56 protein-coding genes and 3 tRNA genes (2 of these 59 only partly in view) are annotated in these 54589 nt (G+C 70.1%); 25 read left to right on the forward strand and 34 right to left on the reverse strand.

The genetic code is table 11. The features are described from left to right. The 13 genes from ACPWT1_RS21770 to ACPWT1_RS21830 form a co-directional block, all read left to right on the forward strand. Nucleotides 1-423: the 3' portion of a DNA-3-methyladenine glycosylase 2 family protein gene (locus ACPWT1_RS21770; RefSeq protein WP_427913214.1), read on the forward strand. 1074 nt of this gene lie to the left of the window's left edge; only the last 423 of its 1497 coding nucleotides appear in the window; the start codon falls outside the window, past its left edge; the stop codon is at nt 421-423. Beyond that, nucleotides 420-914, forward strand: a complete 495-nt coding sequence (locus ACPWT1_RS21775) for a methylated-DNA--[protein]-cysteine S-methyltransferase (protein WP_427913215.1) — start codon at nt 420-422, stop codon at nt 912-914. The genes ACPWT1_RS21770 and ACPWT1_RS21775 overlap by 4 nt, the downstream gene beginning before the upstream one ends. Next, on the forward strand, nt 911-1840 hold the full coding sequence (locus ACPWT1_RS21780; protein ID WP_427913216.1) for a DMT family transporter: 930 nt from the start codon (nt 911-913) through the stop codon (nt 1838-1840). Before ACPWT1_RS21775 ends, ACPWT1_RS21780 begins: the two co-directional genes overlap by 4 nt. 265 nt (nt 1841-2105) lie before the next feature. Beyond that, nucleotides 2106-2348, forward strand: a complete 243-nt coding sequence (locus tag ACPWT1_RS21785; RefSeq protein ID WP_427913217.1) for a hypothetical protein — start codon at nt 2106-2108, stop codon at nt 2346-2348. Continuing rightward, nucleotides 2345-3841 (forward strand): lipopolysaccharide biosynthesis protein, encoded by a 1497-nt coding sequence (locus tag ACPWT1_RS21790; protein WP_427913218.1) that lies wholly within the window; start codon nt 2345-2347, stop codon nt 3839-3841. The genes ACPWT1_RS21785 and ACPWT1_RS21790 overlap by 4 nt, the downstream gene beginning before the upstream one ends. Further along, nucleotides 3838-5208 carry an O-antigen ligase family protein gene (locus ACPWT1_RS21795; RefSeq protein WP_427913219.1) on the forward strand — a complete coding sequence of 457 codons (1371 nt, stop codon included), beginning with the start codon at nt 3838-3840 and terminating at the stop codon, nt 5206-5208. The genes ACPWT1_RS21790 and ACPWT1_RS21795 overlap by 4 nt, the downstream gene beginning before the upstream one ends. Next, complete coding sequence (locus tag ACPWT1_RS21800) at nt 5205-6173, forward strand: glycosyltransferase family 2 protein (RefSeq protein ID WP_427913220.1); 969 nt, start codon at nt 5205-5207, stop codon at nt 6171-6173. The genes ACPWT1_RS21795 and ACPWT1_RS21800 overlap by 4 nt, the downstream gene beginning before the upstream one ends. After that, complete coding sequence (locus ACPWT1_RS21805) at nt 6170-7231, forward strand: glycosyltransferase family 2 protein (protein ID WP_427913221.1); 1062 nt, start codon at nt 6170-6172, stop codon at nt 7229-7231. The genes ACPWT1_RS21800 and ACPWT1_RS21805 overlap by 4 nt, the downstream gene beginning before the upstream one ends. Further along, the gene (locus ACPWT1_RS21810) at nt 7228-8418 is read left to right on the forward strand and encodes a glycosyltransferase family 4 protein (RefSeq protein WP_427913222.1); all 1191 of its coding nucleotides are present in this window, start codon (nt 7228-7230) and stop codon (nt 8416-8418) included. The genes ACPWT1_RS21805 and ACPWT1_RS21810 overlap by 4 nt, the downstream gene beginning before the upstream one ends. After that, nucleotides 8415-10100: an FAD-dependent oxidoreductase gene (locus ACPWT1_RS21815; RefSeq protein WP_427913223.1), complete on the forward strand. Its 1686-nt coding sequence runs from the start codon at nt 8415-8417 to the stop codon at nt 10098-10100. The genes ACPWT1_RS21810 and ACPWT1_RS21815 overlap by 4 nt, the downstream gene beginning before the upstream one ends. Then, nucleotides 10097-11101, forward strand: a complete 1005-nt coding sequence (locus ACPWT1_RS21820) for an NAD-dependent epimerase/dehydratase family protein (RefSeq protein ID WP_427913224.1) — start codon at nt 10097-10099, stop codon at nt 11099-11101. Before ACPWT1_RS21815 ends, ACPWT1_RS21820 begins: the two co-directional genes overlap by 4 nt. A gap of 155 nt (nt 11102-11256) precedes the next feature. Further along, a complete protein-coding gene (locus ACPWT1_RS21825; RefSeq protein ID WP_427913225.1) occupies nt 11257-12210 on the forward strand; it encodes a hypothetical protein in 954 nt (317 codons plus the stop codon). Nucleotides 12211-12274: 64 nt separating this feature from the next. After that, nucleotides 12275-12979 (forward strand): HAD family hydrolase, encoded by a 705-nt coding sequence (locus ACPWT1_RS21830; protein WP_427913226.1) that lies wholly within the window; start codon nt 12275-12277, stop codon nt 12977-12979. An 18-nt stretch (nt 12980-12997) separates the two neighbouring features. Here ACPWT1_RS21830 and dmeF read toward each other — a convergent pair whose 3' ends face one another. After that, nucleotides 12998-14020: a CDF family Co(II)/Ni(II) efflux transporter DmeF gene (gene dmeF, locus ACPWT1_RS21835; protein ID WP_427913227.1), complete on the reverse strand. Its 1023-nt coding sequence runs from the start codon at nt 14018-14020 to the stop codon at nt 12998-13000. Nucleotides 14021-14151: 131 nt separating this feature from the next. On the opposite strand from dmeF, the gene ACPWT1_RS21840 reads away from it, so the two are divergent. The 3 genes from ACPWT1_RS21840 (at nt 14152) to ACPWT1_RS21850 (ending at nt 17162) form a co-directional block, all read left to right on the forward strand. Further along, nucleotides 14152-14352: a hypothetical protein gene (locus tag ACPWT1_RS21840; RefSeq protein WP_427913228.1), complete on the forward strand. Its 201-nt coding sequence runs from the start codon at nt 14152-14154 to the stop codon at nt 14350-14352. A 139-nt stretch (nt 14353-14491) separates the two neighbouring features. Further along, nucleotides 14492-15643, forward strand: coding sequence for an acyltransferase family protein (locus ACPWT1_RS21845; protein WP_427913229.1), 1152 nt, complete (start codon nt 14492-14494; stop codon nt 15641-15643). A 439-nt stretch (nt 15644-16082) separates the two neighbouring features. Beyond that, the gene (locus tag ACPWT1_RS21850) at nt 16083-17162 is read left to right on the forward strand and encodes a hypothetical protein (protein ID WP_427913230.1); all 1080 of its coding nucleotides are present in this window, start codon (nt 16083-16085) and stop codon (nt 17160-17162) included. An 18-nt stretch (nt 17163-17180) separates the two neighbouring features. On the opposite strand, the gene ACPWT1_RS21855 is transcribed toward ACPWT1_RS21850, so the two are convergent. The 11 genes from ACPWT1_RS21855 to ACPWT1_RS21905 all read right to left on the reverse strand — a co-directional run bounded on the left by ACPWT1_RS21855 (nt 17181) and on the right by ACPWT1_RS21905 (nt 29099). Then, the gene (locus tag ACPWT1_RS21855; protein WP_427913231.1) at nt 17181-18581 is read right to left on the reverse strand and encodes a phospholipase D-like domain-containing protein; all 1401 of its coding nucleotides are present in this window, start codon (nt 18579-18581) and stop codon (nt 17181-17183) included. A gap of 9 nt (nt 18582-18590) precedes the next feature. Continuing rightward, entirely contained in the window at nt 18591-20021 is a 1431-nt protein-coding gene (locus tag ACPWT1_RS21860; protein WP_427913232.1) for a hydroxysqualene dehydroxylase, read from the reverse strand. Between the two features lie 171 nt (nt 20022-20192). After that, nucleotides 20193-20516 carry a hypothetical protein gene (locus ACPWT1_RS21865; RefSeq protein WP_427913233.1) on the reverse strand — a complete coding sequence of 108 codons (324 nt, stop codon included), beginning with the start codon at nt 20514-20516 and terminating at the stop codon, nt 20193-20195. Nucleotides 20517-20586: 70 nt separating this feature from the next. Continuing rightward, a complete protein-coding gene (locus tag ACPWT1_RS21870) occupies nt 20587-21366 on the reverse strand; it encodes a WecB/TagA/CpsF family glycosyltransferase (RefSeq protein WP_427913234.1) in 780 nt (259 codons plus the stop codon). Then, nucleotides 21366-22265, reverse strand: coding sequence for a chain length determinant protein tyrosine kinase EpsG (gene epsG, locus ACPWT1_RS21875; protein WP_427913235.1), 900 nt, complete (start codon nt 22263-22265; stop codon nt 21366-21368). The genes ACPWT1_RS21870 and epsG overlap by 1 nt, the downstream gene beginning before the upstream one ends. Then, complete coding sequence (gene epsF / locus ACPWT1_RS21880; RefSeq protein WP_427913236.1) at nt 22262-23668, reverse strand: chain length determinant protein EpsF; 1407 nt, start codon at nt 23666-23668, stop codon at nt 22262-22264. The genes epsG and epsF overlap by 4 nt, the downstream gene beginning before the upstream one ends. Nucleotides 23669-23684: 16 nt before the next feature. Beyond that, nucleotides 23685-24536, reverse strand: a complete 852-nt coding sequence (gene epsE / locus ACPWT1_RS21885) for a polysaccharide export protein EpsE (protein WP_427913237.1) — start codon at nt 24534-24536, stop codon at nt 23685-23687. Between the two features lie 54 nt (nt 24537-24590). Continuing rightward, on the reverse strand, nt 24591-25934 hold the full coding sequence (locus ACPWT1_RS21890; RefSeq protein WP_427913238.1) for a hypothetical protein: 1344 nt from the start codon (nt 25932-25934) through the stop codon (nt 24591-24593). A 99-nt stretch (nt 25935-26033) separates the two neighbouring features. Beyond that, nucleotides 26034-27479 (reverse strand): undecaprenyl-phosphate glucose phosphotransferase, encoded by a 1446-nt coding sequence (locus ACPWT1_RS21895; protein WP_427913239.1) that lies wholly within the window; start codon nt 27477-27479, stop codon nt 26034-26036. After that, entirely contained in the window at nt 27472-28260 is a 789-nt protein-coding gene (gene epsA, locus ACPWT1_RS21900; RefSeq protein ID WP_427913240.1) for an XrtB/PEP-CTERM-associated transcriptional regulator EpsA, read from the reverse strand. Before epsA ends, ACPWT1_RS21895 begins: the two co-directional genes overlap by 8 nt. A 530-nt stretch (nt 28261-28790) precedes the next feature. Further along, nucleotides 28791-29099: a hypothetical protein gene (locus ACPWT1_RS21905; protein ID WP_427913241.1), complete on the reverse strand. Its 309-nt coding sequence runs from the start codon at nt 29097-29099 to the stop codon at nt 28791-28793. A gap of 98 nt (nt 29100-29197) precedes the next feature. Between ACPWT1_RS21905 and ACPWT1_RS21910 the strand changes: the two genes are divergently transcribed. Beyond that, nucleotides 29198-29947 (forward strand): hypothetical protein, encoded by a 750-nt coding sequence (locus ACPWT1_RS21910; RefSeq protein ID WP_427913242.1) that lies wholly within the window; start codon nt 29198-29200, stop codon nt 29945-29947. Here the strand turns inward: ACPWT1_RS21910 and ACPWT1_RS21915 are convergent. The 15 genes from ACPWT1_RS21915 to folC form a co-directional block, all read right to left on the reverse strand. Then, nucleotides 29944-30114, reverse strand: a complete 171-nt coding sequence (locus tag ACPWT1_RS21915; RefSeq protein ID WP_427913243.1) for a hypothetical protein — start codon at nt 30112-30114, stop codon at nt 29944-29946. The two genes, ACPWT1_RS21910 and ACPWT1_RS21915, sit on opposite strands and share 4 nt — an antisense overlap. Further along, nucleotides 30111-30248 (reverse strand): hypothetical protein, encoded by a 138-nt coding sequence (locus ACPWT1_RS21920; protein WP_427913244.1) that lies wholly within the window; start codon nt 30246-30248, stop codon nt 30111-30113. Before ACPWT1_RS21920 ends, ACPWT1_RS21915 begins: the two co-directional genes overlap by 4 nt. 18 nt (nt 30249-30266) lie before the next feature. Continuing rightward, nucleotides 30267-30422, reverse strand: coding sequence for a hypothetical protein (locus ACPWT1_RS21925; RefSeq protein WP_427913245.1), 156 nt, complete (start codon nt 30420-30422; stop codon nt 30267-30269). 16 nt (nt 30423-30438) lie between these two features. Continuing rightward, nucleotides 30439-30609: a hypothetical protein gene (locus tag ACPWT1_RS21930; protein ID WP_427913246.1), complete on the reverse strand. Its 171-nt coding sequence runs from the start codon at nt 30607-30609 to the stop codon at nt 30439-30441. Between the two features lie 100 nt (nt 30610-30709). After that, nucleotides 30710-31000 (reverse strand): hypothetical protein, encoded by a 291-nt coding sequence (locus ACPWT1_RS21935; protein WP_427913247.1) that lies wholly within the window; start codon nt 30998-31000, stop codon nt 30710-30712. A gap of 96 nt (nt 31001-31096) precedes the next feature. After that, entirely contained in the window at nt 31097-31504 is a 408-nt protein-coding gene (locus ACPWT1_RS21940; RefSeq protein WP_427913248.1) for a septal ring lytic transglycosylase RlpA family protein, read from the reverse strand. Nucleotides 31505-31749: 245 nt separating this feature from the next. Further along, nucleotides 31750-31826 (reverse strand) — tRNA-Asp (locus ACPWT1_RS21945). A 77-nt stretch (nt 31827-31903) separates the two neighbouring features. Then, nucleotides 31904-31979 (reverse strand) — tRNA-Glu (locus tag ACPWT1_RS21950). A gap of 52 nt (nt 31980-32031) precedes the next feature. Next, nucleotides 32032-32107 (reverse strand) — tRNA-Ala (locus tag ACPWT1_RS21955). Nucleotides 32108-32142: 35 nt separating this feature from the next. After that, nucleotides 32143-33525 (reverse strand): glutamate--tRNA ligase, encoded by a 1383-nt coding sequence (gltX, locus tag ACPWT1_RS21960; RefSeq protein ID WP_427913249.1) that lies wholly within the window; start codon nt 33523-33525, stop codon nt 32143-32145. Further along, nucleotides 33522-34733, reverse strand: coding sequence for an O-succinylhomoserine sulfhydrylase (locus ACPWT1_RS21965; protein WP_427913250.1), 1212 nt, complete (start codon nt 34731-34733; stop codon nt 33522-33524). Before ACPWT1_RS21965 ends, gltX begins: the two co-directional genes overlap by 4 nt. Nucleotides 34734-34735: 2 nt before the next feature. Beyond that, nucleotides 34736-36253, reverse strand: a complete 1518-nt coding sequence (gene purF / locus ACPWT1_RS21970; protein ID WP_427913251.1) for an amidophosphoribosyltransferase — start codon at nt 36251-36253, stop codon at nt 34736-34738. Nucleotides 36254-36276: 23 nt separating this feature from the next. Continuing rightward, the gene (locus tag ACPWT1_RS21975) at nt 36277-36765 is read right to left on the reverse strand and encodes a CvpA family protein (RefSeq protein WP_427913252.1); all 489 of its coding nucleotides are present in this window, start codon (nt 36763-36765) and stop codon (nt 36277-36279) included. Between the two features lie 9 nt (nt 36766-36774). Further along, nucleotides 36775-37506 (reverse strand): SPOR domain-containing protein, encoded by a 732-nt coding sequence (locus ACPWT1_RS21980; RefSeq protein ID WP_427913253.1) that lies wholly within the window; start codon nt 37504-37506, stop codon nt 36775-36777. A gap of 14 nt (nt 37507-37520) precedes the next feature. Next, nucleotides 37521-38810 (reverse strand): bifunctional tetrahydrofolate synthase/dihydrofolate synthase, encoded by a 1290-nt coding sequence (gene folC / locus ACPWT1_RS21985; protein WP_427913254.1) that lies wholly within the window; start codon nt 38808-38810, stop codon nt 37521-37523. A 51-nt stretch (nt 38811-38861) separates the two neighbouring features. On the opposite strand from folC, the gene ACPWT1_RS21990 reads away from it, so the two are divergent. The 4 genes from ACPWT1_RS21990 (at nt 38862) to argG (ending at nt 41768) form a co-directional block, all read left to right on the forward strand. Then, entirely contained in the window at nt 38862-39218 is a 357-nt protein-coding gene (locus tag ACPWT1_RS21990; protein WP_427913255.1) for an ArsC family reductase, read from the forward strand. Between the two features lie 170 nt (nt 39219-39388). Continuing rightward, on the forward strand, nt 39389-39967 hold the full coding sequence (locus ACPWT1_RS21995; RefSeq protein WP_427913256.1) for a glycine zipper 2TM domain-containing protein: 579 nt from the start codon (nt 39389-39391) through the stop codon (nt 39965-39967). Nucleotides 39968-40113: 146 nt separating this feature from the next. Next, on the forward strand, nt 40114-40431 hold the full coding sequence (locus ACPWT1_RS22000; RefSeq protein ID WP_427913257.1) for a pyrimidine/purine nucleoside phosphorylase: 318 nt from the start codon (nt 40114-40116) through the stop codon (nt 40429-40431). A 5-nt stretch (nt 40432-40436) separates the two neighbouring features. Further along, complete coding sequence (gene argG / locus ACPWT1_RS22005; protein ID WP_427913258.1) at nt 40437-41768, forward strand: argininosuccinate synthase; 1332 nt, start codon at nt 40437-40439, stop codon at nt 41766-41768. Here argG and ACPWT1_RS22010 read toward each other — a convergent pair whose 3' ends face one another. The 3 genes from ACPWT1_RS22010 to murB all read right to left on the reverse strand — a co-directional run bounded on the left by ACPWT1_RS22010 (nt 41769) and on the right by murB (nt 48505). Further along, the gene (locus ACPWT1_RS22010; RefSeq protein ID WP_427913259.1) at nt 41769-45485 is read right to left on the reverse strand and encodes a translocation/assembly module TamB domain-containing protein; all 3717 of its coding nucleotides are present in this window, start codon (nt 45483-45485) and stop codon (nt 41769-41771) included. It abuts the gene before it with no gap. 10 nt (nt 45486-45495) lie between these two features. Next, nucleotides 45496-47328: an autotransporter assembly complex protein TamA gene (locus ACPWT1_RS22015; RefSeq protein WP_427913260.1), complete on the reverse strand. Its 1833-nt coding sequence runs from the start codon at nt 47326-47328 to the stop codon at nt 45496-45498. Nucleotides 47329-47443: 115 nt separating this feature from the next. Then, nucleotides 47444-48505 (reverse strand): UDP-N-acetylmuramate dehydrogenase, encoded by a 1062-nt coding sequence (murB, locus tag ACPWT1_RS22020; RefSeq protein WP_427913261.1) that lies wholly within the window; start codon nt 48503-48505, stop codon nt 47444-47446. A gap of 45 nt (nt 48506-48550) precedes the next feature. On the opposite strand from murB, the gene ACPWT1_RS22025 reads away from it, so the two are divergent. Beyond that, nucleotides 48551-49036, forward strand: coding sequence for a YajQ family cyclic di-GMP-binding protein (locus ACPWT1_RS22025; protein WP_427913262.1), 486 nt, complete (start codon nt 48551-48553; stop codon nt 49034-49036). Continuing rightward, nucleotides 49029-49688: a retropepsin-like aspartic protease family protein gene (locus tag ACPWT1_RS22030; RefSeq protein ID WP_427913263.1), complete on the forward strand. Its 660-nt coding sequence runs from the start codon at nt 49029-49031 to the stop codon at nt 49686-49688. The genes ACPWT1_RS22025 and ACPWT1_RS22030 overlap by 8 nt, the downstream gene beginning before the upstream one ends. A 12-nt stretch (nt 49689-49700) precedes the next feature. Here the strand turns inward: ACPWT1_RS22030 and plsY are convergent, their stop codons facing one another. The 3 genes from plsY to ACPWT1_RS22045 all read right to left on the reverse strand — a co-directional run bounded on the left by plsY (nt 49701) and on the right by ACPWT1_RS22045 (nt 51949). After that, nucleotides 49701-50330 carry a glycerol-3-phosphate 1-O-acyltransferase PlsY gene (gene plsY, locus ACPWT1_RS22035; protein WP_427913264.1) on the reverse strand — a complete coding sequence of 210 codons (630 nt, stop codon included), beginning with the start codon at nt 50328-50330 and terminating at the stop codon, nt 49701-49703. A 66-nt stretch (nt 50331-50396) separates the two neighbouring features. After that, on the reverse strand, nt 50397-50891 hold the full coding sequence (locus tag ACPWT1_RS22040) for an aminoacyl-tRNA deacylase (RefSeq protein ID WP_427913265.1): 495 nt from the start codon (nt 50889-50891) through the stop codon (nt 50397-50399). Continuing rightward, complete coding sequence (locus ACPWT1_RS22045) at nt 50891-51949, reverse strand: aldo/keto reductase (protein WP_427913266.1); 1059 nt, start codon at nt 51947-51949, stop codon at nt 50891-50893. Before ACPWT1_RS22045 ends, ACPWT1_RS22040 begins: the two co-directional genes overlap by 1 nt. A gap of 72 nt (nt 51950-52021) precedes the next feature. Between ACPWT1_RS22045 and ACPWT1_RS22050 the strand changes: the two genes are divergently transcribed. Both ACPWT1_RS22050 and ACPWT1_RS22055 read left to right on the forward strand, forming a co-directional pair. Continuing rightward, a complete protein-coding gene (locus ACPWT1_RS22050; RefSeq protein ID WP_427913267.1) occupies nt 52022-52759 on the forward strand; it encodes a DNA-formamidopyrimidine glycosylase family protein in 738 nt (245 codons plus the stop codon). Between the two features lie 100 nt (nt 52760-52859). After that, nucleotides 52860-53708: a phytanoyl-CoA dioxygenase family protein gene (locus tag ACPWT1_RS22055; protein WP_427913268.1), complete on the forward strand. Its 849-nt coding sequence runs from the start codon at nt 52860-52862 to the stop codon at nt 53706-53708. 9 nt (nt 53709-53717) lie between these two features. Here the strand turns inward: ACPWT1_RS22055 and ACPWT1_RS22060 are convergent, their stop codons facing one another. Further along, nucleotides 53718-54589, reverse strand: the end of a protein-coding gene (locus ACPWT1_RS22060; protein ID WP_427915613.1) for an acyl-CoA synthetase. Its footprint extends 904 nt past the window's final position; the window shows 872 of its 1776 coding nt (coding positions 905-1776); the start codon falls outside the window, past its right edge — the gene reads right to left on this strand; the stop codon is at nt 53718-53720.

A 54589-nucleotide genomic window follows, 5' to 3' on the forward strand; every position in this document is an offset into this window, starting at 1 on the left:
TCCCTCACGCACTTGTTCCCGCCAGCGCAGGTGCTCGCCGCGGCCGAGGGCGACGCCCTCGGGCAGCTGGGCATCGTGCGGCAACGCCAGGCCGCCATCGTCGCCATCGCGCGTGCCGTCGCCGAAGGACGCCTGCAGCTGCATCCGGGCGCCGACGTCGCGGCCACGCTCCAGGTGTTGCAGGCCTTGCCGGGGATCGGCCCGTGGACCGCGCAGTACATCGCGATGCGCGCGCTGCGCTGGCCCGATGCGTTCCCGGCCGGCGACGTCGCGCTGCACAAGGCGCTGGGCGTGCAGGGCAGCCGGCAGGCCGCGCGCGATGCCGAAACCGCTTCACAGGCCTGGAAGCCCTGGCGCAGCTATGCCGTGATCCGCGCCTGGGCGCGTCTCTCGCCACCAACCCAACCGGTCGCAACAGCATGAAAATCCATCCACATCCCGTGGCCGCGCGCCACATCTCCGCGCTCGGGCCGGTGCTGCTCGCCGCGACATCGCAGGGCCTGGCCGGCCTGTGGTTCGAAGGCCAGCGCCACCATCCGGACACCGCCGGCTGGCCACTCGACGCCTCGCATCCCGTGCTCGTGGCTGCAGCGGCGCAACTCGACGAGTACCTCGCGGGACAGCGCACGACCTTCGACCTTCCGCTCGACCTGCAGCACGGCACCGTGTTCCAGCAGAGCGTGTGGCGCGCGCTGCTGGCGATCCCCCACGGCGCCAGCACCAGCTACGCCGAGCTCGGCCAGCGCATCGGCGCACCCGGGGCTGCGCGTGCGGTCGGCGCGGCGGTCGGCCGCAACCCGCTGAGCGTGGTGGTGCCGTGCCACCGCGTCCTCGGCGCGGGCGGTGCGTTGACGGGCTACGCGGGCGGGCTGGACCGCAAGACGGCGCTGCTGCGGCTCGAGGGCGCGCTTTGACCGCGCACAGCCGCGGTCCGCAGGCCTGGGTCGTGGACTTCGTGCTGCTGGCCGCCATCTGGGGCAGTTCGTTCCTGTTCATGCGCCTTGCGGTGGTCGAGTTCGGCCCCTTGCCGACTGCGTTCCTGCGCGTGGCCATCGCCACGGTGTTCCTGCTGCCCATCGTGCTGTGGCAGGGACAGGGCGCGGTGCTGCGCACGCATTGGCGCGCGATCGGCGTCGTCGGCCTGCTCAACTCGGCGCTGCCGTTCGCGCTGTTCGCCTTCGCGCTGCAGACGATCACGACAGGGCTGTCGGCGATCCTCAACGCCACCGTCCCGCTGTTCGGCGCGCTGGTCGCCTGGGCCTGGCTGCGCGACCGGCCCGGCGCCGTTCGCGCGCTCGGCCTCGTGATCGGCTTCGCGGGGGTCGCCATGCTCGCGTGGGACAAGGCCAGCTTCCAGCCCGGGGCCAGCGGCCCGGCCAGCGGATGGGCCTTGCTGGCCTGCCTGGCGGCGACGCTCTGCTATGGCATCGCGGCCAGCGCGACGAAGAAGCACCTCACCGGATTGCCGGCGCTGGTCACCGCGACCGGCAGCCAGCTGGGCGCCAGCGTGTGCCTCCTGCTCCCCGCGTTGTGGAGCTGGCCCGCGACGATGCCGGGCTCGCGCGCCTGGCTCGCGCTGCTGGTCGTCGGCGTGCTGTGCACCGGCGTGGCCTACATCCTCTACTTCCGCCTCATCGAGGAGACCGGCCCGGCCCGCGCGCTCACCGTCACCTTCGTCCTGCCCGTGTTCGCCGTCTTCTATGGCGTGCTCTTCCTGGGCGAGACGGTGACCCCGTGGATGCTGATCTGCGCGCTGGTCATCGTTGCGGGCACCGCACTGTCAGCAGGCCTGATCAAGCTGCCCACCCTCATCAAGGGCAGCCCGGGTCGAGCGCGCTGATTCCCCTCCGCCGGACTTCGTCATCTGATCAACAAGCCACTCGGCGATCGCGCGGCGATCACCGGGTGAATGAGTCATAGCCCCTTCGGGCCATGACTCCTCCGGTCGCGGTAACCCCTCTGCAGGACCCCTTGTTTGAGAATGATCTGCATCGACGGAATCGCCAGGGACTAGAACGATGCGAGCACTCATTCCCGCCATTGCCTTGTGTGCCGGACTGCAGGCGGGCGCGGCCCCGCCGGCGGCCCCTCACACGGCCGTGGCCATGAACACGCCCATGCAGGGCGAACTGCACGCGCAGCTGGGCGCAACGCCCGATGACGTGCGCGCGACCCAGCGGCACGGGGACGCGATGGTCGTCGCCACCAGCCTGCAGACGACACAGGCGCCGGCCCATGCGTCCGGCACCACCGAAGAACGCAGGCCCACCACGGCTGCAATGCTGCTGGCGGCACTGGCACTCATGACGGGCATCGCCCTGCGTCGATGGGGTGCCGGCCAGCAATGACAGTCCGACCGCTGCGCTCGCTCGCCGAGCGCGCCTTTCGCTGGAGTGCGCTCACGACCATCGGGCGCTTCGCGCTGCAGCTGGTCGCCCAGATCACGCTGGCCCGCCTCCTCGGTCCCGACAACTACGGCGTGTACGGCATCGGCATGGTGGTGCTGACCTTCGCCGCCTTTCTCTCGGGCAACAGCTTCAGCTACATCCTGATGCTGCAGAAGGAGATCGACGACGAGGATGTGCGCTTCGCCTTCACGTGGCAGGTGATCGCCGGCGCGGCGTGCGCCGTGCTCATGGCCGCCACCGCGCCCTGGATCGCGCAGTTCTTCGGTGACGCACGCGTCGAGTCGATGGTGCGCTGGATGGCGGTGGCGTGCCTGCTGCTCGCCCTCACCGGCCCCGCCACGTCGCTGCTGCAGCGCGACCTGAACTTCCGCGCGCTGGGCCTCATCCAGCTCGTGAGCTATGGCATCGGCTACCTCGCGCTCGGCGTGCCGATGGCACTGGCCGGCTGGGGCGCCATGGCGCTGGCGGGGGCCTGCGTGGCCCAGGCCGGTGTCGCGATGGTGGCGAGCTATGCAGTGCGGCCTCACGCCGTGCGGCCGCTGTTCCGCCACCGGCTCGCCACCGAGACGATGGACATGGGCCGAACCGTGTTCCTCACCAACGTCGTCAACTGGCTGCTGACCAATGTCGACCGGCTGCTGATCGGCCGCGTGCTCAACGCGCAGTCCGTCGGCCTGTACAGCGTCGCCTACAACCTGGCGTCGATTCCCAACACGCTGCTGATCGGCGCGCTGCAGCCGACGTTCCTCGCCACGGGGGCGCGCATGCAGGACGAGCCGCGGCAGCTGGCGCAGGCCTGGCTCACGATGCTGGCGTGCATCGTCGTGTTCGTCACGCCGGCCTCGGTGGTGATGGGACTGCTGGCGGGCGACCTGGTGCAGGTGCTTTACGGGTCCGCATGGCGCGATTCGGGCTGGGTGATGTCCCTCCTCTTCTTCTGCGTGCCGGCCTGGGCCTGCTGGGGCCTGTCGACGCCGGTGCTGTGGAACACCGGCCGCAAGCACCGGGAGGTGCTGCTGCAGCTGCCGCTGCTGCTGGTCGCCGCGCCGCTCTGGTGGTATTTCGCGCCGCAGGGCATCCGCGCCATCGCGGTGGTGTCGGCCGTCGTGGTCTTCGCCCGCGCCACGGTCATCGTCTGGGCCGGCCTGCTCGCCCTCGACGTGAGGCCCGCCGCACTGCTGCCCTTCGTGGGCCGCGGCCTGGTGCTCGGCGGGCTGAGCGCCGCGGCCGTCGAAGTGGGCCGGCATGCGGCCATCTCGCTGAACCATCCCATCATCACGCTGCTGTGCGGCGGCGCGCTGGCGACGGTGGCGGTGTTCGTGCTGGTCGTCGCGCGCCCGCAGGTGCTCGGGCCCGAAGCGCGCGCCGTCCTGTCGCGCGCCCTGCCCGGCATCGGCCCGCGCTGGAGCGCAACCCCGGAGGCCCGCCCGTGAACCGGTCCACGCACAAGTCCGCCCCCTCGGGTGGCTTCCTCTACTGGATGTTCCCAGCCATGCTGGCCGTGGGCGGGCTCGGCGTCCTGCTGTCCAACCGCGACCTCACGCAGGCGTTCCAGCACCTGGAGGAGACGGCCCAGTCGATCGCCGACCCGGTGCAGAACCCCATCGTGATGTGGGTGCAGCGCGCGGTGTCGCTGCTGCTCGTGGCCGGCGCGCTCGAACGGCTGGCCAGCCACTTCGGCCAGCGCCGGCCGGTGCCGTCGATCGCACTCACCGGGGCCTTCCTCTTCTTCTGGCTGACCACGGTGCTGACACCGGGCCTGCTCGGCGCGCATCCGGTGCTCACCCACGAGTACGTCTACTCGCTGCTGTTCGGGCTGGCCGTGACGATGACCATCCCCGAGGACCGCGAGCGCATCCTGCGCGCGTCGCGCGATGGCCTGTTCGTGTTCATGCTCGCCGGCCTCGTGCTGATTCCCTGGAATCCCGTGCTGGTGCTGGACTCCTCGTATTCGCAGGGCCTGCTGCCCGGGGTGCCGCGGTTCGGCGGCCTGTCGGCGCACCCGGTGATGATGGGCATCCTGTGCCAGACCGCCCTGCTGCTGCTGTGGGCGCGTCCGTACGAGCGCCGCTGGCTCACAGTCTGCGCCTGGGTGCTCGGACTCGGCGTGCTGTTCTTCGCGCAGTCCAAGACCGCGTGGCTCGCATTCCTCATCAGCGCCAGCTGCATGGTGCTGGTGCGCAAGGCGCCCGGCTCGGTCGAGCGCCTGGCCGACCCGCGCGCCAATTCGTTCGGCGTGCTGTTGCTGCTGGGCGTGATGGCCGCTGCGATCGTCGTGCTGGTGGGCGTCGTGGTGTTCGACGTGCCCAGCATGGTCCAGGATTTCTTCGGCACCAGCGAAGGCGCGCAACTGGCCTCGCTCACCGGCCGTGACCGCATCTGGGTCGTCGCGCTGGACGAGTGGCACAACAACCCGGTGTTCGGCTACGGCCCGACGATCTGGGACAACGAATACCGCCAGGCCATCGGCATGCCCAACGCCACCCACGGCCACAACCAGATGATCGACACGCTGGCGCGCTGCGGCACCGTCGGCGCGGTCGGCCTGGTCGTCTACGCGATCGTGCTGATGGTCATGGCCATCCGCTATGCACGCGCCACCCAGGGCCTGTCCCTCGCGATGTTCCTCACGCTGGCCCTGCTGTCGGTCAGCGAGGTGCCGCTGCTGCTGGTCGGCTACGGCATGGACGTCTTCGCCCACATGCTGCTGCTCGTCACCCTGGCGGGCGCGGCCGCTGAACAGCGCCGGCCCCACGTGGCACTGGATCCCATCGAGCCCACCTTGAGGACCGCCTCATGAATTTCTCCGTCGTCATCCCGCTATACAACAAGCTGCACTACGTGCGCAGCGCCGTCCGCTCGGTCCTGGCCCAGACCATTGCTCCCCTCGAGGTCATCGTCGTCGACGATGGCTCCACCGACGGCAGTGCCGAGGCCGTCGCGTCGATGGGCGATCCCCGCGTGCGTCTCGTGCGCCAGCCCAATGCCGGCGTGTCGGCGGCCCGCAACCGCGGCATCGAACTGGCCCGCGGCGACTGGGTCGCCTTCCTCGACGCCGACGACTGGTACCACCCCGAGATGCTGGCCGCACTGGCGCAGGCCCACCAGGCCTGTCCCGACGCCGACATGCTGGGGGCAGGCTTCCGCACCATCCCGCCGGCTTTCGGCGCCGATCCCGAAGCCTGGCCGGTGGCCGAGTCGTTCTACGAGGTCGAGGTGGTCGACGACCTGCGCGTGCGCTGGATGAAGACCGCGCCGTTCTGCACCAGCAGCGTGGCCATCCGCACCGACCTGCTGCGCCGCATCCAGCCCTGCTTCGTTACCGGCGAGCACCACGGCGAAGACCTGGACCTGTGGTTCCGCGTCGGGGACATGGCCCGCGTGGCCGTGGTGAACGCGCCCTTCGCCGCGGTGCGCGTGCTGCCCGACAGCCTGTCCACCCGCAACGCGCGCCACACGATGCCCGCGTTCCTGCAGCGCATGCAGCAGCGGGCGCTTTCGGGCGAGATCCCGGCGAAGCACCGCCGCTCGGCGCTCTGGTTCGTCGGCCAGATGCACGTCACGCTGGCGCGCGACGCGCTCGACGCCGGCGACCGCAAACTGGCCCTGCGCTGGCTGGCGGGCGGCCGCCGCGTGGCGCTGACGCGCCGCTGGGCGCTCACCGCGCTGATGGCGCTGTTCATGCCGACGCACGTCGCGGGCAGCTGGCAGCGCTGGCGCCTGCGCAGCGCGGAGGCGTTCTCGCCGGAGGGCCCTTCGCAATGACCACCGAAACCCATCCCTGCCGCGTCTCGGTGGTCATCAAGGCTCTGAACGAGGAGCCGAACATCGCGGCGGCAATCGAGAGCGCGATCATCGCGCTGCACGAGGTCGGCGGCGAGGTGATCCTGGCCGACTCGTGCTCCACTGACGGCACGGTGCGCGAAGCCAGCCGCTTCCCGGTGCGCATCGTGCAGCTCGCGCGCCAGGCCGACCGCAGCTGCGGCGCGGGCCCGCAACTGGGCTACCAGCACTCGCAGGGCGAGTACGTCTACATCATGGACGGCGACATGAAGATGGTGCCGGGCTTCCTCGAGCAGGCCCTCACCTTCCTCGCCCAGCATCCCGAGATCGCCGGTGTCGGGGGCCGCGTCGTCGAGCTGAACCAGGAGAGCCTGGAGTACCGCGAGCGCAGCGAACGCGGGCGCCGCCTCGAGGCGCATCGCGCCCCCGGCCAGGTGGACCGCCTCGATGGCGGTGGCCTGTACCGCCGGCGTGCCATCGAGGAGGCCGGCTACATCTCCGACCGCAACCTGCACAGCTACGAGGAATTCGACCTGGCGGTGCGGCTGCGCGCGCTCGGCTGGAAGCTGTGGCGGCTGCCGGCCGACGCCGTCACCCACTACGGCCACGACGCACCGCCCTACCAGCTGCTGCGCCGGCGCTGGAAGAGCCGCTATGCCTGCGGGCTGGGCGAACTGGTGCGCGGCGCGCTCGGCCAGCCGCAGATGAAACTGGTGCTGCGCGGCGTCCGCGAACTGCGAATCTACGTGGCGGTGCTGGCCTGGTGGGCCGTGCTGCTGTCCGCTCCCCTCTGGCCGCTGGCCGTGGCCGAACGCGCGGCGCTGGTGCTGGCACTGGCTGCCGGCCCGCTGGCGGTGATGGCCTTGCGCAAGAAGTCGCTGGCGCGCGCGGTCTACTCCGTGGTGTCCTGGTGCGTGCAGGCCGCGGGCCTGGTGCGCGGCTTCTTCACGCCGCGCCAGCCGCCCCGCGCGCTGATCCCGAGCCTGGTGCTGCAGGAGCCGAACACGGCGCAGCACAAGGGCCAGGAACTGTTCTCATGACCCAACCGATGGAATCTCCCGCTTCCACTGCCTTCGAGCTTTCACCAGCGCCACGGTCCGCGCAAACCAGCACCGAAGGCCGCTTCATCTACATCGCCGTGCCCTGGACGCCGGTGGGCGGCGGCATGTACAAGGTGGCCGACTACCTGATCCAGGCCCAGCAGGCCGGCCCGCACGGGCCCGTGCTGCGTCCGCTGGACACGCGCGGCAGCGGCGGTGCCGCGGCGTCGCTGGTGCAGGTGGTGCGCGCGGTCGGACGCCTCGTGCGCGACCGCTTCAAGGGCCGCGTCGCCGGCGTGCACGTCAACATGGCCGAGCGCCTTGACTTCGTGCGCGAAGCCATCGTGCTGGCCGCCTGCAAGCTGCTGCGCATCCCGACGGTGCTGCACCTGCACGCCGCGCAGCTGCACCACAGCTACCGCGAGTTCCCCGCGCCGCTGCGGGCGGTGGTGCGCTGGGTCTTCTCGCTGCCGCAGGCCTGCGTGGTGCTGGGCCGGGTGTCGGCCGATTTCGTCACGCGCGAGTTGCGCGTGCCGCCGGAGCGCGTCGAGATCGTCATCAACGGCGTGCCGCAACCCACGGTGCCGCGGCGCACCGAACAGTCCGAAGTGCCCCAGGTGCTGTTCGTCGGCAACCTGTCCGAACGCAAGGGCGTGCCCGAACTGCTGGAGGCGCTGGCACACCCGGCCCTCGCCCGCGTGCCGCTGCAGCTGACGCTGGCCGGCGGCGGCGACATCGACCGCTTCCGCGACCGCGCGCTCGAACTGCGCATCGGCTCGAAGGTGAACTTCCACGGGTGGGCGACGCAGGACCAGGTGGCGCAGCTGCTGGCGCGGGCCGACGTGCTGGTGCTGCCCTCGCACGACGAAGGCCTGCCGCTCGCGATCCTGGAGGCGCTGGCCCACGGCGTGGCCGTCGTCTGCACGCCGGTCGGCGAGATCCCGCACGTGCTCTCGCATGGCCACACCGCCTGCTTCGTCGAACCCGGCGAGCCGGCCAGCATCGCGCGTGGCCTGGCCCAGGTGCTCGGCGACGCGCAGCAACGCGAGCGGCTGGAACGCAAGGGCCAGGCGCTGCACCAGGCGCAGTTCTCGCTGCGGCATTTCGCCGCCAGCATCGCGCGCATCCACCAGCGCCAGTTCGGCCTCTCTGCCCAGCTGCCCGCGTCGATGGAGGAGCCGCGGTGATCGAGAACGCCAACGCCGTCCCGCGCGGCACGACGGTGCAGGCCGACGTCTGCATCGTCGGCGCAGGTGCCGCCGGCATCCCGCTCGCGCTGTCGCTCTCGGGCAAGGGCATGTCGGTGCTCCTGCTGGAAGCGGGCGAGCGCACCCAGGACCCGAAGGCCCAGGCGCATTACGAAGGCGAAGTGGCGGACGAGCGCATGCACAGCCCCGTGCACCGGTACCGCCTGCGTGGCCTGGGTGGCTCCACCAGCCTCTGGGGCGGTCGCTGCATGCCCTACGACCCGATCGATTTCGAGGAGCGCGCGTGGGTGCCGCACAGCGGCTGGCCGATCTCCTACGAAGGCCTGCTGCCTTACTACGCACGCGCCAACACCTGGGCCGAAGCCGGCGTCTTCAGCTACGACGCGCGCCAGGCCCTGCCCGACGCGCCCCCGATGTTCGCCGGCTTCGAGAGCCCGATCGTGCGCACCGACGGGCTCGAGCGCTTCTCGTGCCCGACCGATTTCGGGCGTCGCTACCGCAGGCGCCTGGAGGTCGCGCCGGACGTGCGCGTGCTGACCGGCGCCCACTGCACCGGCGTGCGCCTGGATGCCGCGGGCGCGCAGGTGCGGGCCCTGGACGTCGCCACCATCGCCGGCAACCGCTTCCACGTGAACGCGCGGGCCGTGGTGCTCGCCGGCGGCGGGCTCGAGACGGCGCGGCTGCTGCTGCACTCCACCGACGTGGCGCCGCAGGGCGTGGGCAACCAGTTCGACGTCGTCGGCCGCTACTACCAGTGCCACATCGCCGGCAACGTGGGAACGCTCACGATCCACGGCCCGACGAAGAACGTGCGCCACGGCTACGAGGTGGCGCCCGACGGCGTGTACTGCCGCCGGCGGATGTCGATCGACGCCGCGGTGCAGCGCAAGCACGGCCTGCTCAATGCCGTGGCGCGGCTGCACTTCCCGAAGATCACCGACCCGTCGCACCGCAGCGGCGTGCTGTCGGGGCTGGTGCTCGCGCGCAACCTGATCAGCTACGAATACGGCAAGCGGCTGCGCGACAGCCAGCCGGCGTCGGCCGGGACGATGGCGCAGCACCTGCTGAACGTGGTGCGCGACCCGTTCGACACCGCCGGCTTCCTCACGCATTGGCTGCGCAAGCGCACGTTCGCCACCCGCAAGTTCCCGTCGGTGATCCTGTCCAACCGCACCAACCGCTTCAGCCTCGAGGTGCAGGGCGAACAGCAGCCGCTCGCATCGAGCCGCGTGCAGCTCACGCGCGAGGCCGATGCGCTGGGCATGCGCAAGCTCAAGGTCGACTGGCGCTACTGCGCGGCGGACATCGAGTCGGTCGCCCGCACGCTGGACCTGCTGGCCGGCGAAATGGAGCGCACCGGCGTCGGCCGCTTCGAGTACGACCGCGACGAGCTCGAAGGCGACCTGATGCGCTACGGCGCCTACGGCGGGCACCACATCGGCACCACGCGCATGGGCACGCAGCCGCGCACCAGCGTGGTCGATGCGGACTGCAAGGTGCACTCGGTCTCGAACCTGTACGTGGCTGGCAGCGCCGTCTTCCCGACCTCGAGCCAGGCCAACCCGACGCTCACCATCGTCGCGCTGGCATTGCGGCTCGCGGACCGCCTGACGCAGCGCCTGCAGCCGCGGCGCGCCGCGGCCGAGGAGGTGTTCGCATGAAGGTGCTGGTGCTCGGCGCCACCGGGTATGTCGGCTCGCGGCTGCTCACGCTGCTGCGCGAGTCGGGATGGACCGGCGCGGTCGGCGCCTCGTCACGTGCCCGCGGGGAAGGCCTGGTGCGCGTCGACGTGCGCGATGGCGCCGCGCTGGCCGAGGCGCTGCGCGGCATGGACGCGGTCGTGAACTGCGTGGCCGGCGATGCGACCTCGATCGCGCAAGGGGCGGAGTTGCTGGCGCAGGCTGCCGCGGCTGCCAACTGCCCGCGCATCGTGCACCTGAGCACGATGTCGGTGTATGGCGCGCGTGAAGGCGTCGTGGACGAACACGCGGAGCCCGGTCCGCTGCTTGGCTGGTACGACCGCGCCAAGCGCGAGGCCGAGCGCTCGCTGCTCGGCTACACCGCCCAGGGCGGCATGCTCGTGATGCTGCGGCCCGGCTGCGTGTGGGGCGCGGGCAGCGAGCTCTGGGTCGCACGCGTCGGACGCTGGCTGCGCAGCGGTCGCCTCGGCGATCTCGGCGAAGGCGGCGACGGCTGGTCCAACCTGGTCCACGTCGACGACGTGTGCGTCGCGATCCTGCGCGCGCTGCAACTGCCGCTGGCGCAGGGCGCCTCGTGCACCTACAACCTGGCCTCGCCCGACAGCCCGCGCTGGAACGAATACTTCATGGACCTCGCGCGAGCCATCGAAGCCACGCCCGTGCGGCGGCTCGGGTCGCGCCGCACCTCGCTCGACGCGCACGTGGCCGGTCCCGTGCTGCACGTCGCGCGCAAGCTGCTGAAGCGAGCGGGCCGCCTGGGACGCGCGATCCCCGAGCCCATCACGCCGGGCCTGCTGGGACTGTGGCAGCGGCACCTGCACCTGGACGCGCGCGCCGCCACGCGCGACCTGATGCTCGACTGGACGCCCTACCCCGTCGCCCTGAGCGAGGCGGCCGCGTGGTTTGTGCGGCAGGAGAGCCTCGAGCGCGTGAAGGCGCACGCGTCCCTCATCCCGGGCTAGCAGGACGTCCGCGAACCCATCCGCCGCAACTGGGTGACGGATGACTGGCACAACCACTCGCTGCAGGGCTGGCCCACGCTGCAGAGCTTTCAGCGGCTGAGCCTCCGCCGCACGGACGAAGCGCCGCCCCGGCCCGTGGCTACACTCGATCGCCCATGCCAGACACCGGCGATCCCTCTCCTGCCCCGGGCGCCGATGCGGCCCACCTGGCGCGGCGCATCGGGCAGCTGGCCGCCACGGCGCATTCGGGGTTCGCTCCCGCCATCGCCCGCCTGCACCGGTCCTTGCACCAGCTGCTGGCCAGCGACGCGAAGCCGCTGCTGCGCGCCCTGCAGGACATGCAGCATGCTGTGGCCGACGCACAGTGCCATCGCCCGGGTCCCCGCTGGCTGCGCTGGCTGCCCTGGCTGGGGTCGGGCCCGCGGGCGGAACTCCAGTACCGCACCGATTGCCGGGAAGCCCTGGGCACCCGCGGCGCGGTCACCGAGCACGCGCGGGCCCTGGCCGGCGTTCACCGGCCCCAGTCGGCGGAAGCCGCCCGCCAGCTGTCGCAGCTGCTGGAGGTGATCGACGCGATGGACGTTCCGCTGCACGAGGCGCAATCCCTGCTGACCACGTGGTGGGACGACGTGCGGACCCAGCGCCCCGATCCGCAGGACCAGCCGGCGGTCGACCAGCTGCGCGCCATGGTGGCCGAGGTCGACACGCACCGGACCCTGGTGCAGCGACTCGAGAGTGCGTGCTCCGCGGCCCGGGACGTGGTGCGCATCGGCCGCGCCGTCGTGAGCGGCCGCGACACGCTGCTGCGGCTGCTCGACGCCAGCTTCGACCGCTGCTGGGACGACTGGCGGCTGCGCGTGCAGCCCGCGCTCGGCGACGAAGCTGCACCCGATCCCGAACGGGTGGTCGACATCGCCAGCCGCGCCGCGCCGGCCCGGCGCGCGCTGCTGCAGCGGCTGGAACAGGCACGGGCCGAATGCACGCGGTTGCAGATCGACGAACAAGCGCTCGCGCAGGCACTCGCCCAGCTGGGCGAGCAGTTGGCGGCGCTGGGCGACCGTCCCATCGGCGACGAACCCACGTTGCCCGGCATCGTGCCGCGCAGGTGAGAGGGCGCCCCTTCCCGCTTCGCAGGCACCCACCCATCTGCACTTCATCACGGGAGCACGGGCCTTGAGCGGAACGCTGGACTGGAGCGCCATCGACCTCGTGGTCTTCGACGTCGACGGCACCCTGTACGACCAGCGGCGCCTGCGGGTCGCAATGCTTGGCCACCTGCTCGCCGAGGCCTTGCGCTCGCGCAGCCTGGACACGCTGCGCATCCTGCGCACGTTCCGCAAGGTGCGCGAGGCTCTCGGGGAGGAGGCCGGCGCGGACTTCCTCGCCGAGCAGTACGCCCGCACGGCGCAACGCCACGGCCGGACGGCCGCCGAGGTGCAGGCACTGGCCACCGACTGGATGGAGGTGCGCCCGCTGCAACGGCTGGCCGCGTGCCGCTATGACCACGTGGACCGTGTTTTCGCGGGCCTGCTGTCTGCGGGCAAGCAGGTCGCCGTGTTCTCCGACTATCCCGCCGCCGCGAAGCTGCAGGCCCTGGGCCTGCAGGCGCACCCCATCGTGTGCGCGACCGATGCGGACGTCGGGCGGCTCAAGCCCGATCCGCGCGGGCTGCACAGCATCCTGCAGTCCACGGAAGTGCCGGCCGCGCGCACGCTGATGATCGGCGACCGATTCGACCGCGACGCAGAGGTTGCGCGGCGTGCCGGGGTGCGAGCGCTCATCCGCTCGCCACGGCCGCACCCCGAGGTCGACACCTTCCGCACCTATGCGGACCCGGTGTTCCAGCCCCTGCTGCTGGGTACGGCCGTCGTCGCGTGAAAGCTGCTGCGCCTGGCCTCAGGCCCGCTCGCGCAGCGGCGCTGCGTGGATCTCGATCGTGGAGTGCGCGACCTCCGGGTGCTGCGCCAGGCGGCGGCGCACGGCGGCGGCATCCAGCTGCGCATCGCTGGTGAGCAGGGTGATCGCGCACGCGTAGCAGTTGCGGCCCACGCGCCAGACGTGCAGGTCGGTGACGCGGTCGCCCGCGCTCTCGACTGCCTCGCGCACCTCGTCCACGATGGCATGGTCCATCTCGCGGTCGAGCAGCACCTTGCCGGTCTTCACGGTCAGCCCGCGGGCCCACGAGGCGACCAACACGGCGCCGACGATGCCCATCACCGGATCGAGCCACCACCAGCCATACACCCACCCGCCCGCGAGCGCTGCGATGGCCAGCACCGACGTGGCCGCATCGGCCAGCACGTGCACGTACGCCGAACGCAGGTTCAGATCCTGGTGCTGCTCGCCATCGCCGGCTCGCGCATCGGAGGCGCCGTGGTCGTGGTGTGCATGGCCGTGGTCATGGTGGTCGTGACCGTGGTGATGGCCGTGGTCATGTCCGTGGTCGTGGCCATGACCGGTGCGTCCCAGGATGGCCGCACAGGCCAGGTTCACCAGCAGGCCCAGCACGGCGACGAACAGGGCCTCGCGGTAGTGGATGGCCTGCGGCGACAGCAGCCGCTCCAGCGACCCGAACAGCATCAGCGCCGCCACCACGAGCAGCAGGATCGCACTGGTGAAGCCCGCGAGCACTTCGATCTTCCACGTGCCGAAGGCGAATCGCTCGTCGTCCTTGTAGCGGCGCGCCGTCGCGTAGGCGAACACGGCCAGGCCGATCGCCAGCGCGTGCGAGCTCATGTGCCAGCCGTCGGCCAGCAAGGCCATCGAATTGAACCAGTAGCCCGCGGCGATCTCCGCGACCATCGCGAACGCCGTGATCCAGAACACGAGCGTGGTGCTGCGCTCGGCCGCCTCGTCGGCGGTGTGGAAGGCGTGGGACTGGTGCCAGGGAGCGGAAGACGAATCGTGATTGGTGGACATGGTGGATGGGACGCAGCAAGCCAATTGTCGGCGACGTGGCAGGTCTGCCACATCGAGCGAGGCGGCGGCGCCTTCCTACAGCCGAGGCACAGGGCACTGCCGAGAATGGACTGCACCCAACAGGAGCATCCATGCAGCAACAGTTCGAGCAGTCCTCCCTGTTCCCGGGCGAGAGCGAATCCTCCACCCGCCCCGGCGTGTTCGCGCGGACCGCGCGTGCGCTGGCCGCGCGCTTCGTGCGAGGCGCGGTCGACCCGGTCGAGCAGCCTTTCCGCGACAGCGACTTCGAAGCCGAATCGGACTTCTTCGGCCGTCCCCTGGGTGAGCATTGACGAGGCCGCGCGCAACCTGATCTGACAGGGCCCGTTGGAGCCATGAACACGCCGCCGCAGGGATGCGCGGTGATAAGTTCAGCAGGAGCATCTGAGCGGTTGTCGCGGGCAGCACGGGTCGCAGCCCAACGGGGAGCACATGGTCACCAGCAAGACGAACAAGGAAAAATTCGACGCCGTCCAGGTGCTGCGGGCACTCGCTGCCGCGCTGGTGGTGTTCCAGCACGCGGTGATGAACTGGGCCGAGAAGGCCATCGCACCGGGCCCGATCCCGTACTTCCCCGACATGGGGGACTACGGCGTCAAGCTGTTCTTCTGCATCAGCGGCTTCATCATCGTGCACACGGCGACCGCGCTGCCGTCGGGGTGGGACAGCAGCAAGACCTTCTGGCGCCGCCGCATCCGGCGCATCGTTCCGCTGTACTGGATCGTGACGGCCGCCTACCTGGTCAAGACGGTCGCGTCCGGCCAGCACGTGGGGCTTGCCGAGGTCCTGCAGTCGTACTTCTTCATTCCCTACGTGAATCCGCACGGCCTGGTGCAGCCGATCCTGGGCCAGGGATGGTCGTTGAACTACGAGATGCTGTTCTATCTCGCGTTCGGCGCCACGTTCTTCCTGCCGCGGCGCTGGCACGCGCCCGCGGTGGCAGCCCTGATGACGGCGCTCGCGGCTGCACGCGCCTTCGGATGGCTGGGGAATCCTGCCTCGGCCGGCGCCCTGTACTACTGGGCCGACGCCATCGTCCTGTACTTCGTGGCCGGCGTTGTGGCCTGCCTGGTGGCGCAGCAGTGGAGGTCGCGCAAGTGGCCGGGCCTGAGCCAGGGATGGGCAGCGCTCGTGGCGAGCGCCATCGTGGTGGCCTTCGCCGGTTTCGCGCTGCCGGCCGACGAGCCCCTCGCCTTTGGGTGGATGCCGGCGGCCTGCATCGTGCCGCTGCTGCTGTGCATCACCGCCCAGCCACGTCCCATCGGTGCGATCTGGCAGCCCATCGTGATTGCGGGCGACGCGTCGTACTCGACCTACCTCACGCATGGCTTCCTCATGGGCCCGCTGGCGCGCCTGCTGGGCGGCCTGAGCGTCACGGGAAGCCTCGGGTACCACGGCTTTGCCTGGATCTGCGTGGTGGCGTGCACCGCCGCCGGCTACCTCATCTTCGTCGGCCTCGAACGGCCGCTGCACACCGGCAGGTTCCCGCGGCCATTCGGCAAGCGCCGCCCCTCCGTCCTGCAGAGCCACGCCCAGCCGGTCGTGCCGGTCGTGCAGCCGCAGCCGCTGGATAGGGCGCAGTAGCGTTCTTGATGAGCTTCGTCAGCGCCTTACTGACGAGCTGATGCGTCACTGTTCAGCCGCCAAAGCGTAACGACCTGCTCGGCCGTGACGGCGGCGTGTTGCAGCGATGCAGCGCGACAATGACCGCCGCGCTTCGCCTCTCTCCACAGCCGGGTTTCCCTCGTGACTCGGCCATTCCGCGTTGAACCAGCGGGCGCTTCCGTCCCGCAATGCGGAGCTTCAGCGTGAAATACCTCGCACGCCCCAAGCTCATGCTTCCTTACGTTTGTAGTCGGTCACCTACCGGGTTGTAGGACCAGGACGACACTACAGTCACGGCTCCTTGCTGAGCCCTGAGCCCGGCGCCGATTTCAGGCCCGGGTCCAGGACGCAACCAGCACCTGCAATCGGCCCGGCCGCGCGACCCGTCGCGACGCCAGGCCCCTTCTGGAGCCTCATCTTGAAACGTCGCCTCTTCCTCCTCTCCGGTTCCGCCTCCGCCATGGCCACCATGCTGGCCGCCTGCGGTGGTGGCGGCGGCGGCGGAGCCGCCGACGCAGCTGCCGTCGGCAGCGTGGACACGACCGCGGCTGGCTCGACGGTCGGCAGCACGGCCGCGGTGTCGACGCCGGTCCCGGCCCCGGTGACGGCCACTGCCGCACCCGCGACCACCGCACCCGCGACCACCGCACCCGCGAGCACCGCACCCGCTGCTGCCGACGCGGCCGCGTCCACGGCGGGCGGCCTGCCGGCCAAGATCCTGGGCTGCTACTTCACCGCCTGGGACACCTCGTACCGCATCACCGACGTGCCGACCGACTTCAACGTCATCTACCTGTTCAACGCCCAGAACGGCGGCACCAACACCGGTGACGGCTCCTGGACCTGGTCGTTCGCCAACGAGGTGCCCGCGGCGCAGATCCAGCAGGTGCGCCAGCGCGGCCAGAAGGTGATCCTCACGGTCGGCGGTGCAGGCCTGGGCTTCGTCTACACGAACCGCACCCAGTCGACCAACTGCGTCAACTCCATCAAGTCCATCATCAGCCAGCTCGGCGGCATCGACGGCGTCGACTTCAACAACTACGAAGCGGGCATCATGAATTCGGGCAACGTCTCGGCCATGTGCATCGAGATGGTCTGGATCGCGCAGCAGCTGCGCGCGACCTACGGCCCCAACTTCGCCATCACCTCGCCCGCGGGCGCCGCCGGCACCCTGGACGAGAACCTGATGGTGGCGCTGAAGAACGCCGGCCTCCTGACCTACGCGGCGCCCCAGCACTACGACTGGAGCGGCTTCAACGCGGTGGGCTACATCGCGAACTCCGTCGACACGTGGTCGCGCGCGCTGGGCGAGTCGCAGGTCGTCGTCGGCCTGTCGGCGAACTACAGCAACGGACCGTCGCTGAGCGACTGCACGCGCGAGTGGGCCACCATCAAGGCGGCGCACCCGAACATCCGCGGCCTGTTCTGCTGGAGCGCGCAGACCAACATGAGCGGCGGCAACGTCTGGGGCTCCACGATGAAGGCTGCGCTGGCCTGAGCAACCGTCGCGGTCCGTTCACAGCTGGAACGTCAGCCAGCGCAACAGGCCCTCCCCCACCTCGCGCAGCATGCCGACGCGTCGCGGCGCCATGGGATGGGCCGTGGTGCGCACCTGCTCGGCCCACGCGGCATAGCGCGCGATGGCGTCCGCATCGTAGAACGCCACCATCAGTTCGTAGTTGAGGAACAGGCTGCGCTGGTCCAGGTTCAGCGAACCGGCCAGCGCCACGGTGGTGTCCACCACCACCAGCTTGGCATGCACCATGCGCGGCGCGAGCCACACGCGCCCGCCCGCATCGACCAGGTCGCGCAACGCCGAGGGCCGGGCGAGATCCGCGAGCAGGTGATTGGACTTGCGCGGCACCAGCAGCTCGACCTCGACACCGCGTCGCGCCGCCAGCGTGAACGCCATGAGGAGCGCGGGATCCGGCACGAAGTACGGCGTGACCGCGACGATGCGCTCGCGCGCGCTGAAGCAGGCGTCGATCAGCAACTGGTAGAGCGTGTCCTCGGGCTGGTCGGGACCACTGGGAAGCAGTTGCGCCGCCGGGCCGCCCACCGTCGGCGGCTCGACCTGCTCCGCAACCGGCGCGCTCGTCGGCAGCGGTGCATTCGCGGCGATGCCCCAGTCCAGCTCGAACTGGTGCAGCGCCTGCGCCGCCAGCGGCCCGCGCAGGTCGAAGCTCAGGTCGGTCCAGGGCACGCGGCCCCGCGTGCCGGTGAAGTATTCGGCGGCGAGATTGCGACCACCCGTCCACAGCCACTGGCCATCGGCGATGGCCAGCTTGCGGTGGTTGCGCAAATTCACCCGCCCGCGCAGCGGCGACGACCACGGCCGCACGAACAGCCGCACTTCCACGCCGGCCTCGCGCAGCCGCCGCAGGGGCAGCGTGCCGCCGAGGAAGCGGCCCACGCCGTCGACCATCAGCCGCACCCGCAGGCCTTCGCGCGCACGCCGCGCGAGCAGCCGCACGACCGGCTCGCCGATCGCGTCGTGGCCCACGAGGAAACTGGAAACGTCCAGGGTGCGCGTGGCGCCCAGCAGCAGCAGGTGCAGGCGCGCCAGCGCGTCGTCGCCGTCGGCATGCACGTGGAGATCGTCGTACGGCACCGGATCCGGCAGGCCCAGCCCGCGGGCCAGGGCCTGGAAGCGACCACCTGCGGCCGGCACGTCGGTGGCATGTGCCCCCGGCAGTCGATGCGACGGTGCCCGCACCATCTTGCGATTGCCGAACAGGAGGAACACCGGCAGCGCGATGTACGGCATCAGCACCAGCGAGAGCACCCAGCCCAGTGCCGCGGAGGGATGCCGGCGCTGCCGCGTGGCCAGCGAGAGCGACAGGTAGACCAGCACCGCCGCCAGCACCACCAGGGTGTGCAGCGTCAGCCAGTGGCCCGCGCCGAAGTTCTGGGGCATGGAAGGAGCTTACCGTCCGCCGGCGCGCGGGCCGCGTCGCAGCAGGCCGACGAGCCCGCGCGTGTCGGGCGCATCGATCGCGATGCGCACCTCGCGCCCCAGGTCCTCGAGCACCGCTTCGGCGGCCAGCGCCCCTGAGCGCGCCGCGCTCTCCATCGAGCAGGGCAGCGCGGTGTCGGTCCAGTCGCCCGCCACGCAGAGGCCCTCGACCGGCGTGCGGGTGCGCGGCCGCAGGCCCTCGGTGCCGGGCCGCGGTTGCGGCACGGCCATCGGCACGCGGTGCACGCGCGTGTGCAGCACGCGCGCCTGCCGCGCGGCCGGCGCGAACTGCTCGATCTCGCGCATGGTCTGCTCCACGATGCGCTCCTCGGGCCAGTCGGCGCGCACCTGCGGCCCGATGGCATTGCAGGCGATCACCGAGCCCTCGCCCGCCAGCGCGGGCCGGATGCCGGCCAGATCGTAGAAATCGGTGTTCAGGTTCTGCGGCGACCAGGTGCGGGCCCAGAAGCGCTCGCGCGTGATGCGCCGGTCGAACCAGACGTAGGTGCTCTGGTACGGGCTGGGGCGGAAGTAGCGCGCCGCGGTCGCCAGCCCCTGCAGCGCGGCCTCCGGGGAGGCAAGCGCCGCCACGTCCTGCGGCGGGAGCGCGAGCACGCAGCGGCGCGTGGCGATCACGCGGCCGTCGACGGTCTCCAGCCCCACCAGGCGGTCCTCCTCGAGACGCAGCCGCTGCACCCGCGCGCCGAACAGCACCTGGCCCCCCGAGCGCAGCACGGCGCGGCAGCTGCCCGGCACGTACAGCTGGGCCAAGCCGACCTTGGGAAAGCCGAAGTGCCAGCCGCTGCGCCCCAGCATCAGTCGGAACACCCGCAACAACGCGGTGCCCGAGCACTGCTCCAGCGGCACGTTCAGGAGGGCCAGCACCGCCGAACGCCAGAACCAGTCGATCGCGCGTGGCCGCACGCCCATCGCGCGCAGCAGGCCGAGGGCATCCTCGTGGTCGAACTCGCGCGTGCCCTGTTCGTCCAGGCGCGCCGCGCGCCAGGCGATGCGCGTGTGCGACAGCGCATCGCGCATCGACAGCCGCGTCAGCGCGCGCGGGAGCAGTGGCAGGCCATGCAGCGGCGGCGGCAGGCGCCACGAAGGCATGCGCAGCACGCCGCGGCCATCCAGCAGCGTGATGACGGGATCGGGCTGCCACTGCACCTGGTCGTCCTGGTCCAGCCGGTGCAGCATTGCCATGAAGTTCCGGTGCTCGCTGCTCACCACGTGCGGCCCGATGTCCACCTGCAGCCCGGTGGCGTCGTCGGCGCAGCTGCCTGCGCGGCCGCCGGCGTGCGGCGTGCCTTCGAGCACCGTGACCCGCAGGCCCGCATCGGCGAGCGCCAGTGCGCAACGCAGGCCGGCCACGCCGGCCCCCACCACGACCACGTCGCTCATGCGCCGCGCCCTCGCAGCTGCAGGAGGGCACGCACTCGTCGACGTGGATGGGGGTTCCGTTGCACGCGCGAAGCGTAACGACTTGCAGCCGGCGCCGGGGGCCTCAGCAGCGATGCTGCGCGTCAGCGGCCGTTGATGGGTTCACGCCTTCTCGCGGTCGCGTGAAGCGGCCTAGCCCTGCCACACGGCGTAGCCCGCGCGGCGCAGCGCGATCCCCAGCTCCACCTCCATCCGGCGCGCCTCGTCGTACGTCATGGGGTTGTAGCGCTCGTACAGCTCGGGCCGCAGGCGCAGTCCCCACTGCTGGACGAAGCGGTTCGCCTGGATGCCGGCCTTGTGCTTGTCGAAGCGCACGTCGGGATCGAGCCCGGTCATGCCTACGTAGACCAGCGGCTTGCCCAGCACGTGGTCGGGATTGGCGCGCCGGAACCTCGCGGCGTTCCACACGCGGTCGTCCAGTTCGACGACGTACACGTGGTAATGCGGGTGGCCCATCGCCGGCATTGTCCGCGTGGAATGAGAAGGGGCTGCCGCGGCAGCCCTTCCTCGATCGGCCGTGCCGGGCTCAGGCCGGCGCCGGCCAGCCGTGGCGTAGCGAGCGCGTCGCGATGCGCAGCGCGCGGCGCAGGAACACGGGATTGCCGTTGACGTAGCGGTCCCACAGGCGGCGCGGCTCGCGCCCGAGGCGGAACGCCCATTCGAAGCCCGCCTCGCGCACCCACTGCGGCGCGCGCGGCGTCTTGCCACCGAGGAAATCGATGATGGCGCCGCCGCACACCACGAGGCAGGAGAAGCCGAGGGCCGCACGCAGCGCGACCGCCACCTCTTCCTGCTTGGGCATGCCCATCCCGAGCACGATGACGCGCGGCCGGTGCTTCGCCGCGAGCCGGATGTAGTCACCGAGTTCCAGGAAGCCATCCGCCGTGATGCACGGGCTGCGGGGAGCGAGGCGCGTGCGCACCGCCTCGCGTGCCTGCTGCAGCCACGGGTCGCGGGTGCCGAAGAGCGCGATGGTCTCGCCGTCGGCGCGCGCAATGAGCTGCGGGATCAGGTCCGTGCCATTGAGGTTCTGGCCGGGGAGCTGGTTGAGCAGCTGCATCAGCAGCGACACGCCGATGCCGTCGCGCACCACCACGTCGGCCGACATCAGCGCCTGGTAGAACGGCTCCGATTCGGCCACCATGTTCATGGCATGCGCGTTGACGAATGCCAGCACCCGTGCCTCGCCGGGGCGCAGCAGCCAGTCGAGCAGCTGCTCCTCGCCCTGCGGCGTGTGCACGCGCGCCATGGTTCGCACCAGCTGGTACCACCGCATCTGCCAGCCCGGCGTCGCGGGCCCCGGCATCAGACCGCTCCCGCGCCGTTGAGGACCGCGCCGACGACGCTGACGCCGAATTCGCGCAGGTCTTCGGACAGCTTGATCACGCGCGGCATCGAGCTGCGGTCACGGCAGGTGACCATCAGCGCGGCACCGGCGCGTGCGGCGACGGTGCTGGCGTCGGCCCACGAGGCGGCCGGCGGCGTGTCGACCAGGATCACCTCGTACATGCCGCGCAGCGACTGCACCAGGCGCTGGAAGCCGGGACGGGACAGCAGCTCCTGCGGGTTGGGCGGGAGCACGCCCGCGGGCAGCACGGTGAGGCCGGGCAGCTGCGGGATCTCGCACATCACCTCGGCGCCCGCGCGGCCGGCCAGCAGGGCCGACAGGCCGATCTTGCCGGGCACGCCGAAGATGCGGTGCTGGCGCGGCTTGCGCAGGTCGGCGTCGATCACCAGCGTGCGCTTGCCCATCTGCGAGAACAGCACGGCGAGGTTCGCCGTGATGTAGCTGCGGCCTTCGCCGGAGCCGGGGCTCACGATGGCCAGGGCGGCCGGATTGCTGTCGTTCTCGAACCACCGCAGCATCAGCTGCGCACGCAGGCTGCGCAGGTGCTCGACGGCCGGGCTGTCCGGCTCGTAGGCGGCGACCAGGTCCTTGCCGAGGCCGGCGTCGGGCGACAGGCTGGCATGGCCGAACTGGCGGGCGAGCGCCTGGCGCACGTCCTCGTCGGTGAGCAGGCCCATCGAGATGCCTGCCTCGCCGAACGGCAGGCCGACCTTCTTCTGGTAGTCGTGGATGCGCTCGGCCTCGTCGGCGGTGATGCGGCCGGCTTCGACCAGCAGCCCGCCAATGGGCATGCTGGCTTCGCGCGCGGGACCGATCAGGTCCAGGTCGCGGTGCAGGGGAAGGATCTGGCTGTTCATGCGACGCTCCCACGGTAGGCCAGCGCCGGCCGCGAGGGCGCGTGCGCGAGGCGAGCCAGGGCTGCGGCGCCGTTGTGGGCCGGCACCGTGGCCAGGATTGGCAAGTGCGTGGCCAGCGACAGGTCGTCGACAGAGCGCACGCGGCGATTGAGGAGTTCCATCAGGATGGCGCCTGCCAGGGCAAGCAGCAGTCCGATGGCGGCAGCGACGGCGAGTGCGACCTTGGTGGTCGGACCCTTGGCCTCGAGCGGTTCGATGGCGGTGGCCAGGCGCTGGATGTTGGTCTGGTTGGTCAGGGCCTGCAGCTTGGACTGCGAGGCGCGCTCGGCCACGGCTTCATAGGCCTTCTGCGCGGTGTCCACGTCCTTGCGCAGCACGGACAGTTCGTCGCGGTAGCGGTTGAACTGCATCACGCGGGCACGCTGTGCGTTGACGGCGCCCTGCAGCTCGCGCTCGCGGGCGCGGCCGACCTCGTAGGCGGTGTTGATCGACGAGCCGATGCTGCCGGTCTCGGCACCCAGGCGCGACTTCATCGCGCGCAGTTCGTCCTGCATCCGGATCATCTGCGGGTGGCGTGCGCCCAGGTTGGCGCTGGCCTCCTGGATGCGCGCTTCCTGCCGCGCGATGTCGGCCTTGAGGCTGTTGATCAGCGGGCTGGACATGGTCTCGGCGACGCTGGACGCGCCAGCGTTGCGCTTGTTGGCGACGTCGGTGAGCTGGCCCTGCACCATGGTGAGCTGCGAGGACAGCTCGTTCAGGCGCTGGGTCTCCATGTCGATGCCATCGGCGCTGATGACGCCGGTCTTCTGCTGGTACGCGGTGAGGCGGCCCTGTGCCTGCTCCAGGCGGTCACGGGCGAACTTCAGCTGCTCGTCGAACCAGCTGGCGTACTTCTTGGCCGGATCGGTCTTGATGTCCAGCGCGATGTCCAGATAGGCCTGCGAGAAGGCGTTGGCCACCTTCGCCGCCTCCTGCGGGCTGCGGCCCGTCCAGGTGACGTTGATGATGTTGCTCTCGCGGGCGGGCTTGACCTCCAGGCCGGCCTGCAGGTCGCTGGCGAGCCAGGCCTTCAGGTTGCCGCGGCCGCCGGTGGCCTTCTTCCAGTCCTCGACGGACTTCGGGTCCTTCTCGAGGCCGAGCATGTCGACCACGCGCTCGGCGACGCGGTCGCTGCGCGCGATGTCGATCTGGGTGGCCATGTAGGCCGCCGGGACGATGCTCTGGTAGGTGGGCTGCGCGAGCGGGTCCTGCGAGCGGATGTCCACCAGGATCGGCGCGCGCGCCGTGTAGTAGCTGGGTCGCAGCAGCACCCAGGCGAGCGCCAGCGCGATCGTGCCGAGGAAGATCGCGAGGAACAGCATGCGCCGGGCGCGCAGGATCGAGAGGAATTGGGTCAGGTTCATGGCGACTTGCTTTCGTTCAGAACAGGCTTTCGCGCACGAAGATGACGTCGTTCGGCAGCACGGGATCGCTGAGCCTCGCATCCGTCTCCACCTGGCGGCCGTCGGGCCCGACGCGCGTGAGGCGCAGGCGGTTCAGGCTGCCGCGGGGGGTGGGACCGCCGCCCTGGGCCACCGCCTGCTGCACGGTCATGCCGCGCTCGATGCGGTAGGGGCCGGGACGCTGGGCCTCGCCGTAGATGTAGTAGACCGGTGCCTTGTTGACGAAGATGGTGTCGCCGCCCTGGACCAGGATGTCGTCCTGGCCGCGGGAGTTGAGGAACAGCCCCGGGATGTCGATCACCTTGCGGAACGGCTGGTTGTTGCGCGTGCCGGTGACGATCAGCGTGTCGTCGCCCATGGGCGTGACGCCGCCGGCCGCCGCGAGCATGTCGCTCACCCGCGTGTTGGTGGTCTCCAACGGGAAGCGGCCGGGCTTCTGCACCTGCCCGAGCACCGCGATCTGGTTGCCTCGGACCTGCAGCAGGACGATGTTGACCTGCGGCTGCTTGAGGAAGTTGCCGCTGCGAAGCGCGGAGGCAATCTTCTTCTCGGCCTCGCCGATCGTGGTGCCGCCAAGTTCGACGGCCCCGATCAGCGGGTAGTTGATCGTGCCCTGTTCGGACACGCGTGTCTCGACGGTCAGGTCGGGGTTCTGGTAGACCTGGACCCGGATCTGGTCACCGGCCCCCAGCTTGTAGTCGGCGCCGACGGGGGCGTTGCCGCCACCACCGGCTCCGGAGGGCGCCCCGGCGGCAACCCCTTGGGCCGCCGCCAGAGCGACCCAGGTCGCCATCACGAGCAACCCGATCCATCGAAACACTCTGCACATGTCACTCTCCCTTGTAAACCTGCGGTCTGGCGCCGCTACGGTCGGGGGAGGCCGTTAAAGCGTGAGCTTCACGGCCAGCCCGATCACGTTGGCGCGGTAGTTGAATCCAGGAAGCGACGACGAACGCCGCTCGTTGCGGTACTGGCCCGACACGCCGATCGTGCGGCGCACCTGCCAGTCGACACCGATCGCCGCGACGTCGAACTTGTCGGTGCGGCCCACGTCCAGCGGGGCGCCCGTCACGTCGACGAACTTGCGGTTCTCGTGCTCGAGACGGAAGTTGACCGAGGTCAGCTCCGTTGCGCGCCACACGGGCGCGATGTAGTAGCGGTCGCTCTCCTGGTGGCCACCGGTGCCTCCCAGGTAGCTGGCCAGGTCGTGCGAGTAGCCGGCCACCAGGCGCGTCTTGGGCGTGGCATCCCAGATCGCCGACAGCGAACCGGTCGTGCCGTCGAAGTTGCGCGACGGGGCGGCGTCGTGCTCGCGCTTGAACTTCGCGATGCGGCCGTCGAGGGCGGTCTTGGGCGACAGCACGTAGTGCGCGACCAGTTCGGTCTCGTCGTCCTTGAAGCTCGGTGCCAGGCCGACGCGGTAGTCGCCGGTGCCGTGGCGATAGCGGCCAGTGAGCGTGGAGCCGGTGGCCGACTCGTACTGCACACCGACTCGGGCGCTGTTGATGCTCGGGTCGCCGTCCCAGCTGACCGCCGGATCGGTGCTCGTGGCCTGGAAGTGCTGCGCGCCGGCGAGCAGGCGCCAGGCGGCGCCGAACTTGTAGCGGCCTTCGACCAGTTCGTTGCGCTCGGTGCGGCGGTTGATCGTGCCGGCCAGCGAACCGGGAACGCCGGGGGCGCTGTTGATGGTGACGTCGCGGAACTGGCGGCGGTCGGCACTGGCCACGCCGTCGATCACGTTGCCCAGCGCGAAGTACCAGGCCGCGGCGTAGTTCACCGTGTTGTACTTGGTCGAGAGCTTGTCGAAGTCGTAGTGGTCGAACTCGCCGTCGACGACCACGCGCTGCAGCCCGTAGCGCTTGTTGAAGCGCAGGCCCAGGCCCAGTTGCGTGATGGTGTCCGAGGTCTTCGGACCCGAGGTGCGCGTGACGTTGCTGTCACGCTCGATGCCGGCAATCGCGCGCGGGTGGAAGCCCTCGCGCTCGGCCTCGCTGTAGGTGCCGGAGACCGGCGGGAACGGCTGCGAGATCGATGCCGCGGGCGACATCGGGACCACCACCGAACCACCCATCGGCGTGGACATCGGCTGTCCTGCCGGCTGGGCGGCCGATTCGCCCAGTTGCCCGCCGGGCGACTGGAGGGTGGTCTGCGCATGCAGTGCCACGGCGGGCAGCATGCAGGCTGCCGCGGTCACGGTCAGCAGGGGCCGGAACGAAGGTTTCTTCATTTGGTGTTCACTCACAAACGCCCGGCGACTCGATGCGGTCGAACCGTCTCATCGTTGCGCGCGGGTTACGGGCGGACAATGGCTCATTGGTGCTAGTGCTCAATAAGCCGCGCCGTCCTTGAACACCAGGCGGACCGTCTTCCAGATGATGTGGAGGTCCAGCCGCAGGGACCAGTTTCGCAGATAGTCGAGGTCGCAGCGAATGCGCGCTTCCATCTTCTCCAGCGAATCGGTCTCGCCGCGATAGCCGTTCACCTGGGCCCATCCCGTGATTCCGGGTTTGACCTTATGGCGGATCATGTAGCTCTTGATCAGCGGTCGATAGAACTCGTTGTGCGCGACCGCGTGCGGCCGCGGCCCCACGATGCTCATGCGCCCCTGCAGCACGTTGATGAACTGCGGCAACTCATCCATGGATGTCTTGCGCAGGAAGCGGCCGAGGGGCGTGACGCGGTTGTCGTCCTTGCGCGCCTGCGTCACCACGGGGCCGTCCTCGGTCACCGTCATCGAGCGGAACTTGTAGACGATGATCTCCTGGCCCCACACGCCATAGCGGCGCTGGCGGAAGATCACGGGCCCCGGCGACGTGAGCTTGATGGCCGCGGCGATGCCCAGCATCAGCGGCGACAGCAGTAGCAGGATTGCAACAGCGAGCACCACGTCGCTGCCACGCTTGAGCACCGCGTTGGGACCGCGGAACGGCGTCTCGCACACCGAGATCACGGGCAGGCCGCAGATCGAGTCGGTACGTCCCTGGATCAGGTCGGTCACGAACATGTCGGGCACGAAGTAGACGGAGGCCGTGGTGTCCTTCAGCGCGTCGAGCAGTTGCTTGATGCGCGGCTGCGAGGCCATCGGCAGCGACAGGTACACCAGCTGCACGCGCTGCTTCTTCACGTAGTCGGTGAGCTCGTCGATGCGGCCCAGCATGCGGTGGCGGTTGCGGCCGTGGATGCGATCGGGCGTGCGGTCGTCGAAGAACCCGAGCAGCTCCACGCCCGTGTAGTGCGCCATCGCCAGGCGATCGGCGAGCGAGCCGCCCTGCTCGTTCATGCCCACCACGACGGCGCGCAGCGGCGGTCCTTGCAGGCGCACGATGCTCGGCGCGGCCTGGCGCAACGCCCAGTGCGACAGCAACTGCGCGACCGGTGCGAGCCAGAGCCAGTGCATCACGATGTCGCGCGAGTAGTCCTCGAGGTGGCCCGTGGCATAGCCCATGGCCACCAGCAGGCTGCAGGTCCAGGCCCACGCGAGCACCGTGTCGACGACCACGCGCGGCGCCGAAGCGCGCAGCTGCGGCCGCCCGGGATACGCGAGCGCGAACGCGAGGATGGAGACCACCAGCCAGCGCGGCGCCAGCGTGCCCTCGAAGATCCACACCAGCAGCCACAGCGCGGCGACCGTGGCGAGCGGCTCGACGAACGCCTCGAATGCACTCAGCAGCCGGCTGTGGCTGAACACCGCGGGGCCGGGCAGCTCGGGGGCGGGCGGCGGCGCGCTGGCCGACGTGGTCGTGGCGCCGAGGACGCGATCCACTTCAGGCATAGGTGGCCATCCGGGTCAGCTTGGCCACGGCCTGGGCGCGATTGCTCACGTCCAGCTTGCTGAAGATGCTCTTCATGTGGTTCTTCACCGTGAACTCGCTGATATGCAGGATGCAGCCGATCTCCGGATTTGTCTTGCCCATCGCGACCCAGACCATGATCTGGCGCTCGCGCTCCGAGAGCTGGCCGAGCCGCACGACGAGCTGCTCCACCTGGTTGCGCTCGGCGCCCGGCTGGCGCATCGGCGCGGGCGCCATGCGGCGCAGGGCCGAATCGATGAAGGGCACCAGCAGCTTCAGCGCCGCGGCACCGCCCGCGGGCGCGAGGCCGCTGCTCAGGGCGGCGAAGATGCGCTCACCGCCGAGGCGTGCGTCGCCCACGCCGTGCACCAGCGCGGTCTGCATGCCGGGGACGCCGGGCGACGGAGCCCAGCCCTGGTCGGCTTCGCCGAGCAGTTGCCCGCTGCTGCCGATGTCCAGCTGGCAGGGCTGCGACATCGCAGCCACCCAGCAGTCGCGGAAGTAGTTGACCAGCGGCGCGATGCGCGTCGCCGGGCACAGGTGCGTGCGCAGGCCAGGCAGGCTCGACACGATGTCGTACTGCAGGTCGCCATTGCGGAAATCGCCCCAGCCCACCAGCAGGATCTGGTGCGGCAGCCACTGCTGCACCTCGCCCTGCAGCCAGCGCCACAGGTCGGCGTGGGTGCGGAGGGTGGCACCCTGCCCTGCGATCTTCAGAAACTGCACCGGATCCATCTCCGGCATCGCGGACACCACGTTCATGCTGCTCTCCCTGCCCGCCTCGTCGCGGTATTCAACTTTCGACACACTTGTTGCGGCCTCCGATGCACCTGTCGTGTGACGGGATTCGTGGGCGCGCAACCCTGTGTAAATGCCGTTGCCCGTCAGCCACGCTCCACTTGCACCGCTTGCGCAGCTTGTGCCAAGGGGTGCCGAGACACGTGTTTGCTTGCGAACTCCAGCCATGCAGCGATGGTGTGAAAAATGGACATGCCTGCGGGGTAGGCTCCCCACTTCGCTTGCTGTCGGTAACTGCGCACCTCGTTGTCCGATGAATCCGACACAGCGGTCAGGTAACCGCCACCCGCAAGCCGCTACACGACGCAACCCTGCCCCACGAAGTGTTCGCCGCAGCAGAGTCACGATGGAGCCTCATCCGTGCACGACGTCGCATGCGCGCGTCGCGCGGCGCCATCGCAATGCAGCGCATGTGCCTGCAACGCGCGGCACGGACGCATGAAGGACAACGGCCGGGCTGGGCCCGGCCGTCGTCGTTGCGATTCAGCTTGGTGTCAGAAGCGCGGCAGGTCGCCGATGCGGCGGCCGGGACGCTCCTCGTCGAGCGCGAGCGTCTCGACGCCTTCGGGCAGCACGTCGACCTTCACCTCCGGTCCCGGCTGCAGGCCGCCCTCGTCGTCGGGGAACATGCTGATGACCGTGTCGCCTTCGACGAGCCGGTCCACCACCTCGGTCACGCGGGTGGGCGAAGGGCGCAGGTCCCAGCGCGCCGCGGTCGCGTCGACCAGGCCCATCATGGCCTCGACGATCTGCGTGCCGGCGTAGCGAAGCGCGGTGATTCCGTAGGTGGCTCTCTCTGCCATGGCGGGATTGTGGTCGGGGCACGGCAGGGGCAGGACAGGGATTCACCACAACACGCGTGGGAGCGCTCCGACGAGGCACCGCTACACTGGCCCGCGCCATGGAGTCGACGTCCCCATCCACGCCGGTACCGCTGAGCCAGGCGCACGTGCGTCGCCTGCGCGAGGTCTATCGTTCCGCGGGCTGGCCCTGCCAGGACCTGCTGGAGATCGAGTTGCTGGCCGCAGGCCTGCTCGATCGCGTGCTGGCCCCCAGCGGCCACGAATCGGTGCGGGTGACCGCGGCCGGCCTGGCCCAGGTGGCGATCGGTGCGCAGCGCAATCGCGCACGGCTGTCGCAGCACGAGGCCCTGGTGGAGCGCGTCGCGCGCGAGATGGGGCGCGCGGGACGCATCGCGTGGCGCGGGTTGTCGCTGCGCGCGCAGGTCCCGGGTGGCGAGAGCGAAGGCGCGATGCAGTGGTGCATGTGCAAGCCCGATGTCTTCTCGATCCGCAACACTTCGGTTGCGGATTACGTCGAGCCCGTGGTGCACGAGGTGAAGGTGCGTCGCAGCGACCTGCTCGCGGACCTGCGCCTCGCGGCCAAGCGCGCGGCCTATCTCGACCTGGGCGAATGCTGGTACGTGCTGGGTGCCGATGCGCGCGGGCGCTGCATCGGCGCGCCCGACGAGATCCCCGAGGACTGCGGCGTGCTCATGGTTGAAGGCGATCGCCTGGTCGTGGCGCGGCCTGCGGCACGCGCGCGCCGTGCCGCCCTGCCTTTCGGCGTGTGGATGGCGCTCGCCAAGGCGACTCCCGTGGCGGGCTTGGACGAAGGCTGCCAGGGACTGCTGGCAGCGAACGACGCCTAGACCAGGCGCGCCATGGGCGGGCGCTGGCGCGGGTGCTCCGAGTGCCCCTCGTCCGGCTCGGGCGGGTGCGCGTGCTCCCTGTCCTTCGACGGGTGCTTCGGCTCCGGGTTGGCGGGCTTGGGCGGCTGCACCGGCTCGGGCTCCGGCGTCGGCGTGCCGGTGCTCATTCCGGTTTGGGCGCAGGCTCGTCGCGTCCCATTTCCCAGCGCTCGGCCTCGTCGGCCGCGGGCGTCGGGATGTCGTCCTCCATCCAGAGCTCGGGCTCTTCGCGATCGAGGCGGGGCGGAATGGGTGCGTGCATGCGGATCTCCTGGATATGTCAGATCGGGGGCGGCTTGGGCATCGGGTCCTCGGGTTCGGCCGCGGGAGGTTGCGGTCCGAACTCCGGTTCCACCGGAAGCCGGCTTGGATTGGGTGCGGGGGCGTCGGGCTCGTCCTCTTCGCCCGCGTCGGGTTCCACCGGATGCGTGGCCATGCGACTCACCAGTCCGTCAGAACTCGCTCTTGGCCCACAGCGACGGATCGACAGGTGTCGAGTCGCCGGTGTCGGCCTGCGGTCGTGGCGCAGCCGCGAGCGCGCCGGGCGGCGAGCAGCCGTCGTCCAGCTGGGGCGGCGACGATGGCGCCGGCTGCAGGGTCGGGTCGAGCGGGTCAGGGGTCATGGCGGGCTGTCCGTGAAGGCGATCCATCGTGCGCCCTGGGGATCGGCCGGCCATTCGGCGTGGATGCCAACGGGCTGTCGGCACGCGCCGACGCGCCCGGTCAGGCGCTTTCTTCCGCTGCGTGGTCCGGCTCGGACTGCGCTTCGGGCTGCTGCGCGGGCTGCACCGGGTCGTGCGTGTAGGGCATGTGCGGCAGGCCGATGAGGGACTGCAGGACAGCATGCGCGCGATCCATGTCGCAGCCGATCATCGCGAGCGCCACCTCGTGACCGGGCTCGTCGCGTGCGACCTTCACGTAGGCGGCGCGCAGGCGCTGGTAGTCCTCCTCGGCACGGGCCAGTTCATTCTGGGCCGCGAGGATCTTCGCGTAGTCGGCACGGCTGTAGCGCATGCGGGGGATCGTAGGGAGCGGGCCGCTGCGTCGCTGTAGGACAACACAGCGAGAGCGCGAAGGTGCGTGGCCGGGCTGCAATGGATCAGCCGATGCTCAGTCGGCCTCAGCCGTCTGCTCAGGCACTTCGACCGGCACGACCTCGACCGGCGCGAGACCTTGCTTGCGCTGCAGGCCGATCTTCTCGGCCGTGGCGGGCGAGAGGTCGACGATGCGACCGTCGACGTAGGGCCCACGATCCTCGATGGTGACCAGCGCGCTCTTGCCCGTGTCCAGGTTGGTCACGCGGGCCTTGGTCCCCAGAGGCAGCGTCCTGCTCGCGGCGTTGTCGTCGTTGGGATCCATGCGCCGCCCGTTGGCCATCTTGCGGCCGAAAAACTCGCGGCCATAGAACGAAGCCTTGCCGACCTGGCGCTTGGCGGCAGCAGGCTTGGCTCGCTGGGCCGCCTTCGCAGAATCGCCCCCCTCATGCGGCGTATGGGCGGCGGGTTCGGCGGTCGCCATTGCAGTGGCGAATGCAAGGCCAGTCAGGGCGGCAAGCCTCGGGACGGTGTGAAGCACGTGCATCGGAATCTCCTGCGGCAACGCGAGGTTGCGAATTGCAGGCGAGTCTCCGAAGCGTCCAGTGCCGAGCACGTCCGCGCGGGCCGGCGGCTGGCGTAGGACATGCCGGCTCGGCCACTCGCGCCGACTTGAAGTAGCACGGCAAGAAAAAGGGCCAACCGGAACCGGTTGACCCTTGAAGATTTTGGCGGAGTGGACGGGACTCGAACCCGCGACCCCCGGCGTGACAGGCCGGTATTCTAACCAACTGAACTACCACTCCACGTGGTGCGGCGTTCCCCCGGATCAAGTCCGGGGCAAGTGCCTGCCACTTGTGCCTTGCTTCACTTGCGTGAATCTTGGCGACCCTACGGGGATTCGAACCCCGGTACTCACCGTGAAAGGGTGATGTCCTAGGCCTCTAGACGATAGGGTCGAAACCTTGGAACGCGCTATTGGCGCTACCTGAACTTCCGCGACACCTTGCCTGGTGGAGGTAAGCGGGATCGAACCGCTGACCTCTTGCATGCCATGCAAGCGCTCTCCCAGCTGAGCTATACCCCCGCTCGGTGTCGAGCCTCGAATTCTACACCGAAAAATCAGGCCGCCGACAGTCGCTGCAGCACGATGTCGCGTGGCATCAGTTCCAGCACGGCGTCCAGCGACGGCGTCTGCGCCGTCCCGAGCACCAGGACGCGCACGGGCATCGCCAGCTGCGGCATCTTGAGCCCCGTCGCGCGCAGCACCTCCTTGATGCTGTCGCCGATCGCAGCCTTGTCCCACGCGACACCTTCGAGCATGCGCGCCAGCATCGACAAGGCCGGCCGCACGCCCTCGGTAATGTGCTTGGCCTTGTCGTCGGCGCCGGGCTGCACGGGCAGGTAGAAGCGCGACGCCCAGTCGACCAGCACCAGCGTCGTGTCGCAGCGGTCCTTGAACAGGCCGCAGATGCGCGGCAGGCGATCGTCGGGTGCGACGCCGCGCTTGCGCAGTTGCTCGGCCACGAGCAGCGCCAGCACGCGGTCGTCCATCAGCTTCATGTGCTGGGCATTCACCCAGCGCAGCTTGGCCTCGTCGAACTGCGCGGCGCTCTTGCCCAGGTGGTCGAGGTCGAACCACTGCAGGAACTGCTGGCGGCTGAAGATCTCCTCGTCCCCGTGCGACCAGCCGAGGCGCGCGAGGTAGTTCACCACGGCGTCGGCCAGGAAGCCCTCGTCGCGGAACTGCGTGACGGGCTTGGCGCCGTTGCGCTTGCTCATCTTCTCGCCACGTTCGTTGAGCACCGTGGGCAGGTGCGCGTACACGGGCGGCTCCTGCCCGAGCGCGCGGAAGATGTTGATCTGGCGCGGCGTGTTGTTCACGTGGTCGTCGCCGCGGATCACGTGCGTGATGCGCATGTCGATGTCGTCCACCACCACGCAGAAGTTGTACGTGGGCGTGCCGTCGGGACGCGCGATCACCAGGTCGTCGAGTTCCTCGTTGCTGATCTCGATGCGGCCCTTGACCTTGTCGTCCCAGGCTACGACGCCCGACAGCGGATTGCGGAAGCGCAGGACCGGCTGCACGCCTTCCGGCGGCTGCGGCAACTGCTTGCCCGGCTCGGGCCGCCAGGTGCCGTCGTAGCGCGGCTTCTCCTTGTTGGCCATCTGCCGCTCGCGCAGCGCGTCGAGCTCGGCGACGCTCATGTAGCAGGGATAGACCAGCCCCTTGTCCTGCATCTCGCGCAGGACCTGCTTGTAGCGGTCCATGCGCTGCATCTGGTAGTACGGACCCTCGTCGTGGTCCAGTCCCAGCCAGGCCATGCCCTCGAGGATGACGTCGACGGCCGCCTGCGACGAGCGCTCGAGGTCGGTGTCCTCGATGCGTAGGATGAAGGTGCCCCCTTGCGAGCGCGCGAACGCCCACGGGTAGAGCGCCGAGCGGATGTTGCCGAGATGGATGAAGCCCGTCGGCGACGGGGCAAAACGTGTTCTGACGGTCACAGCTTGTCCAGCCCGCGCAGCAGGTCGGCTTTCAGGTCGTCGATATGTTCCAGGCCCACGGCCACGCGGATCAGGCCCTGCCCGATGCCCGCGGCCTGCCGCTGCTCCTCGGTCAGTCGCCCGTGCGACGTGGTGGCCGAGTGGCTGATGATGGTCTTGGTGTCGCCCAGGTTGGTGGCGATGCTCATGAGCTGCGTGCTGTCGATCACCTGGAAGGCGTTCGCGCGCAGCGACTGCGGATCGGTGCCGCGCACGTCGAACGACAGGACCGCGCCGCCCAGGCCCGACTGCTGGCGCATCGCCAGCGCGTGTTGCGAATGCGATTCGAGTCCGGGGTAGTACACGCGCGTGACGGCCGGATGCGATTCGAGGAAGCGTGCGACGGCCAGCGCGTTGGCGCACTGCGCCCGCATGCGGATGCCCAGCGTCTCCAGGCCCTTGAGCACCACCCATGCGTTGAACGGCGCGAGCGTCATGCCAGCCGTGCGCACGATGGGTGCGAACACCTCGTTGACCAGCTTGGCCGGCCCGCAGATGGCACCCGCCATCACGCGGCCTTGCCCGTCCAGGTACTTGGTGCCCGAATGGATCACGAGGTCGGCGCCCAGCTCCGTCGGGCGCTGCAGCGCCGGCGAGCAGAAGCAGTTGTCGACGGTGAGCCGCGCGCCCGCGGAATGCGCAAGGTCGGCCAGCGCGCGGATGTCGCAGACGTCGGTGAGCGGGTTGGTCGGCGTCTCCGCGAACAGCAGCTTGGTGTTCGGCCGCAGGGCCGCCTTCCACTCGCTCAGGTCGGTCTGCGACACGAAGGTGGACTCGACGCCGAACTTGCCGAACTCCTTGGCAAACAGGTTCAGCGTGGAGCCGAACACCGATCGCGAGCAGACCACGTGGTCGCCCGCTTTCAGGAGGCCCATGCCGAGCAGCAGGATGGCCGCCATGCCGGTGGACGTGGCGATCGCGGCTTCCGTGCCCTCCATCGCCGCGAGCCGTTGCTCGAACGTGGTGACGGTGGGGTTGGAGGTGCGGCCGTAGGTGTAGCCCTCCTGCGGATTCGCGAAGCGCTGCGCCGACGTCTGCGCATCGGGCTGCACGAAGCCGCTGGTGAGGAACAGCGCTTCGGAGTTCTCGCCCCACTGGCTCGGCGGAAGGCCGGCACGGACGGCGAGCGTGTCGCGATGCAGGCCGGGAGGAAGCGTCTTGCCTTGCATGGTCAAGCCTCCTGCGCGTTGGGCAGCGCGAGCCGCGAGGTGGTCTCCTCCAGCGGATCTTCCTGGCCGATGCGCGCCTCGTTGATCTTCGCGATGTCGTCCGGGTTGATGTCACCGGTGACGTACACGCCGTCGAAGCACGACGCGTCGAAGCCGTCGAGCGTGATGCCCGGCGTGGCCGCCTTCATCACGGCGCGCTTCATGCCCTCGACGTCCTGGTAGATCAGCGCGTCGCAGCCGATGATCTGCCGCACCTCTTCGACAGTGCGGCCGTAGGCAACGAGCTCGCTCGCGGTCGGCATGTCGATGCCGTAGACATTGGGAAAGCGCACCGGCGGCGCAGCGCTGGCGAGGTAGACCTTCCTCGCGCCCGCATCGCGCGCCATCTGCACGATCTCGCGGCTGGTGGTGCCACGCACGATGGAATCGTCGACCAGCAGCACGTTGCGGCCCTTGAACTCGCTGGCGATCACGTTGAGCTTCTGGCGCACCGACTTCTTGCGCACGCCCTGCCCCGGCATGATGAAGGTGCGGCCGACGTAGCGGTTCTTCACGAAGCCCTCGCGGTACGGCACGCCCAGCAGGTGCGCCAGCTGCGTGGCGCTGGGACGGCTGGACTCGGGGATCGGGATGATCACGTCGATCTCGTTCGGCGGGACCGTGGAGACCACGCGCTTGGCCAGCGTCTCGCCCAGGTTCAGCCGGACCTGGTAGACCGAGATGCCGTCCAGCACCGAGTCGGGCCGCGCCAGGTACACGTACTCGAAGATGCACGGCTGCAGCTTGGGATGCTCGGCGCACTGGCGCGCATGCATCTGGCCCTGCAGGTCGATGAACACGGCCTCGCCCGGCTCGACGTGGCGCTCGAAGGTGTGTCCGGTGCCTTCCAGCGAGACCGACTCGCTGGCCACCATCAGCGTGCCGTCCTTGCCGCGCCCGATGGACAGGGGCCGGATGCCGTGCGGATCGCGGAACGCCAGCAAGCCGTGGCCGGCGATCAGGGCCACCACGGCGTACGAGCCGCGCAGGCGCTTGTGCATGGCAGCGACCGCGGCGAACACGTCGTGCACCTGCAGCGGCACGCCGCGCGTGGATTTCTCCAGCTCGTGCGCCAGCACGTTGAGCAGCACCTCGGAATCGCTCTCGGTGTTGATGTGGCGGTGGTCGGTGGAGAACAGCTCGGCCTTCAGCGCCTGCGCATTGGTGAGGTTGCCGTTGTGGACCAGCACGATGCCGAACGGCGCGTTGACGTAGAAGGGTTGCGCCTCTTCCTCGCTGTAGGCGTTGCCCGCGGTCGGATAGCGCACCTGGCCGAGGCCCGAGTTGCCCGGCAGCGCGCGCATGTTGCGGGTGCGGAAGACGTCGCGCACCATGCCCTTGGCCTTGTGCATGAAGAACTTGCGGCCCTGCTGGGTGACGATGCCGGCCGCGTCCTGGCCGCGGTGCTGCAGCAGCAGCAGCGCGTCGTAGATCAGCTGGTTGACGGGGGCGCCACTGACGACGCCGACGATTCCACACATGGCTTGCTCGCCTTCTCTTCAGTTCATTCGGGCAGGTACTGCACGAAACGCTCGGGCACCATCGGCCGCAAGCCCTTGAGCGCCGTCGTCGACACGGCGGCGCCCTTCGATCCGGTCCACCACGCATCCTTGCGCAGCGGCGTCATGTTCACCACCACCGCCAGGGCAAGCAGCAGCACCACGCCGCGCACCACCCCGAACGCCGCGCCCAGCGCGCGGTCCACCGGCCGCAGCCCGGTCGATTCCACCAGCCGCCGCATGCTCCACGCGAGCAGCCCGCCGAGGAACACCGCAAGGATGAACACCACCGCGAAGCCCGCCGCGTACCGCAGCGGTTCGCTCGCATTGCCGATCGGCAGCCATCCACCCACGCGCGCAGCCAGCCACTGTGCCAGCAAGAACGCCGCGATCCAGCTCAGCACCGCGAGCACCTCGTAGACCAGGCCCCGCAGCAGCCCGAGCAGCAACGACACCAGCAGCACCGCGATGAACACCCAGTCGAGCGGCGCCATGCACCGCCCTCACAGCGTGAGGATCGCCGCGGGAAGGTCCAGCGCCTTGATCCGGCTGGCGGCCTTGTCGGCATCCGCGCGGTTGGCGAACGGCCCCACCCGCACCCGGATGCGCCTGCCGTCGTGGGTCTCGGCCACCTGCGTGTACGTCTTGAGGCCCGCCTTCTCCACGCGCTGGCGGGCTTCACGCGCCTTGCCGACATCCGAGAACGCGCCGACCTGCACGATGAAGCGCCCGTCGGCCTGCGATGCCGCCGGCTTCGGCTCGGCCTGGGCCCGCGCGCTCTCCTTGGCGGGCTTGGCTGGTTCGACGGGCTTGGGCGCGGGCTCCGTCTTTGCCTGCTGCACGGCGGCGGCCTTCGCGGGCTCCGACGTGGTGGCCGCGGGGGCGGCGGCTGAGGCCGGCGGCTTGGCTGGCGCAGGTGTCGAAGCAGGCGCAGCGGCGACCTTGGTCGGCGCGGGGGGCGCGGCTTCGCTGACCGCGCCCTGCGCATGCGGCTGCGGTGGCGCGGGCAGGGGCTTGGCCTTCGCGCGATCCGGAATCTCGATCGGAATGTCGACGGCAACCGGGCGCGGCTGCGTGTCGAACAGAAGCGGGAAACCGACGATGGCCACGAGGACCAGGACGGCCGCGCCGATCAGGCGATGGCGCGCACGGCGCCGCAGGGCTTCCACGCTTTCGGGCTGGGCCGTCGCGGCCGGCGCCGCATCGGCGCTCTTGCGGAACTTGAAGAAAGCCATGGAGCGTGTGGCGGTCAGGAGCCCAGGTGCCGGGCCTGGAGGCGGGGCAGTCCGCCCTGGAGCACGCCACCCACGGTGAAGAACGATCCGAAGACCAGGATTCTATCAGTGGGGTCCGCGGCCTCGACCGCAGCGCGCAGGGCATCCCCGGGCGATGCATGGGTGCTGGCAGTCACGTCCTTGCGCTGGGTCCTGGCCTGCCACAAGGCTTGCAGCAATGCCGCCGCGGCGGCGCGTTGCGTGGGCAGGTCGCAGAAGTACCAGCGGTCCACCAGCGGGTCCATGCGCCGCAGCATCTCGCCCAGGTCCTTGTCGCCCATGGCGCCGAACACCGCATGCGTGGTCGGGTAGAACCCCATTGCATCGAGGTTGGCCGCGAGCGCCGCGGTCGCATGCGGGTTGTGGGCGACGTCCAGCACCAGCGCGGGCTGGCCCGGCACGATCTGGAACCGGCCAGGGAGTTCGACCATCGCCAGCCCATTGCGCACGGCCTGCGCAGTCACGGGAACGCGGTCGCGCAGCGCCGTCAGTGCGGCCAGCACGCCCGAGGCGTTGATCAACTGGTTGGCGCCACGCAGCGCCGGATAGCCCAGTCCCGCGTAGCGGCGACCGCGCCCGGCCCAGCCCCACTGCTGCTTGTCGCCGGAGAAGTTGTAGTCGCGCCCGAGCAGCCAGAGGTCGACGCCGAGTTCTTCCGCGGCCGCGAGCACGCTGCGCGGCGGCACCGGGTCGCTCACCACCGCAGGCCGGCCGGCACGCAGGATGCCGGCCTTCTCGCGGCCGATCGCCTCGCGATCGGGGCCGAGGAATTCCTGGTGGTCGATGTCGACGCTGGTGATCACCGCGCAATCGGCATCGATGATGTTCACCGCGTCGAGCCGGCCCCCCAGTCCCACTTCCAGCACCACGAGATCCAGTTCGCTCGCGGCCAGCAGGCTCAGGATCGCCAGCGTGGTGAACTCGAAATACGTCAGCTGCACGTCCTGCCGGGCGGCCTCGACGCGCTCGAAGTGGGGCACGAGCGAGTCGGCGGTCACCACCTCGCCGCGGACGCGGCAACGCTCCTCGAAATGCACCAGGTGCGGCGAGGTGTAGACGCCGGTCTTCCAGCCGGCCTGCAGGGCGATCGCTTCCAGCATCGCGCAGGTCGAGCCCTTGCCGTTGGTGCCGGCGACGGTGACGACGGGGCAGCGGAAGGCAAGCTCGAGACGGTCGGCCACCGCGCGCACGCGATCGAGGCCGAGCGCGATGGTCTTGGGATGCAATCGCTCGCAGTGCGCGAGCCAGTCCTGCAGGGTCTGCATGCGCCGATTGTCGTCGCAGGCGGCGTGGCGTCCCGCACGACAATCGGCCGCATGGAACCCACCGTCTACGGCATCCCCAACTGCGACACCGTGAAGAAAGCACGGGCCTGGCTCGATGCGCAGGGCATCGCCTACCGCTTCCACGACTTCAAGAAGGCCGGCGTGCCGCCCGAACGGCTGGCGGCTTGGGTCCGCGAGCTGGGCTGGGAGCCGCTGCTCAATCGCCAGGGCACCACGTGGCGCAAGCTCGATCCGACGGTGCAGGCCCAGGCCGCGGACCAGGACGGCGCCACGCGGCTGATGCTGGCGCAGCCCAGCGTGATCAAGCGGCCGGTGGTCGAATGGCCGGGCCGCACGAGCGTCGGATTCCAACCCGCCGTGTGGCAAAACTGGATCGCGGAGCGCTGATTCAGGAATTTTTACCGTGCCTTTACCCCTCAGTCAGGCAGCACTGGTTGAGAGTGCCTAAACTTTCCCCATCCGTCGCAAACGCAGCGAGGTTCACATGAAGAAGGCTCTCCTCCTCTCTGGCCGGTCTCGGCGCCGTGGGCGTGGCCCAGGCGCAGGAAGTCGGCCGCGTGCTCTCCACCACCCCGGTGATCCAGCAGGTGGCGGTGCCGCGCCAGGTCTGCAGCAACCAGCAGGTCGCGGTCGAACAGCCCAAGAGTGGCGCAGGTGCCGCGATGGGCGCCATCGCCGGCGGTGTCGTGGGCAACCAGGTCGGCCACGGTGGTGGGCGTGCCGCCGCCACGGTGCTGGGCCTGGTGGGCGGCGCCATCCTGGGCGACCGCATCGAGGGCCCCTCGGCCCCGCAGGTGCAGACCGTCCAGAACTGCACCACGCAGACCTTCTACGAGAACCGCACCGCGGCCTACAACGTGGTCTACGAGTACGCGGGCAAGCAGTACAACGTGCAGCTGCCGTACGACCCGGGTCCGACCATCCGCCTGCAGGTCACGCCGGTCGGCGCCGCGCAGCAGCCTGCCGCACCCGGCCCGATGCCCGGGCAGCCGATGACCGAAGCCGAGCCGGCGGTCGTGCCCGCGGCCTATCCGGTGTATGCGTACCCCGCGCCGGCGCCGTACTACCGCCCGTACTACGCGGCGCCGCTGTCGCTCAGCTTCGGCTACGTGCACCACGGCGGCCACTGGCGCTGAAGCCGGCAGCTGCGGCTGCACGCAAGCAAAGGGCGGGTCTTCCCGCCCTTTTTCTTTTGGGCGCCGGCTTCATCGCAGTCCCGGCAACGGATGGGCCCGCGGGCCGCTCGCCTAAAATCCGGGTTTCCCCCGAGCGTCCCCTCCCCATGACCACCGAGACCCTTTCCGGCGTCAGCGTGACCACGCGCGCCAACGTGTACTTCGACGGCAAGTGCGTGAGCCACAGCCTGCAACTGGCCGATGGCACGACGAAGTCGGTGGGCGTGATCCTGCCGGCCACCCTCACCTTCAACACCGGCGCGCCCGAAATCATGGAATGCGTCGGCGGCAGCTGCGAGTACCGCATCGCCGGCACCGACCGCTGGGTGCGTTCGTCGGCCGGCGAGCGCTTCTCCATCCCCGCCAACAGCAGCTTCGACATCCGCGTGAGCGAGCCGTACCACTACATCTGCCACTTCGGTTGAACGCGATGAGCACCATCCTCGAACACCTGCCCGCCGGCCAGAAGGTCGGCATCGCCTTCTCCGGCGGCCTGGACACCAGCGCCGCGCTGCACTGGATGCGCCTGAAGGGCGCCGTGCCCTACGCGTACACCGCCAACCTGGGCCAGCCCGACGAGCCCGACTACGACGAGATCCCGCGCAAGGCGATGCTGTATGGCGCCGAGAAGGCACGCCTGATCGACTGCCGCAAGCAGCTGGCGCATGAGGGCATAGCCGCCCTGCAGGCCGGCGCGTTCCACATCTCCACCGCGGGCCAGACCTACTTCAACACCACGCCGCTCGGCCGCGCCGTCACCGGCACGATGCTGGTCGCGGCGATGAAGGAAGACGACGTCCACATCTGGGGCGACGGCAGCACCTTCAAGGGCAACGACATCGAGCGCTTCTACCGCTATGGCCTGCTCACCAACCCGTCGCTGAAGGTCTACAAGCCCTGGCTCGACCAGGCCTTCATCGACGAACTCGGTGGCCGCGCCGAGATGAGCGCGTTCATGACCAAGGCCGGCTTCGCCTACAAGATGTCGGCCGAGAAGGCGTACAGCACCGACAGCAACATGCTGGGCGCCACGCACGAGGCCAAGGACCTGGAGCACCTGAACTCGGGCATCAAGATCGTCAACCCGATCATGGGCGTCGCGTTCTGGAAGCCCGAGGTCGACGTCAAGCCCGAGGAAGTGCGCGTGCGCTTCGAGGAAGGCCAGCCCGTCGCCCTGAATGGCAAGACCTTCAGCGATCCGGTGGAACTCATCCTCGAGGCCAACCGCATCGGCGGCCGCCATGGCCTGGGCATGAGCGACCAGATCGAGAACCGCATCATCGAGGCCAAGAGCCGCGGCATCTACGAAGCCCCCGGTCTCGCGCTGCTGTTCATCGCCTACGAGCGCCTGGTCACCGGCATCCACAACGAAGACACGATCGAGCAGTACCGCGACAACGGCCGCCGCCTGGGCCGCCTGCTGTACCAGGGTCGCTGGTTCGACCCGCAGGCCATCATGCTGCGCGAGACCGCGCAGCGCTGGGTGGCGCGCGCGATCACCGGTGAAGTGACGATCGAACTGCGCCGCGGCAACGACTACTCGCTGCTGAACACCGAATCGCCCAACCTCACCTACCAGCCGGAGCGGCTGACGATGGAAAAGGGCGAGTCCATGTTCTCGCCGCGCGACCGCATCGGCCAGCTGACCATGCGCAACCTGGACATCGTCGACACGCGTGACAAGCTCGGCGTGTACACGAAGGCGGGCCTGCTGTCGCAAGGCGGCGCGAACGGGCTGCCGCAGCTGGGCGAGAAGAAGTAGTCAGTCGTAGGCGAAGGTGAAGATCAGGTCCAGCGCCGATCGTTCACCCGCCTGCGCCCGCACGGTCACCCGCCGCGACAGGTCGTAGTACACGTACAGCGTGCCCACCGCGCCGGCCAGGCTGCGCTCGTACGCGGCGTACAGGTTTTGCCCCAGGCGCTTGCCAAGCGTCACCGCAGGACCTTCGGCGCCCTGCCGGCTCACCGATAACTGGTCCAACCCCACCAGGCCCGCGATCCCCTTGCCATCCCCGCCGCGTCCACTGCGGCTGGCCAGCAGCGCCACCGCGGCCTGCTGCAGCAGCGCGGTCTCGGCGCCACCGGACGCAGACGCGCGCCCCAACACCAGCCACGAGAGCTTCTCGGCTTCGGTGAGGTCGGGCTCGGAATACAGCGTCACGAAGGGCGACTGCGCGGTGCCCGTCACCTGCACGCCCACGCGCTGCGCCAGGCGCGGCCGGATCGCCAGCACGTCGAGCGACGGGTTGTCGATCGCTCCCGTGAAGCGCAGCACGGCGCGCTCGATCTCCAGCTGCTGGCCATAGGCCTGGTACTCGCCGCCGATGGCGCGCACGGTGCCCACCAGACGCGGCTCGGTGAGCGACTGCCCCGTGATCGTGAGCGTGCCGACCAGGCGCGTCGAGATGCCGCGGCCCTGCACGCGCAGGTCGTTGCCCAGGTCCAGGGTCACGTTCAGGTCCACGGGACGCCCGCTCTTGGCCGCAGGCGCCTCGCCCGGCAATGCGGCATTGGCGTTCAGGGTGACCCCGGGCGGCAGGTTGCGCACCACGACGTCGTCCCCGAGCTTGGGCGCGCTGTCGTCGGGCAGGCGGATGCGCGCCTGGTCCACGTGCAGCGCACCGCGCACCTGCGCGCCCGCACCATCGACCGACGCGGTGACCTGCCCCGAGACGGTGATCTCGCGATCGGAGCGGCTGCTGGCGCGCAGGTGGTCCAGCGTGGCGGCCACGCGCACCTGCAGGCCCTCGCGGGTCCAGCCGCCTTCGCCGCTGCCGCTCACCGTACCGCCGTTCTCGCCGGCGCCGCGCATGCGCAGCGTCTCGACGACGAGCCGACGCCCGTCGAGCCGCGCGCGCAGTTCCCCGTCCTGCAGCGCCACGCCATCGACCACCGAGCGCAGCGCGAGATCGTCGGCACTGAGAGTGCCCGCCAGTGCGGGGTCGGCACGGGTGCCCGCGATCGACACGTCGGCGGCCAAGGAGCCGCGCAGCCGCCACCCAGGAGGCGCCAGCAGCGACCACACGCCCAGCCGCGGCAGTTGCGCACGCAGCGTGCCCGACAGCGGCGCCTCCTCCGGCCAGGACCAGCCGCCCGCGTCGTGCGCGAGGTGCGTGGTGACGCGCGCATCGGCCGTGCCTGCGCGCTCTGAGTCCCAGCGCAGCGTGGCCGTCACCGCTTCGCCTTCGCTTTGCACCGTGACCCGTGCCTCACGCACGCCGGCCTGCACGCGCGTGGCGGCGCCGTCGAGCGTCTCGGCCAGGACCGAGACATCGCCGCTGCGGCGCGCGAGTTCGGCCCGCAGGCGCAAGACGCGGCCCAGCTGCGCATCCCATTGCGCATCGAACACCAGGTCGCCCGTGAGTGCCGATCCGGCGAGCTGCCCGCCGCCGAACAGCTCGGCCCACGCGAGCGGCAGCCCGTTCACGTGCCCCGCCGTGCGCAACTCGCCGGAACGCCAGTGCACCGGCTCCCACGCGATCAGCGCCTGCGACGGTCCCTTGGCGACCGGCGCCACCAGCGCGGCCTCGCCTCGACCGGTGTCCAGCTGGCCATCGGCCCAACGCCACTCGACACGCTGCCGCAGGTTCAGGCGCCACGGACCGGGACCGAGCGCGGCATCGCGCACCGCGACGGCCAGCGAGCCGATCTCGCCCTGCCACGCATCGGCGCCACGCCGTCCGCCACGGGCGGCGACTTCCACGGTCGCATCGCGCGCACCGGCCTGCGCGCGTGCCTTCAGGTCGAGCCGGGCATCGGCCAGCCGGCCGTCGAGCTTGGCGGTGAGATCGCGCACGACCCAGGCCGGCTGCGGCGCCGCGTCCTGCAGCGTCGGCAGCGTGAGCGTGGCCTGCACCGTGGGATCGTCCCAGCCACCCTGCCAGGCCAGCTGCAGGTCGCCATTGCCCGCGAACAGCTTCGCGGTGACCACGTCCGGCATCGCCGGCAGGCGTTCCAGCCAGTGCTGTGCCTGCCCGATGTCCGACGCGGTGATGCGCACGTTGCCGCCACCCGCAGTGGACGCCAGCGAGCCCACGGCTCGCACGCGCAGCCCCGGCGCCTCGAGATCGGCGCGGCCGCGCCCCGATCGCGTCGAGGGATGCAGCTCCAGTCCCGCGTCGAGCTTGGCATCGGCGGTCCGGATCACCAGCTGCGGCAGCGAGAGTTCCTGCCCCGCCCAGCGGCCACGGGCGGCCAGCGACCGCAGTTCCAGCGCGCCCACAGCGGCAGCGACGGCCGACCCCGCGTTGCCTTTCGCGGCACCCGTTGCGGCGAGTTCGGTGTCGAAGCTGATGGCGGTGCCCTGGCCGCGCAGCGTGGCGCGGCCGCTGACCGGCACCGACGCCATCGCGCTGTGCACGGCGGCCGGGTCGATGCCGGTCAGCGTGCCGTCGACCTTCCACGCATCCTCGCCTTCCCACTCGCCGCGCGCGACCACGCGGCCGCCGCCGACCTGCGCTTCCAGGTCGCGCACCAGCACGCGTCGCGGCAGCCGCCAGTCACCTTCCGCACGCAGCCGCGAGACCGGCACGCGCTGCCGGTCCCACGGCCCGGCCAGCGTGTTGCGCAGGTCGACGCTGAAGCGCCAGGCGCCGGGACCGCTGGGCTGCACCTGCACCTGCCCGGCGAGCACCGTGCGAGGTGCCTGTGACCACAAGGCGCCGATGTCCAGTCCCTGCAGGTCGGCCCGTGCGGAAGCGACCGGCACCGCGGCCCAGGGCGTCACGCGGGCGGAGGCGTCGGCGTGCGTGACACCCGAGCCGGGCGAGCCGGGCGCGCTGTCGATGCGCGCATGCAGGTCGAAACCCGCGAGCGGCCCCGAGGCACTGGCCTCGAACACCAGGTCCAGCGGCCGCTGCACGCCTGGCACCGGCGCGGCAATGCGGCCTTGCACCGAAGCGCGCAAGGCCATCGCGCCCTCGGCATCCAGGTGGACCTCGCCGCGGTAGTGGCCGTTCCAGGCCCGCGCATTGCGAACGGCCAGGTCATGCCGCGCGCCGTCGAAGCCGTACGCCGCCTGCAGGTCGAGCACCTGCACCGTGGTGGCGCCCACGTAGTCCACGCTGCCGACCTGCAGCTGGTCCACCGCCACCTGCAGCGGCAAGGCCAGCGACGTGGGCGGCTGCGGCTTGCGGTCCGTCTTCGGCCGCTTGTCCTCGATGCGCACGCTGGCCGCCTGCAGCAGGTCGATCTGCAGCTTGCGATGCAGCAGCAGGAGCGGCTGCCAGCCCAGCTGCACGGCGCGAGCCTCGACCGACAGGCCGTCCTGCGCCCACGCCAGGCGCTCGACGCGCAGGCCGCCGCGCAGCGATCCCTGCACACCTTCGGCCTTGATCGGCACGCCGCGCCTCGCCAGCTCACCGAGGGCCCAGCGGGCCGATCCTTCGCTGCCGGCCCAGATCCACGCACCGCCCACGAGGGCCACGACCAGCAGCAAGAGGACGCCCAGCGAACCGAGGAACCAGCGCAGGTAACGCATCGCCCGGTCCTCAGAAGGTGCTGATCAGGTTCACGTGCAGCCGGAACCGGTGCACCTGCACGCCGTAGGCCAGGTCGACCTGCAGCGGTCCGAGCGGGCTGCGATAGCGCACGCCCGCGCCGACGCCGTACGAGAACCGCAGCCGCGTGAGCGTGTCGGTCACCGCGCCGGCGTCGATGAAAGTCGCGGTCTCGAACGGCGTCACCACGCCGTTGCGGCGGATCGGCCGCTGCCATTCGACGCTGCCATCCATGAGGTAGCGGCCCGGACCAACCACGCCGCCCGCGCGCTCCACGCCGATCTCGCGCAGGCCATAGCCGCGCACCGTGGTGTCGCCGCCGGTGCGGAACAGCTGGGTGGACGGCACGCGGGCCCGCGACGCCGCCAGCACGGCGCCGCCTTCGGCACGCCACTGCAGCCGGCTTTCCTCGAACGGAAGGATCTGCAGCGTGCGAACCAGCGTGCGCTGGAAGAACGACTTGCTGCCCACCAGCGTGACGCCGCCGCCGAACTCGGCGCCCAGCGAATAACCGGCCGTGGGCGACGGCGTCGCATCGAAGTAGCGGCCGTTCCAGATGTAGTTGAGGCTGAGCGCCGTGCCGTCGCCCGTGTCTTCCGGCGTGATCGTCGGGTCGTGCACCTGCACGGTCGCGCGATCGAACTGCACGTAGATGTTGCGGTCGATGTGCTCGTCGGCCCGCGTGCGGCCGACACGCAGGCGCTGGCCGTGCGTGATCAGCTGGCCGTCGTCGAGCCGCTCGATCCGCAGCGACGTGCCCCAGCGCCACAGGTCCTCGCCGGGGTTGGCCTGGAGTTCGGTCTCGATGAACGGGTTCTTGCGTTCCACCTGCAGCCGCGTGATGGCGCGCCAGCCGATGCCCGGCAACCTGTTCTGCGTGTAGTCGACGGTGGCGCGCGGGCCGCTGTCCGTGGAGAAGCCCAGGCCCAGCACCACCTTGTGCAGCCGTGCCTCGCGCACGTTGACCTGCACCGGCGCGGGATCGGGCGTGCCGCTCGGGTCGACGTAGATGAACGCGGAATCGAAGTAGCCGCTGCCGACCAGCCGCAGCTGGGCGCGCTGGATCTGGTCCTGGTCGTACACCGAGCCGACGGGCAGCTGCGCCAGTCGCGGCACCAGCACCGGCTCGTAGCGCTCGACGCCGTTGACCTGCATGGCCCCGAGGCGGAAGACCGGGCCCGAGTCGAGCCGCAAGCCCAGCTGCGCGCGGTGCGTGGCCGCGTCGACATCGGCAATGCTGTAGCTCACCTTGCCCGCGGGATAGCGATGCGTCACCAGGTCGCGCAGTGCCTGGGTCTTGGCGTTGTTCCACCCGTCCTGCGTGAACGGCCGCCCGGCCGGCAGGCTCCAGCGGTCGCGGATCTTCGCGCGCTGCGCCGCCGCGTCGGGAGCATCGGTCTGGCGGATGTCGCCTTCGAAGGCGATGTCGACGCCGGCGACCGTCGTGGCTTCGCCAGGATCGACGTCGACCACCACCTGCGGAACGCCGCCCTCGGGCGCGGGCTCGCGGTGGATGTCCAGGCGCGGCGTGAAGAAGCCCAGCGTTCCCAGCAGCTGGCGTGCGTCGCGGTCCGCAAGGCGCAGCAGGCGCTGCAGCTCGGCGTCGTCCAGGTCGGGCACCTCGCGAAAGCGCTGCAGCTCCAGGTGCCGCTGCAGCAGCTCGCGCACGTCGCGGTTGCCGCTGCGCACCTCGATGTCGAACGAGGGCCGGGCCACCGGTGCCTGCGCGAAGGCGGCATCGATCACGAGGCAGGCCGCCCCGCACACCACCGCCCGAACCACGCGCCCAAGCCGCAGCTGCCAGCCCCGCTTCGCCATCGCCATCCAAGGTCCACGCGTCCCGCGTGGACGCCCGACCCGCGATGATGAAGAGGTTGCAGGCTCGGCCGCGTAGGTGCAGGCCGACAGCCCGGCCGCGGTCGCGTTCACGCCGGCCGCGTCAGACGACGACGGGCTCGGGTTCCAGCCGGATGCCGAAGCGTTCGTAGACGCTGGTCTGGATGGCACGGGCCAGCGTCACCACCTCGCCGCCCGTGGCGCCGCCGCGATTGACCAGGACCAGCGCCTGCTTCTCGTAGACCCCGGCATTGCCCACCGACTTGCCCTTCCAGCCGCAGGCGTCGATCAGCCAGCCGGCGGCCAGCTTCACGCGCCCATCGGGCAGCGGGTAATGCACGATGCCCGGCTCGCGGGCGATGATGTCCGTGCACTGCTCGGGCGTGACGGTCGGGTTCTTGAAGAAGCTGCCGGCGTTGCCGATGACGCGTGGATCGGGCAGCTTGGCGCTGCGGATGGCGCACACCCAATCGAAGATCTGGCGCGCGCTCGGTTGGCGCACGCCGGTCTCGGCCATGCGGCGTTCCAGGTCGACATAGCCCAGCACCGGCTTCCACGGCTTGGGCAGCCGCAGCCGCACGCGCAGGATCAGCGCCCGGCCGGCCAGGCCCATGCCCCGCGGCGATGCGGCCTCGGTCTCGTCATCGGGTGGCGGATGCTTGAACACCGAGTCCCGGTAGCCGAACCCGCACTGCTTGGCATCGAGCGTGAACACGCGGCCGGTCTGCAGGTCGATCGCATCGAGCGACTCGAAGCGGTCCTGCAGCTCGATGCCATAGGCGCCCACGTTCTGCACCGGCGATGCGCCCACAGTGCCGGGGATCAGCGCCATGTTCTCCAGGCCGGGGAAGCCCTGCTCGAGCGTCCACGCGACAGCTTCGTGCCAGTTCTCCCCGGCGCCGACCTCGACGATCGTCGCTCGGGGACTGTCATCGATCACGCGGCGGCCCGCGATCTCGACCTTGAGCACGAGCGGGCGCACGTCGCCCGTCAGCACGATGTTGCTGCCGCCACCCAGTACGAACTTGGGCCGCGTGGCCAGGTCCGGATCGGCCAGCAGCTGCAGCACGTCAGCCTCGCTGCGCACGCGCACCAGCTCGCGCGCCTTGGCGACGATGCCGAAGCTGTTGTGCGGCGCGAGTGCGACGTTGTGCTCCACGATCATGGGACAATTGTGGCCCAAGCGAACTGTCCAGGGAGGAGTTGGGAAATGCCGTCTTTCGACACCGTCTGCGAGCCGAACCTGGTCGAAGTGCGCAATGCCGTCGACAACACGGCCAAGGAGATCGGCACCCGGTTCGACTTCAAGGGCACGTCGGCGGCCGTGGAGATCAAGGACAAGGAGATCACGCTGTTCGGCGATGCCGAGTTCCAGCTGTCCCAGGTCGAGGACATCCTCACCAGCAAGCTGGCCAAGCGGAACGTCGACGTGCGGTTCCTCGACAAGGGCAAGGTCGAAAAGATCGGCGGCGACAAGGTCAAGCAGGTGGTCAAGGTGCGCAGCGGCATCGAGTCCGACCAGGCCAAGCGCGTGCAGAAGCTGATCAAGGACAGCAAGCTGAAGGTGCAGGCCGCCATACAGGGCGACGCGGTCCGCGTCACCGGCGCCAAGCGCGACGACCTGCAGGTGGCCATGGCCCTGATCCGCAAGGAAGTGACGGACCTGCCGCTGTCGTTCAACAATTTCCGTGACTGAGCGCGCCCGGCTCGCGGGTAGCCTGGCGGTCCTGGCCTTCGCTGCCGCACCGGCAGCGTGGTCGCAGACCGTCTCGCTGCAAGGCATGCTGGGCAACAAGGCGCTGCTCATCGTCGACCGCAGCGCGCCCAGGAGCGTGGCGCCGGGCGAAAGCTGGAAAGGCGTCAAGGTGCTGTCCACCCAGGGCGACCAGGCCACGTTGGAAGCCGGTGGCCAGCGCTTCACGCTGCACGTGGGCGAGGCGCCGGCCAGCGTAGGCGGCACCGGCGGCAGCACGGCGGTCGGCACACGCATCGTGCTCACCGCCGGGAGCGGCGGCCACTTCATGGCCAACGGCGCCATCAATGGCCGCGCCGCTTACTTCATGGTCGACACCGGTGCCTCGATGGTGAGCATGGCCGTGGGCGACGCCGAGCGGTTCGGCATCGACTACAAGGGCGGCCAGCCGGTGCAGATGACCACGGCCAACGGGACCGCGCTGGCGTGGCGCGTGAAGCTGGGCTCCGTGCGTGTCGGCGACGTGGAAGTGCGCGAGGTCGATGCCGTGGTGAGCCAGCAGGCGATGCCGTTCGTGCTCCTGGGCAACAGCTTCCTCACGCGCTTCCAGATGCGCCGCGAGAACGACCAGATGGTGCTCGAGCGGCGCTACTAGCGCCGCCTGCCGCTAGGCTTTCTTCGCGCCCAGCCGCGATTCCGTTCCGGCCAGCAGGCGCCGGATGTTCTCGCGGTGGCGCCACGCCAGCAGCACGGCCATCGCGCCCAGCGCAGCGGCGACCGGCGCCTCGGCGTACCACGCGATGCGATCGCCCAGCAGGTAGTACACGGGCGCGAACACCGCGGCCACCAGCGAGGCGAGCGACGAGTAGCGGAAGAAGAACGCGATGATCAGCCAGGTGATGCCGGTCGCGATGCCCAGCAGCCAGTGGATGCCGAAGACGGCGCCGATGAACGTGGCCACGCCCTTGCCACCCTGGAAGCGGAAGAACACCGGGAACAGGTGGCCGAGGAAGGCGCCCAGCGCCACCAGGGCGACCGTGCCTTCGCCGAGCCCGTAGCGCCCGCCCCAGGCGCGCACCAGCAGCACCGGCACCAGCCCCTTCATTGCATCGAGCAGCAGCGTGGTGATCGCCGCGGCCTTGCTGCCCGAGCGCAGCACGTTGGTGGCGCCCGGGTTCTTGCTGCCGAAGGTGCGCGGGTCGGCCAGGCCCATCACGCGGCTGACGATCACCGCGAACGCGAGCGATCCGACGAGGTAGGCGGCCAGGCCCGCCAGCAGGGAGTACAGGGTGTCCACGGCGGACGATTGTGCATGAGCTCAACCGCACACCACTGCGGCACCTTGCAGGACGTCGCTTGCCCGCTACTCCTGCAAGGCGCAGTGCACGGGCGTGGCCCCGAGCAGGTCGACGCACACGCGCGGATCGATCCCCACCAGGAAACCGCGCCGGCCGCCGTTGATGGCGATGCGGGGCAGCGCGAGGATGGTCTCCTCGATGTACACCGGCATCGCCTTGCGGGTGCCGAACGGCGAGGTGCCGCCCACGAGATAACCGCTGTGGCGGTTCGCCACCTCCGGCTTGCAGGGCTCGACGGACTTGGCGCCGATCTGCCGCGCGAGGTTCTTGGTCGACACCTTGCGGTTGCCGTGCATCAGCACCAGCAGGGGACGCGCCTTCTCGTCCTCCATCACCAGCGTCTTGACCACCGTGAAGGGATCGAAGCCGAGCACGGCCGCGCTGTGCTCGGCCCCGCCATGCTCGACGTACTCGTACGGGTGTTCGGTGAAGGCGACGCCGTGGGTGCGCAGCAGCGCCGTGGCCGGTGTCTCGCTGACGTGCTGGTCCTTCTTCGCCATCACGCCGCCGGGTCGCGGTTCTCCCAGCGGATCCGATCGATGGCGGCCAGCAGCTCCGGCGACAGCTGCGTGCCGAAGGCGTCGATGTCCTCGTCGAGCTGCGCAAGCGAGGTGACGCCGATGATGGTGCTGGCCACGCGCCAGTTGCCATAGCACCAGGCCAGCGCCATGCGGGTGGGCGTGAGGCCGTGCTCGCGGGCCAGCGCGTTGTAGCGCTTCGCGGCGGCGAGCGCTTCGGGACGCGCCCACCGCTGGTTGCGCATGCGCTCGAACTTGGACAGCCGGCCCTCGCGCACCGAGGGTCCGTCCAGCCCTTCGGCGTCGTACTTGCCCGTGAGCGCGCCGAACGCCAGCGGCGAGTACGGGATCGACGACACGCCCAGGCGGTGCATCGTTTCATCGAGCCCGTTCTCGAGGCCGCGGCTGAGCAGCGAGTACGGGTTCTGCACGGTGGCGACGCGCGCCAGCCCGGATTGCTCGGCCAGCCGCACGAACTCGTGCACGCCGTACGGCGTCTCGTTCGACAGGCCGATCGCGCGCACCTTGCCCTGGCGCACCAGCCCGTCCAGCGCCTCCAGCTGTTCGGCGATCGAAGTCCTGCTGGTCTCGCGCGTGGGCTGGTAGTAGATCTCGCCGAACGCGGGCACGTGGCGCTCGGGCCAGTGGATCTGGTACAGGTCGATCACGTCGATCTGCAGCCGTCGCAGCGAGCCTTCGCACGAGGCGACGATGTCCGCGGCGGTGAGCCCCTCGCCGGCGCGCACCCAGGGCATGCCGCGCGAAGGCCCGGCGACCTTGGTGGCGATCACCAGCTTCTGGCGCGCGCCGGGTCGAGCACGCAGCCAGCGGCCGATGATGGTCTCGGTGGCGCCGTAGGTCTCGCGCCGCGGCGGCACCGAGTACATCTCCGCGGTGTCGATGAAGTTGATGCCACGCTCGAGCGCGCGGTCGAGGATGGCATGGGCGTCGGCTTCGGCGACCTGTTCGCCGAAGGTCATGGTGCCGAGGCAGATGGGCGTCACGCGCAGGTCGCTGGCGCCGAGTTGGACGAGGTTCATGGGAAATGGATGACAGGCCGCTGCGGGCCGGCTGCGCAGAATCAACGAAGCTCGATTGTCGCCCCTGCCCGCATGCCCGAAGGCCCCTCGCTCGTGATCCTGCGCGAACAGGCCCAGGTGTTCGAGGGGCGCCGCATCCTGCGCGTGGAAGGCAACACGAAGATCGACACCGCGCGGCTGAAGGGCCGCACGGTGCAGGCCGTGCGCACCTGGGGCAAGCACTTCCTGCTGGAATTGCCGACGGTGGCGCTGCGCATCCACCTGCTGATGTTCGGCAGCTACTGCATCGATGCGCGCAAGCCGGACAAGCCGCTGCGCATCGGCCTCGGCTTCGCGGGTGGTCGCGAGCTGAACTTCTACAGCTGCGCCGCGCGCCTGGTCGAGGAACCCATCGACCTGCTGTACGACTGGAGCGCCGACGTGATGTCGGAGCACTGGGACCCGGCGCTCGCACGCGAGCGACTGCTGGCACACCCGGACATGCTGGCTTGCGACGCGCTGCTGGACCAGGGCATCTTCTCGGGCGTGGGGAACATCATCAAGAACGAGGTGCTGTTCCGCATCCGCGTGCACCCGCTGTCGCCCGTCGGCGCGCTGCCGCCGGCCAAGCTGCGCGAGCTGGTGCACGAGGCGCGCAACTACAGCTTCCAGTTCCTGGAATGGAAGAAGGCCTTCGTGTTGCGCAAGCACTGGCTCGCGCACACGAAGCGCACCTGCCCTCGCTGCAACATCCCGTTCCACAAGGGCCACCTCGGGCTCACGCAGCGGCGCAGCTTCTGGTGCGAGAACTGCCAGCGGCTCTACGGCTGAGTGTCGGCCGCGCCGCCAGCACAGCGGCTTTTTCACGGAGCGCACGCGAAGTGCAAGCTCAGCAGCCGTCAGTCGAGGCCGCGTTCGACACAGTCGCGCGATGACCGAAGTCCTCACCTCCGAACGCCCCCTCACCGCCACCGAACTCGCGCCCAGCCTGCGTGCGCTGCAGGAGGACGGCATCACCGCCCGCAAGGGCGCCTTCAGCCGCGAATGGGTGGAGGCGCTGCGCGAGGACATGATGACCGCGTTCTGGGAAGCGATCCAGCGACCCGGCGGCGCTGTCGGCCGCGGCCCGCGCCGGTGGTACGTGGAGGCGCATCCGCAGGCGTTCCGCGGCTTCGTGGACCTGATCACGCATCCGTGGATCGCGGGCATGTGCACCGAGGTGCTGGGACCCGATTACGAGATCGTCGAGATCGGACTGGACGTGCCCTTCCAGGGCGCCCAGTACCAGCCGTGGCACCGCGACTTTCCCTCGCCGCGCGAGACCTGGCAGGACCGCCGCATCACCTCGCTCGCCTTCAACCTCACGGGCGTCGACGTGACGCCCGACATGGGCCCGCTGGAGGTGGCGCACGGAACGCAGTGGGAAGCCGGCCAGGACTGGAAGCACGGCATGTTTCCGCCGACGGAGGAATGGGCGCGCTACAACGACCGCGCCGTGCGCAAGTTCCCGCAGATGGGCGACGTGAGCTGCCGCTCGGCGCTGACCATCCACCGCGGCACCGAGCACCTGTCGCCGATCGCGCGACCGGTGCTGGTGATCGGCGTCGACGCGCCGGGCGCCGGCCACGCCGCGCTGCACGACGTGATGGTGACGCAGGACTTCCACGACAGCCTGCCGCCTCTCGCGCGCGACCACCTGGTGTGCCGCGTGGTGGACAAGTTGATCCCGATCACGCAGAAGCACCAGATCGAGGGCCTGGTGATGGGCGCGACGCGCTGAGGATGCCCGTCAGCCCCTCGTTCGCGCCCTCTCCTCTTCCTGCAGTCGCAGCACGCGCCGCTGCACCTTGCCAGTGGTCGTCATCGGCAAGGCGTCGATGAACTCGATCTCCTTCGGGGACTCGTAGGGGGCGAGCTGGCCGCGCACGTGCTGCTGCAGGTCGGCCACCAGCTGCTCCCCGCCTGCATGGCCCGCCGCGAGCACCACGTACGCTTTCACCAGCGCTCCGCGCTCGGCATCGGGCTTGGGCACCACCGCGGCGTTGGCCACGGCGGGGTGCTTCACGAGGCAGTTCTCGATCTCGCTCGGGCCGATGCGGTAGCCCGCGGCCTTGAACACGTCGTCCGCGCGGCCCTGGTACCAGAGGTAGCCGTGTTCATCGCGCGTCGCGAGATCGCCGGTGCGGCACCAGTCGCCGGTGAACTTGCGGCGTGTCGCACCTTCGTTGCGCCAGTAGCCGAGGAAGAAGATCGGGTCCGGCTCGCCGTGCACGTCGTAGCGGTGCACCGCGACGTCGCCGGGAACACCCACCGGACACTCGTTGCCGTCATCGTCGATCACGGCGATGCGGTGGCCCGGGTAGGGACGGCCCATGCTGCCGGCCCGCGCGGGCCAGCCAACGCCACCGTCGTCGCGGCCGTTCATGCTGCAGTTGCCGACCACGTAGTTGATCTCGGTCTGGCCGAACATCTCGTTGACCACCACGCCCAGCTGGTCGCGGCAATAGGCGAACACCGTGTCACCCACCGCCTCGCCCGCGCTCATGATCGCCTGCAGCTTCAGGCGGAACTGCCGCCGCGGCTCGGGGAACGCCTTCAGCATGGCCTTGAGCGCCGTGGGAAACAGGAAGGTGTGCGTGACGCCGTGCTCCTGCATCAGCG

It is taken from the genome of Ramlibacter sp. MMS24-I3-19 (genome assembly GCF_050320135.1).
Taxonomy (GTDB): domain Bacteria; phylum Pseudomonadota; class Gammaproteobacteria; order Burkholderiales; family Burkholderiaceae_C; genus Ramlibacter.

Bases quoted from the DNA above. Each gene is read 5' to 3' on its own strand.
- ACPWT1_RS22055 (WP_427913268.1), top strand. From the start codon at position 52,860: ATGACCGAAGTCCTCACCTCCGAACGCCCCCTCACCGCCACCGAACTC.
- ACPWT1_RS21820 (WP_427913224.1), top strand. From the start codon at position 10,097: ATGAAGGTGCTGGTGCTCGGCGCCACCGGGTATGTCGGCTCGCGGCTG.
- epsA (WP_427913240.1), bottom strand. From the start codon at position 28,260: ATGAACGTGGTGTCCGCGATGCCGGAGATGGATCCGGTGCAGTTTCTG.
- ACPWT1_RS21805 (WP_427913221.1), top strand. From the start codon at position 6,170: ATGACCACCGAAACCCATCCCTGCCGCGTCTCGGTGGTCATCAAGGCT.
- ACPWT1_RS21825 (WP_427913225.1), top strand. From the start codon at position 11,257: ATGCCAGACACCGGCGATCCCTCTCCTGCCCCGGGCGCCGATGCGGCC.
- ACPWT1_RS22045 (WP_427913266.1), bottom strand. From the start codon at position 51,949: ATGAACCTCGTCCAACTCGGCGCCAGCGACCTGCGCGTGACGCCCATC.
- ACPWT1_RS21965 (WP_427913250.1), bottom strand. From the start codon at position 34,733: ATGCAAGGCAAGACGCTTCCTCCCGGCCTGCATCGCGACACGCTCGCC.
- ACPWT1_RS22025 (WP_427913262.1), top strand. From the start codon at position 48,551: ATGCCGTCTTTCGACACCGTCTGCGAGCCGAACCTGGTCGAAGTGCGC.
- ACPWT1_RS21940 (WP_427913248.1), bottom strand. From the start codon at position 31,504: ATGGCGACCGCCGAACCCGCCGCCCATACGCCGCATGAGGGGGGCGAT.
- ACPWT1_RS21785 (WP_427913217.1), top strand. From the start codon at position 2,106: ATGAACACGCCCATGCAGGGCGAACTGCACGCGCAGCTGGGCGCAACG.
- ACPWT1_RS21775 (WP_427913215.1), top strand. From the start codon at position 420: ATGAAAATCCATCCACATCCCGTGGCCGCGCGCCACATCTCCGCGCTC.
- ACPWT1_RS21790 (WP_427913218.1), top strand. From the start codon at position 2,345: ATGACAGTCCGACCGCTGCGCTCGCTCGCCGAGCGCGCCTTTCGCTGG.
- ACPWT1_RS21865 (WP_427913233.1), bottom strand. From the start codon at position 20,516: ATGGGCCACCCGCATTACCACGTGTACGTCGTCGAACTGGACGACCGC.
- ACPWT1_RS21905 (WP_427913241.1), bottom strand. From the start codon at position 29,099: ATGGCAGAGAGAGCCACCTACGGAATCACCGCGCTTCGCTACGCCGGC.
- ACPWT1_RS21935 (WP_427913247.1), bottom strand. From the start codon at position 31,000: ATGCGCTACAGCCGTGCCGACTACGCGAAGATCCTCGCGGCCCAGAAT.
- ACPWT1_RS21855 (WP_427913231.1), bottom strand. From the start codon at position 18,581: ATGCCCCAGAACTTCGGCGCGGGCCACTGGCTGACGCTGCACACCCTG.
- purF (WP_427913251.1), bottom strand. From the start codon at position 36,253: ATGTGTGGAATCGTCGGCGTCGTCAGTGGCGCCCCCGTCAACCAGCTG.
- ACPWT1_RS21920 (WP_427913244.1), bottom strand. From the start codon at position 30,248: ATGCACGCACCCATTCCGCCCCGCCTCGATCGCGAAGAGCCCGAGCTC.
- ACPWT1_RS21910 (WP_427913242.1), top strand. From the start codon at position 29,198: ATGGAGTCGACGTCCCCATCCACGCCGGTACCGCTGAGCCAGGCGCAC.
- folC (WP_427913254.1), bottom strand. From the start codon at position 38,810: ATGCAGACCCTGCAGGACTGGCTCGCGCACTGCGAGCGATTGCATCCC.
- ACPWT1_RS22010 (WP_427913259.1), bottom strand. From the start codon at position 45,485: ATGCGTTACCTGCGCTGGTTCCTCGGTTCGCTGGGCGTCCTCTTGCTG.
- ACPWT1_RS22000 (WP_427913257.1), top strand. From the start codon at position 40,114: ATGACCACCGAGACCCTTTCCGGCGTCAGCGTGACCACGCGCGCCAAC.
- argG (WP_427913258.1), top strand. From the start codon at position 40,437: ATGAGCACCATCCTCGAACACCTGCCCGCCGGCCAGAAGGTCGGCATC.
- ACPWT1_RS21810 (WP_427913222.1), top strand. From the start codon at position 7,228: ATGACCCAACCGATGGAATCTCCCGCTTCCACTGCCTTCGAGCTTTCA.
- ACPWT1_RS21975 (WP_427913252.1), bottom strand. From the start codon at position 36,765: ATGGCGCCGCTCGACTGGGTGTTCATCGCGGTGCTGCTGGTGTCGTTG.
- dmeF (WP_427913227.1), bottom strand. From the start codon at position 14,020: ATGTCCACCAATCACGATTCGTCTTCCGCTCCCTGGCACCAGTCCCAC.
- epsE (WP_427913237.1), bottom strand. From the start codon at position 24,536: ATGTGCAGAGTGTTTCGATGGATCGGGTTGCTCGTGATGGCGACCTGG.
- ACPWT1_RS22050 (WP_427913267.1), top strand. From the start codon at position 52,022: ATGCCCGAAGGCCCCTCGCTCGTGATCCTGCGCGAACAGGCCCAGGTG.
- ACPWT1_RS21800 (WP_427913220.1), top strand. From the start codon at position 5,205: ATGAATTTCTCCGTCGTCATCCCGCTATACAACAAGCTGCACTACGTG.
- ACPWT1_RS21845 (WP_427913229.1), top strand. From the start codon at position 14,492: ATGGTCACCAGCAAGACGAACAAGGAAAAATTCGACGCCGTCCAGGTG.
- ACPWT1_RS21990 (WP_427913255.1), top strand. From the start codon at position 38,862: ATGGAACCCACCGTCTACGGCATCCCCAACTGCGACACCGTGAAGAAA.
- epsF (WP_427913236.1), bottom strand. From the start codon at position 23,668: ATGAACCTGACCCAATTCCTCTCGATCCTGCGCGCCCGGCGCATGCTG.
- ACPWT1_RS21895 (WP_427913239.1), bottom strand. From the start codon at position 27,479: ATGCCTGAAGTGGATCGCGTCCTCGGCGCCACGACCACGTCGGCCAGC.
- murB (WP_427913261.1), bottom strand. From the start codon at position 48,505: ATGATCGTGGAGCACAACGTCGCACTCGCGCCGCACAACAGCTTCGGC.
- ACPWT1_RS21930 (WP_427913246.1), bottom strand. From the start codon at position 30,609: ATGACCCCTGACCCGCTCGACCCGACCCTGCAGCCGGCGCCATCGTCG.
- ACPWT1_RS21925 (WP_427913245.1), bottom strand. From the start codon at position 30,422: ATGGCCACGCATCCGGTGGAACCCGACGCGGGCGAAGAGGACGAGCCC.
- ACPWT1_RS21870 (WP_427913234.1), bottom strand. From the start codon at position 21,366: ATGCCGGGGCCCGCGACGCCGGGCTGGCAGATGCGGTGGTACCAGCTG.
- ACPWT1_RS22015 (WP_427913260.1), bottom strand. From the start codon at position 47,328: ATGGCGATGGCGAAGCGGGGCTGGCAGCTGCGGCTTGGGCGCGTGGTT.
- epsG (WP_427913235.1), bottom strand. From the start codon at position 22,265: ATGAACAGCCAGATCCTTCCCCTGCACCGCGACCTGGACCTGATCGGT.
- ACPWT1_RS21980 (WP_427913253.1), bottom strand. From the start codon at position 37,506: ATGGCTTTCTTCAAGTTCCGCAAGAGCGCCGATGCGGCGCCGGCCGCG.
- ACPWT1_RS21840 (WP_427913228.1), top strand. From the start codon at position 14,152: ATGCAGCAACAGTTCGAGCAGTCCTCCCTGTTCCCGGGCGAGAGCGAA.
- ACPWT1_RS21915 (WP_427913243.1), bottom strand. From the start codon at position 30,114: ATGAGCACCGGCACGCCGACGCCGGAGCCCGAGCCGGTGCAGCCGCCC.
- ACPWT1_RS21860 (WP_427913232.1), bottom strand. From the start codon at position 20,021: ATGAGCGACGTGGTCGTGGTGGGGGCCGGCGTGGCCGGCCTGCGTTGC.
- ACPWT1_RS21890 (WP_427913238.1), bottom strand. From the start codon at position 25,934: ATGAAGAAACCTTCGTTCCGGCCCCTGCTGACCGTGACCGCGGCAGCC.
- ACPWT1_RS22040 (WP_427913265.1), bottom strand. From the start codon at position 50,891: ATGGCGAAGAAGGACCAGCACGTCAGCGAGACACCGGCCACGGCGCTG.